We start from the raw sequence: 57,387 nt of genomic DNA, 5'->3' as shown, positions 1-57,387 counted from the left end.
GCTGCGGTGATCCCTCGGCGACGAGGATGACGCCGGGGCGTCCGATCACTCGGTGCACGGCATCGAGCTGAGTGGTACCTGCGACAGCGCTCGTCACTCGCCAGGCACCCTGCATGTTGTCGAGCGCCCACGCCGCGGCGCCCGCCTGCCCTTCGGCTTTTCCGTACACAGTCTTCTGCACACGCCGGCCGAAGATGATGAACGCTCCGAGGACGCCGAGCAGGAGACCGATGGGCAGCAGAAGCCACTGGATGCCCCAGATCAGACCGACGAGGAAGAACACCACCGCGAGTCCGACCAGGGTCCCGAGCATGAGCGGCAGCAGCAGCTTGTCGTCCTTGCGCTGCATCTGGAAGGCCTGCCAGAGCTGGGTTCTACGCTCCTTCGATGCCTGCCTGCGAGCTGCCTTGGCGGCTGCTTTCGCTTCCTTGCCGGGTTTGCCCGCTTTACCAGATTTACTGCCGTTCGCCATGCTGTTCAGGATACGTCCCCAACACTCGGGACCGATGACCCGTCCGGTGTTGGTCGACGTCGTCGCTTCGCGTTACCGTGCGAGCCTGGCCATGAGGGAGCTCGCCTCCTGTGACGCACTGCCGCCCTCCGCGAGATGTGCTTGCCCGGCGGGCAGTTCACGGCCGTGGTGGGCCATCGCCTGCGCGTACAGGCGGCCGGCCCGGTAGGAGGAGCGGACCAGTGGTCCGGCCATCACGCCGGCGAAGCCGATCTCTTCGGCGGTGGTGGAGTGCGCCACGAATTCCTCCGGCTTGACCCACCGCTCGACGGGGTGATGCCGCGGCGAGGGCCGCAGGTACTGGGTGATGGTGATGATGTCGCAGCCGGCGTCGTGCAGGTCGTGCAACGCCTGAGTGACCTCGTCGGGGGTTTCACCCATTCCCAGGATCAGGTTCGACTTGGTGACGAGTCCGTCTTCGCGGGCGGCGGTGATCACGTCGAGGCTGCGCTGGTAGCGGAACGCCGGGCGGATGCGCTTGAAGATGCGGGGCACGGTCTCGACGTTGTGGGCGAGGACCTCGGGGCGGGTGGCGAACACCTCGGCGAGTTGCTCGGGTTTGGCGTTGAAATCCGGGATCAGCAGTTCGACGCCGGTGCCGGGGTTGAGCTGGTGGATCAGCCGCACGGTTTCGGCGTAGAGCCAGGCGCCGCCGTCGGGGAGGTCGTCGCGGGCGACACCGGTGATGGTCGAGTAGCGCAGGCCCATGGCCTGGACGGACTCGGCGACGCGGCGGGGTTCGTCGCGGTCGAGGTCGTCGGGTTTGCCGGTGTCGATCTGGCAGAAGTCGCAGCGGCGGGTGCATTGCTGCCCGCCGATGAGGAAGGTGGCCTCGCGGTCTTCCCAGCATTCGTAGATGTTGGGGCAGCCGGCTTCTTCGCAGACGGTGTGCAGGCCCTCGCGTTTGACGAGGCTTTTGAGCTCGGAGTATTCCGGGCCCATCTTCGCTCTCGTCTTGATCCAGTTCGGCTTGCGTTCGATCGGGGTCTCCGCGTTTCGGATCTCGAGGCGGAGCAATTTGCGTCCTTCTGGGGCCACAGTCACGCAGACGATGGTACGCCCGGCCCGAGGTACCCGGCGGGCCGGGGACGCCCGTCAGCCGTACTGAACAGTAGTGAAGGTGGGGGTCGACGAAGAGCGCTGGGCGGCCGCGGCAGCGTCGAACTCGACCCGTTCGATGTCGTGATCGGTGATCGGCAGAGTGCCGTCGAGTGCGGCCAGGACCGCTTCGGTCACGGCGGGAGTGACCTCGTCGACCGTCACGTCGCGGCCGAGTTCGTGCGAAAGCGTGGTGACCCCGGCGTCGCGGAGGCCGCAGGGAATGATGTTGTCGAAACCCGTGAGGACCGAGTTGCAGTTCAGCGAGAAGCCGTGCAAAGCGACGCCCCGCTGCACTCGGACGCCGATGGCGGCGATCTTGCGCTCCGGTAGCCACTGCCCCTCGGTCAGGGAGGCAGCCAGCCACACACCGGAACGACCCTCGACCCGGCCGCAGTCCAGGCCGAGGTCGGTGCAGACGGTGATCAGTGCCTGCTCGAGGCGGCGCACATACTTCACGACGTCTACCGGTTCGGCGAGCTTCAGGATCGGGTAGCCGACGAGCTGGCCGGGGCCGTGCCAGGTGATTTTCCCGCCGCGGTCGACGTCGATCACGGGCGTGCCGTCACTCGGCAGGTCCTCGGGTTGCGTCCGACGCCCGGCGGTGTACACGGGCGGGTGCTCGAGGAGCAGCAGCGTATCGGCGCCGATGTCCTCCGCGCGTTGGGCAGCGAGCTCACGCTGACGATTCCATGCATCGACGTAATCGATCAGGCCGAGATTCTCGACGGTGATCGGGTCGCGGCTGAAACGGGCGGAAAGTGGCACGCTGCTCATGTGCTAGAGATTACGCCCGGCTCGAGTTGCCGCGGACGTGACCTCCTTCACCGCACGAGGCAGGCATCGAGTGCCTCACCGATCGTGTTGTGGCGAAAAGAGAAGCCGCACGCCTCCAGAACGGTGGGGATGGCGCGCTGGCCCGCCAGGATGCCTTCTCTCGCGAACTCGCCGAGCAGTGCGTTCAAGGCGAAACCCGGGACGATCCAGGGCGCCGGACGGTGCAGGGTCCGCGCCACCGCACTATTGAACTCGGCATTGGTCACGGGTGCGGGCCCGGTGAGATCGACCGGTCCGTCGACGTCGTCGCGGGCGAGGAGGAACTTGATGGCATCCACCTCGTCCTCCAGCGAAATCCATGACAGGTACTGGCGGCCGTCCCCGAGGCGTCCACCGAGGCCGATCGAATACAGCCGCCGCAGCTTGCCGAGCAGCCCACCCCGCGGTGAGAGGACGATCCCGCTGCGGATCAGAACCGTCCGGACGTTCGACGCGACCGCAGGAGCTGCGGCCGCCTCCCAGTCGCGACAGGTGTCGGCGAGGAACCCGGTACCCGATGGCGAGCTTTCGTCGACGACGGTATTGCCCGTGTCGCCGTAGTAGCCGACAGCGCTGGCGCTGACGAACGCGGGGACGCGAGCCTCCGCAACCGCCTCGGCCAGGACGTCGGTGGCTGCGATGCGGCTGTCCCGGATCAGTTGTTTGTACGCCCCGGTCCATCGTTTGTCACCGATGCCGACACCACACAGATTCACGACCGCGTCGGCGTCGGTGAGGATCGCCGTGTCGAGCCGGTCCTTCTGCGGATCCCACCGCGATTCGTCGGGTCCGGCCGTTGCCCGCCGCACCAGCCGGACGACGTCGTGGCCGTCGCCACGTAGAGACGAGACAAGTGCAGTTCCGATCAGCCCCGAGGAGCCGGCGATGACAACGCGCATGTGCAACAGCCTCCTTCACAAGGCAGGGGCACCATTCCGGAATGAATGGTGCCCCTGCGCGAATCCGAACCGAACCGACTCGGTGTGCTCCGCGAACTACAGGCCGAGATCAGCCTCGAACGAAGCCTCCTCCAGGCGATGCTTGACCGTGGTCAGGAAGCGTCCGGCATCGGCGCCGTCCACCAAGCGGTGGTCGTACGTCATCGGCAGGTAGCACATCGAGCGGACGCCGATGGATTCGCTGCCGGACTCGTCCGTCACGACGACCGGGCGCTTGACGATCGCGCCGGTACCGAGCATCGCCGCCTGCGGGGGCACGAGGATCGGGGTGTCGAACAGGGCGCCCTGGCTACCGATGTTCGTGATGGTGAACGTGCCACCCGACAGCTCGTCGGGCTTGAGGCCACCGGACCGGGCGCGCTTGGCGATGTCGGCGATGGCGCGGGCCAGCCCGGCGAGCGACAGATCACCGGCGTTGTGGATCACCGGGGAGAGCAGGCCCTGCTCGGTGTCGACCGCGATGCCCAGGTGCTCGGCGTCGTAGTAGGTGATCTGCTTGTTTGCCTCGTCGTAGCTGGCGTTGACGTTCGGGTGCGACTTCAACGCCTCGACGACAGCCTTCGCGAAGAACGGGAGGAACGTGAGCTTGACGCCCTCGCGCTCGAGGAAGGTGTTCTTGGCCCGCGCACGCAGTGCGGCGATCCTGGTGACATCCACCTCGAAGGTCTGGGTGAGCTGCGCCGTAGTCTGCAGCGACTCCCGCGTCTTCGTCGCCGTGATCTGGCGAATACGGTTGGCCTTCTGCGTCGTTCCGCGCAGGTGGGCCAGCTCCGGGCGGACTCCGGCTGAGGTGGGCGCCGGTGCCGAGGCGGCCGCCGCGGGGGCCGATGCCGGTGCTGCTGCGGGAGCCTTCTTGGCCTCCGCCGCCGCGAGGACGTCCTGCTTGCGGATGCGTCCACCGACGCCGGTGCCCGTGATCGAGGACAGGTCGACGCCGTTGTCCGCGGCGAGCTTGCGGACGAGGGGAGTGACGTACGGGGTGCTGTCGCCGGACGGTGCAGCGGGTGCCGACGTCGCGGCCGAGGGTGCCGGTGCGCTCTTGGCGGGCTCCGCCTTCGCGGGCTCAGGCTTGTGTTCGGGCTTCGGTTCCGGCTTCGGCTCTGCCTTCGCAGGTTCCGGCTTCGGCTCTGCCTTTGCGGGCTCCGGGGTCGGCTCGGGTGCCGCAGCAGGCTTCGCGGCGGGAGCGCCGGATCCGATGACGGCGAGCTGACCGCCGACCGAGACCGTGTCGTCTTCCTGCGCGCTGATCTCGAGGAGGGTTCCTGCCACGGGCGACGGGATTTCGGTATCGACCTTGTCGGTCGAGACCTCGACGAGCGGCTCGTCGACGGCAACCTCGTCACCGACGGCCTTGAGCCACCGGGTCACGGTGCCTTCGGTGACCGACTCGCCCAGTTCGGGCATCGTCACCGGGGTGCCGTCGGAGCTTCCGTTGCCGGACGAAGCCGGTGCGGATTCGGCGGCCGGTGCCTCCTGAGCGGGTTCCGCGGCCGGCTCTTCGGCCGGCTCTTCCGCGGCCGGCTCGGGTGCGGAGTCGGACGACGGCGCTTCACCGTCGTCACCGATCACGGCAAGCTCGCCACCGATTTCCACGGTGTCGTCTTCCTGAGCGACGATTTTGCTGAGCACGCCGGCCACGGGGGACGGGATCTCCGTGTCCACCTTGTCCGTGGAGACTTCGAGCAAGGGTTCGTCAACTTCGACCGTGTCTCCTTCCTGCTTGAGCCATCGCGTGACAGTTCCCTCGGTGACACTCTCACCAAGCGCTGGCATCTGGACGGAGAAGGCCATGTCTTTTGACTCCTCGACAGTTGTGTTCGGGTTGTTGAATTTTGTCGACTTGTGGTCGTGAACCATTGTGCTCGAGATGCACATATCTTGCGGCTACTCGCAGGTAATTCCGATTCGTCGTCACCCACTCGCTGTGTCGGCGCTCCACATCTTTCCATTGATCGGAGGCGCGCGTCCGTCGAGGGTTCCCCCACGTCGGCTCGGGTGTGTCGCGACGTTCGCCCTACTGGCGAGTAGTTTCCGATCGCGGCACCGAGCGGAAGTTGCCTGGCAAACTGGGGGAACCGTGCCGGCACCGACCGGCGCACGCTTCCGAGGAGGCCCGACGTGGGGTTGTTCGACCGTTTCTCGCGGCCACGACCGGGCCGCCGATCCCAGGCATCGCCCGAGGACGCTTCCTATCTGGCGAATTGGGCGCGAACTCACCTCGGCGTCGAGGCTTATGTGGAACCGCAGACCACGGTGACCGAGGTCACCGTGGTCTTGGTCGCCGCCGACGGGGAATGGACCCGGCGCCGCGTCGGCGGCGAGCGGGGCGCCCGCAAGCTCGGCGAAGATCTGCAGATCCCCGTCTACGACGTCCGCAAGACCGGTTACCCGCAGCGCATGCGCGACCACGACGCGCGGCGGCGCATCGAACGCCGACGCGAGCGGGAACGCGACCTCTAGGCGGCTTCGCCGCCCGTGCGCCTTTTTGGTAGCGGCGACAACCAGAAAGGCGCACGAGCGCGGAGCGCCTAGCCGTTGGCTGCGATGTCCTCGATCACCGAAATCATGGTGCGCACCGGGACTCCGGTGCCGCCACGCCCGGTGTACCCCCACGGGCCCGACGAGTTGTAGGCCGGTCCGGCGACGTCGATGTGTGCCCACTGGACGCCGTCGGCGACGAACTCTTTGAGGTACAGCCCCGCGGCCAGCATGCCGCCCCAGCGGTGGTTGGTGACGTTGGCGAGGTCGGCGACCTTCGAATCCAGGTCCGCACGCAGCTCCGTGGGGAGCGGCATCGCCCAGGCGTTCTCGCCGATCGCCTGCGAGATCGACGCGACCCGGTCCCGGAATTCGTCGGTGCCCATTACGCCGGGTGTACGAGTGCCGAGCGCGACCACCTGCGCGCCGGTGAGAGTGGCGGTGTCGATGAGGTAATCGGGGTCGTCCTCGCAGGCGCGGACGATGGCGTCGGCGAGAATCAGGCGCCCTTCGGCATCGGTGTTGATGACCTCCACCGTGGTCCCGCCGTACTGGGTCAGTACGTCACCGGGACGCTGGGCGGTGGACGAGGGCATGTTTTCAGCCATCGGCACGGTGGCGATGACGTCGACGGGCAGTCCGAGTTTCGCCGCGAGGACAACCGTGGCGACGACTGCTGCCGCGCCGCCCATGTCGGAGGTCATGTTCTCCATGCCCGCAGCAGGCTTGATCGAGATGCCGCCCGTGTCGAACGTGATGCCCTTGCCGACGAGCGCGACCTTGGGGGCGTTCCGCTTCTTCGCCGAGTAGCTCAGCCGGACCAGTCGAGGAAGGCGCGACGACCCCTTGCCCACGCCGAGGATCCCGCCGAACCCGTTCTTCTCCAAGGCCTTCTCGTCGAGGATCTCGACCTTCAGCCCGGACTCTGTGCCGAGAGTCTTTGCGCGCTCGGCGAATTCGGCCGGAAACAGGTGGCTCGGGGGAGTGTTGACGAATTCGCGTGCGGTGGCGACGGCCTCGGCGATCGCGGCCGACCTGGCCAGCGTCTCCTTGGCTTCCTTCGCGCGGGGGGACGACACGAGAAGCTCGACCCGCGAGACCGGCTGTGCCTCCGGTCCGGGCGCGGATTTCGCCGACTTGAACTCCGTGAATCGGTACGCGCCGAGCGCGAAACCCTCGGCCGCGGCGCCGAGATCCAACGACGACAGGGTGGTGGCGACGGTATCGACACCGCCGAGTGAGCGGGCCGCCGCCCCCGCGGACCGGCGGATCTGCTCCGCGTCGAGCTTGTCGGCGCCGCCGAGCCCGACCGCGAGGACGCTGTCGACCGGGAGCGTGTCGGGAGCGGGGATACGCGTGGTCTCCTCCGCCTTGCCCTTGGCTCCGACCGCGACGAAACGGTCGAGGAGTCCGGCGAGGACCGATTCGTCGACGATGCCGTCGCCCAGCGCGATCTCGGGGCCGTTCGACGTGGACGTCAGCCCGATCACCAGCACGTCCACCCGCTTGCCGACAGTGCCTGCAAGGGCGAGTTGTGGTCCGAGGGGTCGAGCTGTGCGAGTGCTCACGGTGTCTCCTGAAGCAGTTCGGGGTTCGGGTCGTGCCGGGCCGGTCCGGCGCTCGTCCCGATGGTAGTGCGCGTGTGCCGTCACCGACGCGGGGTGCTGCGGGGTCCGATAGGTTTGTGGCCATGACCGAGGAGCAACTCTCGCAAGGGCCGATTCACGCCGTTCACGTCGAACTCGGGGCCACGTTCGCGCCCTTCGGTGGATGGGAGATGCCCGTGTCGTATGCGGGGGTCGTCGCCGAGCACACTGCCGTGCGGGAATCGGTGGGCGTGTTCGACGTCAGTCATCTGGGCAAGGCTCTCGTGCGCGGCAAGGGAGCCGCAGCTTTCGTCAACTCCGCGTTCACCAACGATCTGGACAAGATCGGCCCCGGTAAGGCGCAGTACACGCTCTGCTGTACCCCCTCCGGCGGAGTGATCGACGACTTGATCGCCTACTACGTGAGCGCCGAAGAGGTGTTTCTCGTCCCCAACGCCGCCAACACCGCTGACGTGGTCGCGGCGCTGGCGGCCAAGGCGCCCGAAGGTGTCACCGTCGACAACTGCCACCGCGATTTCGGTGTCATCGCAGTTCAGGGGCCGAAGTCGCCGGAAGTGCTCGCCGCGCTGGGCCTGCCGACCGACATCGAGTACATGGGCTTCGCGGACGCCACGTGGGAAGGCGTGCCCGTGCGGGTGTGCCGTAGCGGGTACACCGGCGAAATCGGATTCGAAGTCCTGCCCCGCTGGGAGGACAGCGAGAAATTGTTCCGGGCCGCGGTCGAGCAGGTTCGGACCCGCGGTGGTCAGGTCGCGGGTCTCGGCGCCCGCGACACCTTGCGGACCGAAATGGGATATCCGCTGCACGGTCACGAGTTGTCCTTGGAAATTTCTCCGCTGGAGGCACGGTGCGGATGGGCGATCGGGTGGAACAAGCCGAAGTTCTGGGGCAAGGAAACCCTGGCCGACGAGAAGGCTGCCGGACCCGCCCGCAAGCTGTGGGGCATCAAGGCGCTCGACCGCGGGGTGCTGCGAGCAGGGCAGAACGTCCTCCGCGACGGTGAGCCGATCGGCGAGACCACGTCGGGCACCTTTTCGCCCACACTCAAGGTCGGTATCGCCCTCGCTCTGCTCGATTCGGATGCCGGTGTCGCGGCCGGTGACGCTGTCGACGTGGATGTGCGCGGACGCGCGTTGCGGGCGGAGGTCGTGTCTCCGCCCTTCGTGAAGACCAGCACCAAGTAGCCGCTGCGGGTCGACCCTCTCGGGCGCTGGGGAGCAGGAGGCGTTCGATAGGATCACCGGCATGACAGGTGTCACCGAGTTCATTCGCGTCCCGCATCCTTCCCCCGCCTCGGATGAGGCGCGGCGAGAGATATTGGCGGCGCCCGGATTCGGTCGGTACTTCACGGACCACATGGTGTCGATCACCTACTCCGCCGTCCACGGTTGGCACGACGCCCGGGTGGAACCCTACGGTCCGCTCCAACTCGATCCGGCGGCCATGGTGCTGCACTACGGGCAGGCCATCTTCGAGGGACTCAAGGCGTACCGGCAGCCGGACGGTGGCATCGCGACGTTCCGCATCGAGGCAAACGCCGAACGACTCGTCACCTCGGCTCGTCGGCTCGCGATGCCCGAACTTCCCGCCGAGTTGTTCGTCAAGTCGATCACCGAACTCCTCGACGTCGATCACGAGTGGGTGCCTGCCGCCGGCGGTGAGGATGCGCTGTATCTGCGTCCTTTCATGTTCTCCACCGAGGCCGGCCTGGGGGTCCGGCCGGCCGACGAGTACCGCTACCTCCTGATCGCCTCGCCTGCGGGGGCATACTTCCCGCGCGGGGTGAAACCGGTCAGCGTGTGGCTTTCGACGGAGTACGTGCGCGCGGCTCCCGGAGGAACCGGCGCGGCCAAGTTCGCCGGCAACTACGCGGCTTCGCTTCTCGCCCAGGCGCAGGCGGCCGACGAAGGCTGCGATCAGGTGGTGTGGCTCGACGCCCTCGAACGTGCATACGTCGAGGAAATGGGCGGAATGAATCTCTTCTTCGTCTACGGGTCCGGTTCCGATGCCCGCCTCGTCACACCCTCGCTGTCCGGCTCGCTGCTTCCGGGCATCACCCGGAATTCGCTGCTGACCCTGGCAACCGACGCCGGTTTCGCAGTCGAGGAACGTCGTATCAGCACCGAGGAATGGCGAACCAAGACCCTGTCGGGAGAGATCACCGAGGTATTCGCCTGCGGCACCGCGGCAGTCATCACCCCGGTGGGGCGGGTCAAGTCGGCAGAGGGCGAGTTCGTCGTCGCCGACGGGGAGCCGGGAGAGGTCACCATGGCCCTTCGGGACACCCTTACCGGGATTCAGCGTGGCACGTTCGCCGACACCCACGGCTGGATGCACAAGCTGCGCTGAATCGGGGCTTCTCGGCGGTCGCTCAGAGGAGGAAACCGACCGCTGAGGCCGCAACCGTGATCTCGATCGCGGCACCCAGCACGTCACCGTTCACGCCTGCGAACCGGCGGACACAGTGCGCCACCAACAGAGCCGACAGGGCGAGAGTCACCGCGACGACGATGATCCCGTGCCACCAGTCGGGGCCGCACCACGCCGCTGCTGCTAGCAGCGGGACCGTCCAGGCGAACGCCGTCCACCACGACTGCGTTTCGGCAACGAGTGCGCCGAAACCTTCGGTGGCGGAAGCCGGAACTCCACGGCGGCAAGCGAATACGACGGCGACCCGCCCGGTCGCCACGGCGACTGCTACGGCCCCGAACTGTCCTGCAACGGCGAGTGAACCGAAAGCAAGAGCCTGTGTCCCGAGGCAAATCAGCAGGGCACACACGCCGAACGGGCCTGCGCCGCCGCTGTGCATCACAGCCTTTGCGCGTTCCGGCGGCCCGTAACACCCGAGACCGTCGACCGTGTCGGACAACCCGTCGATGTGCATGCCACGAGTGGCGAGCGCGAGAGCCCCGACCGTCAACAGTCCTCCCAGGGCCGGGTTCAGTCCTGCCGACACCAGGAGCCACAGCAGGCCGGCAGCGAACACGCCCAGAGCCGCACCGGTCACGGGTGCATATCGGATCGCGCGCCCGCCTGCCGCACGGTCCACGCTGTCGGGGCCGCGGAGCGGGAGCACGGTCAACCAGGAAAACGCCAGCAACAAGCCAGACACGATCAGTCCACGTCGGCGACGTCGGCCTCGGTGACGTCGCCGGTGCTGACTCCCGCCTCGTCGAACGTCGCCATGAATGCGAGTGTGGCGACGGCGCCTTGCAGGATCGGTAGTGCGGCCACCGCGCCCGACCCCTCACCCAAGCGCATGTCGAGTTCGAGGAGAGGGTCCAGCTGCAGGTGTTTCAGGGCGATCGTGTGTGCCGGTTCGGTCGACCGGTGTCCCGCGAGCCACCACGCGCGGGCGCCATGGGCCAGTTCCTCGGCAACCATGGCAGCGGCCGTGACGACGACGCCGTCGAGGATCACCGGCGTCCGGCGCGCGGACGCCTGCGCGAGAAAACCTGCCATCGCTGCGATGTCCGCGCCCGACACGGTGCGTAACAAGGCCACCGTGTCACGGACGACGGGCCGAGCGCGGCGGAGGGTGTCGCGGATCACCGCCGTCTTTCGTATCCACCCGGCGTCGTCGATACCGGTTCCCCGGCCCACCGCTGCGACGGGCTCGGTGTCCGTCAGCGCCGCGATGAGCACCGTGGCAGGGGTGGTGTTGCCGATTCCCATGTCTCCGGCGATGAGAAGATCAGCGCCGGAGTCTATTTCGTAGTCCGCGATGGAGCGTCCGGCTTCGATCGCCCGTAGGGTCTCTTCGGTAGTGAGTGCGTCCTCGCGGTCGATCACCCCCGACGAGCGCCGCACCTTGTACGCCGACACCGTCGGATCGGTGTCGCCGTCGACCGACATGTCGACCACGCGCACACTGGCACCCGCTCGGTCGGCGAGAGTGTTGACCGCGGCCCCACCGCCGAGAAAATTGGCGACCATTTGCGCCGTCACTTCGGGGGGATACGCCGACACCCCGGTGCGCGCGACTCCGTGATCCCCGGCGAAGACCACGACGCGGGCCCGCTCGAAAGGTGCGGGCGGACATATTCCCTGGCATGCCGATGCCCAGCATGCGAGTACCTCGAGCCGTCCCAGTGAGCCGGCCGGTTTGGTGAGCTGCAGCTGACGGGCTTCGGCCGTGCGGCGGATCGTGTCGTCCGGCGGGGAAACTGGATCGAACCGACCGGGGTCGTTGCTCACGGACTCGCTCGTCACGCTTGGCCTCTCGTTCGACTGGGAACTGTTGTCCCGGATGCATTCGCGGCGGGTAGGTCTTTCAGGGTCATGGTCAGCCCGGCCACCACGAGGACTGCCCGATCGCAGACCTCGGCCAGCCGGGCGTTGAGGGCGCCGATTTCGTCGCGGAAGAGGCGTCCGGAGCGGGTCTCCGGGATGACCCCGAGGCCGACCTCCGGTGTCACGAGGACGAGGTCACCGGCGTAGTCCCGGACGCTCGCGACCAGTTCCTCCACCTCGCCTGCGAGGGTGCCTCGCGGCAGATCCCAGGCGCCGGCGGCGTCGAACTCCACGGTCAGCCAGGTGCCCAGATCGTCCACCAGGGTGACAGGGGCATCGGTGGACGACCGCAATTGTTCGGCGAGGTCGCGGCCCGGGGCAGTCTCGATCGTGGTCCAGGTGGCGGGACGGCGGACTCGGTGCTGCTCGACGCGGTCCTCCCAATCGACATCGCTGGGATCACGGCGACTGGTGGCGAGGTAGCGGACCGATTCGGTACCCGCGAGAGTGTGCGCCAGCCGTTCGGCGTATGCCGACTTCCCGGATCGTGCGCCGCCGAGAACTAGGGTTCGCGAGGACCTGTGGGGGAGATCCGGTCGGTTCGGGGGCTCGGCAGGGGGCACGGACCCCAACGCTACCAACCCGACAATTTGGCAGTATTCTGACGTACATCGTCATTTGCGCCACTGTTGGCCGGAAGTAGTCGAGCGGAGACTTTCAGCCATGACTGAGTTCCTCGCCCTCGTAGCGCTCTTGGTAGCGCTGAACGCGGCCGTGATGTTCGCCGGGAAACGCCTGGGCACGCCACGCCCGTGGCTTCGCCGCAGCTTCCGCGACAACTTTTTCCGGCCGGCAGCCCCGCCTGCGGATCAGTCGGATGGCCACGACGCCGAACTCGGCCGACTACTCGCCGAGTCGCACCGCGCGCCGCATCACTGACGCAAAGAGGGTGAGTCCTAGATCGCGTCGCCCGGACGAACCCGGGGCTTCGGAGCGCGAAGCTTACGAATCTGCGACGCCCGAACGAACGCATACCAGCCAAGTTTGAAGCCGCCGTCGATCGTATCCGGGAAGCGCTCGCGCACCCGGGAGTTGATCTTGCGACCCAGCCACACGCCTTCTGCGGCCATGAACAGCATCATCACGAGCATCGCCAGCGTCACGATCGCCTGCAGGGCGGGGCTGACGAACATCGCCATGATCAGTACCAGCGCCAGTGGCATGAAAAGTCCGACGAGGTTGCGCCGGGCGTCGACGATGTCGCGGACATACGCGCGGACCGGCCCCTTGTCGCGCGGCAGGAGGTACTTGTCCTCCCCGGCGAGCATGCGGGCGCGCCGCTCGGACGCCGTGGCCCGCCGTTCCGCGGCAGCGATCTTGCGTTCTTCCTTGCTGCCCCGCGTGGCTTTGCGGCGTGCCCGCGCCTCTTTCGCTGTCAGAGGTGCCGGTGCCACAGGTCCTCGCCGCCTCGCTTCCGCGTCGCGGCGTTTAGGAGTCGGACGGCCCTTGCCGACCTGTTCGGCAGACTCGGGTTCCGGTGCCGTGGACGGCGCGACCGTCTCGGCATCCCGCTTGTCTGAATTGTCCGAATCACCGCGGCGTAGCAATTTCACTCTTCCAGCCTATGGGAAGACGCGGCCACGAGGAAAACTGCCCTCGCACCGAAATGCGGGGTGGCCTCGGGCGGGCGAAGGCTTCGTGGGTGTGAGGACTTGCCCGGCTTTCGGTAGACGGGTGCGTTACTATCTGCGTATGAATGCAGATAAAGGTTCATGCCGTCGGCGCTTGCCGGACGATCAGGTTGATCTGGTGGTCGAGGTCTTCCGCATGCTGGCCGATTCCACCCGCGTCCAGGTGCTGTGGGCGTTGGTGGATCGAGAGTTGTCGGTGAATGACCTGGCCGAGCATGTGGGAAAGCCCGCCCCGTCGGTGTCGCAGCATCTGGCGAAGCTGCGGATGGCGCGTTTGGTGCGTACGCGGAAGGAAGGCACCCAGGTGATCTACCGGCTGGAGAATGATCACATCCGCCAGTTGGTGACCGACGCGGTGTTCAATGCGGAGCATGCCGGGCCGGGTGTTCCGGGGCATCACCGCACCGGTGACGAGTTGCGGATTCTGCATCCCGAGCGAAAGTCGGGTCGGGCTCCGTCTTCGGCAGGTGCCGATATTCCGGCTCCCGCACGTGCGGAAGGTGGCCAGGCATGAGTCACGCACCGAAACCACCGACTCACACCCACGGTCACGGCCACGGCCACGGTCACGGGCATGAGGGTGGGGGCCGGTTCCGGGCGGCGGTGCGGGAAGTGTTCGCCCCGCACAGTCACGACGCAGCGGACAGTGTCGACGACGCCCTCGAATCGAGCGAGATCGGCATTCGGGCGGTGAAGATCAGCCTGGTCGCGCTGGGTGTCACCGCGATCGCTCAGTTGGTGATCGTCGCCGTGTCGGGTTCGGTCGCATTGCTGGCGGACACGGTGCACAACTTCTCCGACGCACTGACCGCGATTCCGTTGTGGATTGCGTTCGCGCTCGGGCGTCGGGCGGCCACTCGCCGCTACACCTACGGGTTCGGGCGGGCCGAGGACTTGGCGGGGCTGTTCGTGGTCGCGATGATCACGCTGTCCGCGGTGATCGCCGGAGTCGAAGCTGTGCGGCGAGTGATCAACCCGGTTTCGATCGAGCACGTCGGGTGGGTTGCCGTGGCAGGCCTCGTCGGATTCGTCGGTAATGAACTCGTCGCCCTCTACCGCATTCGGGTGGGCAGCCAGATCGGCTCCGCCGCCCTGGTCGCCGACGGATTGCACGCACGCACCGACGGTTTCACCTCCCTGGCCGTGTTGTTCGGCGCGGGGGGTGTGGCCCTGGGCTTCCCATTGGCGGACCCGATCGTCGGACTGGTCATCACCGTGGCGATCCTCGCGGTCCTGCGCACCGCGGTGCGGGACGTGTTCCGCCGTTTGATGGACGGGGTCGATCCGGAACTCGTCGACGCCGCCGAGGGATCGTTGTCCGTAGAACCCGGGGTGCGTGAGGTGCGTAGCGTGCGGATGCGGTGGATCGGGCACCGTCTGCATGCCGACGTCGAGCTCGACATCGACCCCGAAATCAGCCTGGCCGAGGCGCACCGGTTAGCGCACGAGGCCGAGCACACCTTGACCCATGCGGTGCCGAAATTGTCCACCGCACTCGTCCATGCCTACCCCGCCCACCAACACGTTGTCGTCGGCGCGCCCTGATGCGCGTCGGCCGGGGTAGCTCACCGAAGGGAAAGTCGTCATGGGACTCGGTCAACGACTGCTCGGCGGATCTTACGGACACGCCGACCACTCGAGCGGAGGACTGATTCGGCGCGCCCGGTTATACGAGTGGTTCTCCGCAGCGGGGTTCGGTGGTTTCCGTCGCCGGGTCTTCGACGGCCTGGTCGCGCTGTCCGGTGCGAAGCCGGGGGATGAGGTGCTCGACATCGGTTGCGGAACCGGCATCTTCTCCCGCCGTGCAGCCCGGCGTGGTGCGTCCGGGTGGGCGAGTGGTGGGCATCGATCCGTCACCGCCGATGATCGAGTACGCGGCCCGGCGAGCCCTGGCGAACTGCACCTTCGTGATCGCCGGTGCCGAAGACCTTCCCCAGCCGGACGCGTCTTTCGACCTCGTGATCTCCAGCCTGGCCATTCATCACATTCCGACCGAACTGCGCGCGAAGGCGCTCGCAGAGGCGTTCCGGGTACTCAGGCCCGGCGGGAGGCTGTTGATCGCCGACTTCCGGCCACCGCGCAACCGCATCGCCAACCACTTCGTCGGAGCTGTGAGCGGGCATGCGATGCAGCACAATCCGATCCACGAATTGGCCGGTTCGGTTCGCGGCGCCGGGTTCGTGGTTACCGGGAGCGGTGACCGCTGGCCCCGCCTGCATTACATTCAGGCAACACGACCCTGATCCACGATTTTCAGGCGCTCCCGGCTCGAGACCTATCCCGGTCCGAAAGCTCGCTGCTCCCCTGGAAGACCTTCTTGCCAGCGCGCTGCCTTCGCCGATCGGTGACTGTGCTCGACACCAAAAGAAATGAAGAAACACATGACTTCCTGGTTCACCCGCGCCGTCCTCGTCGCGGCCGCGGTCTTCGCCTGCGCCGCTCTGACCGCCGGCCCGGGAATGGCTCATGCCGCGCTCGAAAGCAGTAACCCGGCCGACGGCGCCCAGATCGATGCCGCCCCGGACAACGTCACCCTGGTGTTCAACCAGGACATTCAACCGAATTTCGCCGCCCTGACCGTGGTGGGTTCCGACGGCGCCCGGTGGGGGCGCTCCGAGCCGGTCGTCGACGGTCGGCTCCTGAGCGTCGACCTCGACGGTCTCGGCGCTGCCGGGCAGTACACCGTCGCGTTCCGGGTCGTCTCCTCCGACGGTCATCCGATCGCCGGCACCTACACCTTCGACCTCACCCAGGCTTCGGCTACTCCTGCCGCCGGTACAGCGCTTTCGGCGACCACGGCTGCGAACACCTCCCAAGCACAGCGAGCGGTGGAGTCCGGTGGATTCCCCGTCTGGATCCTGCTGGTGATCGGTGTGGTGGTCCTCGGCGGCGCGGTCACGTTCATGCTCGCCAGAAAGCCGAACACCCGAAAATAACCTCACGGTTCGTACTCGGCCGTCCACCCCGTCGACATCCGGCGGGGTGGACGGCCGGTCGTGTTTTCGGCCTCCGCTGGACGGCCCGATCTCGGTAAACTTCGGGTACAAGCGAGGTGCTGACGATGTGGACGGTAGCGAAGCTCGAGGTCGAGGATCTGCGGTGGTCCTGGGTGGTGATCGCCGTTGCCGCCGGCCTCCTGGGCCTGCTGGTTCTGCCCCCGATTTACCTCTTCTTCCTCGCGGCCGTGATTGGCTTCGCCGGGATGAGCATGTTCAGCACCCGCACCCACCGCGCGAGCGCTACCACATTCGCATCAATCGGTCTCGGAATGCTGATTCCGGCCGCGGCAGCACTCGTCCTACAGGGGATCAATTCTCTCTGACGACGGCTGTGGGGGCACGGCGTCAGTTAATGGGAACCCCTTCGGTAGTAACCGGAAATCGCGACGTCGGATACCATGGACGGTGATTGCTGTGCGGTCGCGCCGCAGAGGCAATGAAACCCGGGAATAAGTCGGGCGCGGAGTACCGTTGAAGCGTTCACGGGTTTGTTACGAACTACAGGGAGAGCCCATGACTGTGCAGAACGAGACCGCCACCCACGGCGTCAAGATGACCGAGGCTGCGTCCGCCAAGGCAAAGGCGCTGCTCGATCAGGAGGGTCGTGACGACCTCGCACTGCGTATCGCCGTGCAACCCGGCGGCTGCGCAGGACTGCGTTACCAGCTTTTCTTCGACGATCGCAACCTCGACGGCGACCTCATCGTCGACTTCGGCGGCGTAGCCCTCGCCGTCGACCGGATGAGCGCGCCGTACGTCGAAGGTGCGTCGATCGATTTCGTCGACACCATCGAGAAGCAGGGGTTCACCATCGACAACCCCAACGCCACCGGGTCCTGCGCCTGCGGCGACTCCTTCAACTGAGTCCCGGGCCGGCCGACAACTGAATCGAAAAGTCTGATGCGGAGCTCAGGTTCCGTGTCAGACTTTTTGGTGTCCGGACACCACTGTCCACCTCGCCGTGCTCCCACCCGATCATGGGTGGTACTGCGGGTACGGTGAGAAATCCCGCCCGAACTCACCGAAAGGCATCCGCCCGTGACAATTGCGGTAACCGGTTCCATCGCCACCGACCACCTGATGCGGTTCCCTGGCCGGTTCGCCGAGCAACTGCTCGCCGATCAGCTCAGCCATATCTCGTTGAGTTTCCTGGTCGATGACCTCGTGGTCCGGCGTGGGGGAGTGGGCGGCAACATCGCGTACGCCATGGGTGTCCTGGGCGGCTCGCCGCTCCTCGTCGGCGCCGTGGGGGCCGATTTCGCCGATTACCGTGAGTGGCTCGAGAGCAACGGCGTCGACTGCACCGCCGTTCGGATCTCCACGACGGCGCACACCGCGCGGTTCGTCTGCACCACGGACGAGGACATGGCGCAGATCGCGTCGTTCTACCCCGGCGCAATGAGCGAGGCTCGCGAGATCGAGCTCGACGAGGTCACCGCAACCGGTGGAAGTGTCGACTTGGTGCTGATCGGCGCCAACGACCCCGCCGCGATGATCCGCCACACGGACGAGTGCCGGCAGAAGAACATTCCATTTGCGGCCGACCCCTCGCAGCAGCTGGCCCGGCTCAACGGTGACGAGGCAACGGCGCTGATCCGAGGCGCCAAGTACCTGTTCACCAACGAGTACGAATGGGGATTGCTCCAGCAGAAGACCGGGCTGTCCGAGGAGCAGATTCGTGCGCAGGTCGGCGTCCGGGTCACCACCCTGGGTTCGAAGGGCGTCGACATCGTCGAGTCGGACGGCACCCATACCCGGGTCACCGTCGTACCGGAGAAGGGCAAGGTCGACCCCACCGGTGTCGGCGACGGATTCCGGGCAGGATTCCTCCTCGCGCACAGCGCCGGCCTGAGTTTCGAGCGCTCCGCCCAGCTGGGATCGCTCGTCGCCGTGCTCGTCCTGGAGACAATGGGAACCCAGGAGTGGACCTTCGACCGGGACGAGGCAGTCAAACGACTGGCCGATGCGTACGGCTCCACCGCGGCCGACGAGATTGCGGCGTTTCTCCCGTAAGAGGCGGCTCCGCCGCTCGTGAGTGGTTGACGAGTCCCTGGACTCGTCAACCACTCACGAGCGCGGAGCGCCTAGAGGGACACCGGGTACGCAGGCTCCGCGATCTTCGGCGTGATCCGGTTCTCGACGAAGATGCCGTGCCAGACCATGAAGGTCAGGACGGTCCACAGGCGACGGCTGTGATCTGAGACGCCGTCCCGGTGATCGTTGAGCATCTTCGCGACAGCGGCCTTGTCGAGCAGCTGGTCGGTGCCGGACGCGGCGATCTGCTCGTGCGCCCAGTCGAAGAGTTCCGTGCCGCGTAACCAGTGCCGAAGCGGCACGGGAAACCCGAGCTTGGCCCGGTGCAGCACGTGGCCGGGCACGATGCCTTCGAGAGCCTGCCGTAGCGCGTACTTCGTGGTGTTCTTGGTGATTTTCTGGTCCAACGGCACCCGGGAGGCCACCTCGAACACCTCCGGATCGAGGAACGGCACCCGCAGTTCGAGGGAGTTGGCCATGGTCATCTTGTCTGCCTTGACCAGGATGTCACCGCGCAGCCAGGTGAACAGGTCGAGGTGCTGCATGCGGGCCACGGGGTCCCACCCCTGCGACTGGGCGTAGATCGGATCCGTGACGTCCCGATGCGTCCATTCGGGACGGAAATCGCGCAGCACCGTACGCAGTTGGGCGTCGTTGAAGCTGCGGGCGTTGCCGTAGTACCGCTCCTCGAGGGTGAGGGAACCGCGATTGAGCAGGCTCTTTCCGCGTGTCCCGTCGGGAATCCGTTCCGACAAGCGTCCGGCGGCCCGCCGCAGACCCTTCGGCAGATATTCGAACGGCTTCAGTGACAGCGGCTCGCGGTAGATGGTGTAGCCGCCGAACAACTCGTCGGCGCCTTCGCCCGACAGCACCACCTTGACGTGCTTGCGGGCTTCCTTCGCCACGAACCACAGCGGAACGAGGGCCGGATCGGCGACGGGGTCGTCGAGGTACCACACGATTTCCGGGATGGCCGCAGCGAATTCTGCGGGGCTGACCACCTTGACGACGTGCCGTGCCCCGATGGCCTCTGCCGACTCGGCCGCGACGTCGACCTCGGAATAGCCCTCCCGCTCGAAGCCGGTGGTGAAGGTGATCAGGTTGGGATTGTGGCGCATCGCGAGCGCCGCAATGGCCGTCGAATCGATGCCGCCCGACAGGAAGGACCCGACCGTGACATCGGCCCGCATGTGCTTGGCGACAGAATCCTCCAGAGCCGCCGCGATCTCCGCATACCGGGCCTTCTCCGTTCCCGCGGTGAAGGGCTGCACCGGGAAGGTAGGGGCGAAATACCGGGTGATGACCGGTGCCTCACCCGGACGCACCCGCGCGAAGCAGCCCGATTCGAGTCGGCGGATGTCCTTGTGCAACGTCTCCGGTTCCGGCACGTACTGCAACACCGTGTAGTGCTCCACGGCGCGCGGATCGAGGTCCGTACCGATACCGATGAGGTCGGCCAGCTCGAGCAGGCTCTTCTTCTCGCTGCCGAACGCGGTGCCGCCCGTCCCCGTCGCCAGAAACAGAGGCTTGATGCCGAACGGGTCGCGGGCAATGAACAGCTCCCGCGTCTCGGTGTCCCAGATCGCGAACGCGAACATGCCGCGCAGGCGGCGCACAGCATCCTCGCCCCAGTAATGGAACGCCGCGACGATGGCCTCACTGTCGCCCTCGGTCGCGAACCGCGCCCCGAACTGCTCGGCGAGTTCCGCGCGAACCTCGAGGTAGTTGTAGATCTCACCGTTGAAGGTGAGGGCGTACCGCTGCGGTTTCTCGGCAGGACCCCACCGCAACGGCTGGTGGGAGTGTTCGATGTCGATGATCGACAGCCGATTGAAGCCGAACACGAGGTGATCGTCGTGCCACGTCCCGTGCTCGTCCGGCCCGCGATGCCGCAGGCAGTGCATCGCCTCGTCGACCTGTGAGACGGCGTAGTCGCTGGTTTCTCCAGAGGTCAGTAGCCCGAGCAGTCCGCACACAGCGTCCGGTACCTCAATTCAGAATCTGGGATGCTCCACACGGGTGTGGAGAGGTCAGGGAACTCTGCCGGAAAGTATGCCGCAGATTCCCGCGGCGGCCGGTTCCGGCCGTCGAGGACACCGCCCCGGCAGCGGTGGCGACACGACCGCCCGACCCGAGGAGGGACGGCCATCCGCTTTGGTCTACGCTGCGTAGTAATTGGGCCTTCCCATCGGGTGTGCCCTAGTGGAATTTGCGGCGATCAGGAAGGCGTGAACGTGGCGCAAGGTCGGATCCTTCGGCGGGCAGGGTTGGCAGCATCTTTGGGCGTTGCTGCCTTGCTGCTGTCGGGTTGTTCAATCGACAACGAAGTGCTTCGTTTCGGGTGGCCTTCGGGCGTAACCCCGCAGGCAGAACGCATGCGTGAGCTCTGGACCTGGTCGGTCATCGCCGCCCTCGTCATGGGCATCCTGGTGTGGGGCCTCACCTTCTGGGCGGTGATCTTCCATCGTAAGAAGAAGGACTCTCCCGAGTTCCCTCGCCAGACTGCGTACAACGTGCCGCTCGAGTTGGCGTACACCGCCGTCCCGTTCGTCATCATCGCCGTTCTGTTCTACTTCACGGTGGTCGTGCAGAACCACGTCCTCGACAAGGAGGACAACCCCAACGTCGTGGTCGACGTCACTGCCTACCAGTGGAACTGGAAGTTCGGTTACCGCTCCATCGATCTCGGTGACGGCCAGGCCAAGTACGACGGCATCGACCAGGAGGCCCAGGCGGCCGTCGAGGCAGGCGCGGCGTCCGGAACCGAGCACGGGGGCGAGGGCGGTCACGCGCAGCCCGGTGCAATCCACGGCAAGTCCCCGCAGGACCTGTCCTACCTGCACTACGACAAGATCGAGACCATCGGCTCCAGCCAGGAGATCCCGATCCTCGTCTTGCCGACCGGTAAGCGGATCGAGTTCGAGCTCGCTTCCTCTGACGTCATCCACTCCTTCTGGGTGCCGGAGTTCCTCTTCAAGCGGGACGTGAACCCGAACCCCAAGGAGAACCAGTCCGACAACGTCTTCCAGATCAGTGAGATCGAGAAGGAAGGCGCCTTCGTGGGACGCTGCGCCGAGATGTGCGGAACGTTCCACGCGATGATGAACTTCGAGGTTCGCGCCGTGAGCCCGGACAAGTTCGCGCAGTACATCGATCTGCGCAAGCCTGCCGACGAGGGTGGCCGGGCGCTGACCACGGCGGAGGCTCTCGAGGCTATCGGCGAGTCGCCTGTGGCGACCTCCACCTCACCGTTCACCACCGATCGCGGCTACCAGCAGGCGAGCGGTGTCGAAGGTAACTGACCCCGCTGCTGATACCTCATTGACCAAGGACAAGTGCTGATATGAAGATCGAAGCCAAGCTCTTCGAGATCCTGACGGTATTCTTCATTCTCGTCGCGATCGTCTACGGCGTGTTCACCGCCGTCTCCCGGACCGGTATCGAGTGGGCGGGTCTGACCGGCATCTGCCTGTCGGCGGGCCTGACATTGATCATCGGTACCTACTTCCGGTTCGTCGCCCGCCGTCTCGACACCCGGCCCGAGGACTACGAGGATGCAGAAATCGCCGACGGCGCCGGCGACCTCGGGTTCTTCAGCCCCGGAAGCTACTGGCCCATTCTGCTGGCCGGTGCAGCGGCCCTCGCCGGCCTCGCGCTGGCGTTCTTCCAGCCCTGGATGATCGTTGTTGCAGTTGTTGCCGTGTTGGCGGCAGCGGCAGGCCTGGTCTTCGAGTACCACGTCGGACCCGAAAAGCACTGAGCATCAACACCGCATGGCGGGGCGTCGGAATCCTAAGGGATTTCGGCGCCCCGCCGTTGTTGTCGCATCACTAACGGGCGGCCGCGCGTAGCAGTGCCTGTGACCGAGCCGACGCGAGGATGAGTGCGTCCTCGAACACGTGAAGACCATGTGCCACCAGAGCCCCCTCGTGGAGCAGCATGAAGGTGCAGGCAAGTTCGTGTGCGTCTGCCACTCCCGCGTTGGCGCATACCTGCGTGAACAATGCGAGCATCCACCGCTTCTGCTCGATGATGACGCGGTACCCCGGATGGGCTGGGTCGCTGATCTCGGCGTGTGCGTTCACCATGCTGCAGCCCTTTGTGCTGTGCTGACCGGCCCAGTCGCGGGATGCGTCGAAGATAGCCTTCAGGCGTCCGTCCGGTGAGCTGCCCGCTGCGTCGAGATAGCCGGCAAGGAACAGTCGCCAGCGCTCGTCGCGGTCGGCGAGGTACTCGACCACGAGCTGTTCCTTGGACCCGAACCGGTCGTACAGCGTCTTCTTCGTGACGCCCGCCTCCGCGGCGATGAGATCGACCCCCACAGCGGAGATTCCGCGCTCGTAGAACAAGCGGTCGGCTGCGGCCAGGGCGCGTCGGGCCCCCGGGGTCAGCGTGACTCGTCTAAGTTCCGGCACTGTGCCCATGACAGAAGTATACAGATCGGTATATCGTTGGTTTTGCTACACAGATCTGTATACCCGGGAGGTTCTTCGTGAATGTACTTCTCGCTGCGGCCTTCGTCGTGTGCTGGAGTTCGGGCTTCATCGGAGCGAAACTCGGGGCCGGCACCGCCGATCCCATCACCCTGCTCATGTGGCGGTTCCTGCCCCTCGCGGTGGTGCTTGTCCTCTGCACAATGCTCTTCGGACTCCACCGCTGGAGAAGCCTCCGACTGCACACGGTGCGGCGCGAGATTGTCATCGGCGCGCTGTCGCAGACGGGCTACCTCCTCACCGTCTACCAGGCAATCGGCTTGGGGGTCTCCAGTGGGACCACGGCGCTGATCGACGGTACTCAGCCTCTCGTCGTCGCCGTACTTGCCGGACCGCTGCTGAGGGCGTATGTCGGGCCGCGGCAATGGTGGGGTCTGGCGCTCGGTGTGGCCGGAGTCGTGACGGTCACCGCCGGCGATGCCACCTCGTCCGGGGGAGTGGTGTGGTGGGCGTATCTGGTGCCGTTCGCGGGGATGCTCTCCCTGGTGGCCGCGACGTTCTTGGAGCGCCGCTCACCTCGGGACACCGACCCCACGGTGTCGCTGACGATCCACTGTGTCACCAGCGCGGTGTTGTTCACCGCGATGGCGGCAGCGGGCGGAGATGTGACTCCACCGGCTGACGCCACATTCTGGCTTGCCGTGACCTGGTTGGTGGTTCTGTCCACCTTCGGCGGCTACGGCCTGTACTGGCTGGTGCTGCGACGCAATGGTGTCACCCGGGTCAATACGCTGATGTTTCTGATGGCACCCGTGACCGCGGTGTGGGGGGCCGTGGCCTTCGGCGAGCCCTTCGGAGCCCTCACCGCGACAGGCCTGCTGTTGTGTCTCGGTGCAGTGACAGTGGTGTTCCATGCGCAGTCGCGAGAGAGGGAGGAGATGCAGCTCGTCCCATAGAGGCAGGGCCCCGAACCACAAGTGGTTCGGGGCCCTGATCAGCGCGGGGTCAGCCTCAGTGGGCCTCGCCGTTGCCGGAGCTGCCGTTGCCTGAGCTTCCGTTTCCGTGCACCCGATTCTGCAGCTCGGTCAGCATGGTGAGCTGTTCGCGCTCACCATGATGCAGAGCGGCCTCGAGAGCTTCGCTCTCTTCGATCGGGTCTGCGGTGACAAGGCTGCCGGAGCCGGGCTTGCCTGCGGAGCCGAGCTTGTTCATCTTCTTCGGGATGGCCGCACCCTGGTACTCGAGCGGAATCGGGTGGCCATGGCCGTCGACCGGGCCGAGCGGCTGATGGATCTCGATGTACTGACCATTGGGCATCCGCTTGATGATGCCGGTCTCGATGCCGTGCTCGAGAACCTCACGGTCGCTGCGCTGCAGACCCAGGCAGAACCGGTACGCCACGAAGAACGCGAGGGGCGGCAGCAACACCATGCCGATACGGCCGATCCAGGTCATCGCGTTCAACGAAATGCTCAGGTGGTACGCGATGATGTCGTTGATGCAGGAGATCGTCAGAACGGCATAGAACGTCAGTGCCATCGCGCCGATCGCCGTGCGGACCGGAACGTCCCGCGGACGCTGCAGCAGGTTGTGGTGAGCGTCGTCCTTGGTCAGACGCTTCTCGATCCACGGGTAGGCGATGAGGACGGTGAAGACGAGTCCCATGATCAGCGCCACCGCGAACACGGCCGGGATGGTGTACCGGTCGAACAGGTAGATCTCCCACGCGGGCCACAGACGGGCCAGGCCGTCCGTCCACATCATGTAGATGTCGGGCTGCGACCCGGCGGACACCTGTGCCGGGTTGTACGGGCCGATGGTCCACACCGGGTTGATCTGCAGCACGCCGCCCATGACGGCGAGAACACCGAAGGTGATGGCGAAGAACGCGCCCGACTTGACGGCGAAGACGGGGAGGATCCGGACGCCGACGACGTTCTGTTCCGTGCGGCCGGGGCCGGGGAACTGCGTGTGCTTCTGGTACCAGACGAGCGCGAGGTGACCGGCGATCAGCGCGAGGATGATGCCGGGGAACAGCAGGACGTGCGCCACGTAGAGCCGGGGGATGATCAGGTCGCCGGGGAAGTCGCCGCCGAAGATCAGCCAGTGCATCCAGGTGCCGGCGATCGGGATGCTCAAGGTGATACCGGAGAACGCGGCACGTAGGCCCGTACCCGACAGGAGGTCGTCGGGAATGGTGTAACCGAAGAAGCCCTCGAACATGGCCAGGATCAAGAGAAGGCAACCGATGACCCAGTTCGCTTCACGCGGACGCCGGAAGGCGCCGGTGAAGAAGATGCGCATCAGGTGCACCACGATGGACGCCGCGAACATCAATGCCGCCCAGTGGTGGATCTGCCGGACGAACAATCCGCCGCGCACCTCGAAGGAGATGTTCAGCGTGGTCTCGTATGCGCGCGACATGGTGACGCCGCGCAGAGGCTCGTACGCGCCGTTGTAGACCACGTGGGCCATCGACGGGTCGAAGAACAAGGTGAGGTAGACACCCGAGATCAGCAGAATGACGAAGCTGTACAGCGCGATCTCACCGAGCAGGAACGACCAGTGGGTGGGGAAGACCTTGTTGATCTGCCGCCGCATTCCTGCTGCGAGGTGGTAACGGGAGTCCATTGCCTCCGCCTGGCCGGCGGCCATGGCGTTCAGTCTGGACGGTTTGTTGTTGGTCACGGTCGACGCTCCCAAAATGCCGGGCCGAGAGCTTCGATGTAGTCACCGGTGGCGACCAGGAAACCCTCTTCGTTCACTGTAATAGGCAACTGCGGAAGTGCACGAGCAGCGGGACCGAAAATCGGCTTTCCGTAGGTCAGCGCGTCGAACTGCGACTGGTGGCACGGGCAGAGAATTCGGTTGGTCTGCTGTTCGTACAGCGACGTGGGGCAGCCGAGGTGGGTGCAGATCTTGGAGAAGGCGAAGTAGTCGCCGTAGTTGAAGCTCTCCTGGCCCTTGCGCTTGGTGACCCGTTCGGTGTCTTCCGTGCGCAGACGGATGAGCATCGTCGCGTTGCGGATACCGCGCAGGCCCTCGAGCAGGGCGTCGTGGTCGCCGCGGTCGGACTCGCGGAAAGGAAAAACGGTTTCCATGGCACCGGCGTCGAGGTCTTCCGGACGGACGAGGACGACGTCCTCGGGACGACCGGTGTCTCGGCGCAGGTAGATGGTCTCGCCGGCGTAGCGGGGCGTCCAGCCGGACACCCAGAGCGGCGAATCGTCACGCTGTGCCCACGGGTTCTTGACCAGTCCACCGAGCGGCATCAAGGACATGATTCCGAGTGCGCCACCACCGAAGAGGAGACTGCGCTTGATGAGCTTGCGGCGCCCGAGCGTCGAGGTGTCGAAGGAGTCTCCGAGTTCCGCGACGATGGTCCGGCGGTCCGTCTCGGACGATCCGCCGTCGTGGCGGTCCTGGACGGACAGCTCTTCCGGAATGAACTTCTTGGTGAACTGGACGGCGCCGACACCCAGACCGAGGATGGCCAGGCCCATGGTGAGACCGATCAGCGGGGTGTACAGGCTGTACGCGGAGTAGTTCTCTTCACCGGCGCCGGCGTACTCCCACGGCCAGAACAGGTAGATCGCGATGAACGCCACGGCCGAGACGCCGGCGAGGGCGAACCAGAACGCCACGGAGCGTTCGGCGCGCTTCTCGGCCTTGGTTCCTTCGACCGCCCAGCGGTTGCGGCGGAACGCGACATCGACCCCGTCGAGGTTGGTACCGAGTTCGACCAGCTCGTCGCGGCTCAGGTTCTCGAGTTCCGCGTCCGTGTACTTCTTTGGCGTAGCGCCGCCCGGTTGGCCAGCGTCGCTCATGACCTTGCTCCGATCCACAGTGCTGCACCGACGACAGCGATGATTCCGACGACCCACATGGCCAAGCCCTCGGATGCCGGACCGATGCCGCCGAGTCCGTATCCACCGGGCTGCTTCGTCTCGCCCGACGACTTGATGTAGGCGATGATGTCCTTCTTCTCCTCGAGGGTCAGCTGACGGTCCGAGAACTTGGGCATGTTCTGCGGTCCGGTGACCATCGCGGTGTAGATCTGCTGCTCGTTGGCCGGGTCCAGGACGGGCGCATACTTGCCGGAGGACAGTGCTCCGCCGCGACCGGTGAAGTTGTGGCAGGACGCGCAGTTGAGGCGGAAGAGTTCGCTGCCTCGTCCGATGTCGCCGCCGCGCAGCGAGGACTGGGCGATTTCGCCGTTCTCGTCGCGCACGACCGTGGGGCCGCCGCCGTTGGCCTGGATGTAGGCGCCGATGGCGTCCGTCTGCTCGGCGTCGAACTTGAGCGGCTTGCGCTCGACCTGCGCCTCGTTACGCGACGCGGGCATGCGTCCCGACGACACCTGGAAGTAGACGGCGGCCTCACCGACACCGATCAGGCTGGGCCCGCGGTCCTGCACACCCTGAAGGTTTGCACCGTGGCAGGTGATGCACGACGTGTCGTACAACTGCTTGCCTTCACGGATCAGTGCTGCCTGATCGTCGGTCGCGGTGGCCACCTGCGGGGTAGGCGTCAACGCGGACGCGAGGAAACCGGCGCTGACCAGTCCCATCATCAGGACCAGGGCGCCCGTGACGCGACGGCGTAGCTTGCGCTGGCGACGCGTCTTCGCGGCAGACGCCGTGGTATCGGATGCGGGCGGGGGGGATGAACTCATCTGTATCCCTTTGGTATGTCGGGACGGACTGGACGTCAGGGGGCTGCCTGGGCGTTCAGCTGATCAACGGATGAAATAGATCGTGGCAAACAGGGCGATCCACACGATGTCGACGAAGTGCCAGTAGTACGAGACGACGATCGCGGCGGTGGCCTGGGCGGGCGTGAACTTGCTGACCTTGGTGCGGGCGATCAGGAAGACGAACGCGATGAGACCGCCGATGACGTGGAGACCGTGGAATCCCGTGGTCATGTAGAACACCGAGCCGTACACGCTGCTCGAGATGGACGTGCCGTGCTCGACGAGGTGCACGTACTCGTATCCCTGGCCGAGCACGAAGAACGTGCCCATGGCGAGGGTGAGGAGGTACCAGCGGCGCAGACCGAAGACGTCACCGCGCTCGGCCGCGAACACGCCCATCTGGCACGTGAACGACGAGGCGATCAGCACGAGCGTCACCGGCACGGCGAGGAAGAGGTTCAGCTCGGTCGGCTCCGGCGGCCAGTTTCCATTCGCTTGTGCTCTGGCCACGAAGTACATGGCGAAGAGCCCTGCGAAGAACATGAGCTCACTTGACAACCACACGATGGTGCCAACGCTGACCATGTTTGGTCGGTTCAGCGAGTGCACGCGTTGGGTGATTGCTGATCCTGAAGTCCCTACTGCGCTCGTCACAGACAGAAGTATGACGCTTCGTCGTAAGAGACGACTACCCGGGTCCACCCTCGGCGCGCCGACGCGTCCCGCTTGTCCGATTCTGCCTGCTGACACGCTGGTGGCGGGGCATGAAAGGGTGGAGGAATGCGAACTCGTGACAACAGTACGCGGTGGTTGCGGAGACTGTTCGGCGGCGGCAGGTCGGCGCCTCCGCTGGACCCGGACCGGGAAGATCTCGTCGTGGTCGCCTCCTGCTTCGACGACGTGGAGGCGTGCTCGACCACGCTCGAACGCGCGGCCTCGGAGACCCCGGTGTGGCGGGCCGGCGAGGAGGCCGTGCTGCGTCACCATTTGCGGCTGCCGGCGACCACGGTCGGCGAGGCGGAGTCCATTGCCGCGCAGGACGGATACCGGCCACGGCGCACCGGCGTCGCGGTTGCCGACACCCCCGGCGCGGCCGAGGGGACCGTGGAGTTGGTGTTACAACGGGTCCAGGTGCTGGACGCGCTGCACTGTTCCCAGGAACGGTCGAGAATGGCCGGGCTGGCACAGCGTCTCGGTGGGGACGTCGCGGGGTGGGACGCAATGCAACCGGTGCGCGAGATGGATACGCAAGGCAACTAGGCTGCGGAGAGCGGATCACACGAGTACACATCGCTACGAGTTTCGAGGGGACACGACGATGCAGAGCCCGACCGTGCAGGGCCCGGACGCCCAGGGGACGAACGACACGACCCCGCCGGTCCGCACGTGGCCGTCGGTTCTCGGGGCGCTCACCGAAGGACGCGACCTGTCGGTGGAAGACGCGACGTGGGCAATGGACGAAATCATGTCCGACAATGCCACGTCCGCCCAGATCGCCGCGTTCGGTGTCGGCCTCAAGATGAAGGGTGTCGTTCCGGAAGAACTGCGCGGACTGGCCGACTCGATGCTGGGCCATGCGCGCAAGGTGCCGGTCGATGCCGATGTCGTGGACATCGTGGGTACCGGTGGCGACCGGTCCAACACCGTCAACATCTCCACGATGGCGTCGATCGTGGTGGCCGCCAGCGGCATTCGGGTGGTGAAGCATGGAAACCGGGCTGCCTCCTCGAAAAGTGGCGGCGCCGACGTACTCGAAGCACTCGGAGTCCGGATCAACTTGGGGCCCGACGAGGTGGCACGCTCCTTGCGCGAGGTCGGTATCGGTTTCTGCTTCGCGCCGGTCTTCCATCCCGCCCTCCGGTTCGCGGCGGCGCCGCGTAAGGAAATCGGCATTCCGACGGTGTTCAATGTGCTGGGGCCTCTCACCAATCCGGCGCGGCCGCGCGCGGGACTCATCGGCTGCGCGTTCCTCGATCTGATCCCGGTCGTCGCCGGGGTGCTGGCGCAGCGCGGTAACTCCGCACTCGTGGTGCGCGGGGATGACGGCCTCGACGAGCTGACCACATCGAGCACGTCGACCGTGCATCTCGTGTCCGAGGGATCGGTGACGGTGCGTCAGCTCGATCCTCGCGATCTCGGTATAGCCCGGGTGTCGCTGGACGAGCTGCGGGGTGGGGACGCCGAAGCGAACGCGCTGGTGGCACGGCGCCTCCTCGACGGCGAGGCCGGCCCGGTGCGTGACGCGGTGCTGCTCAACGCTGCCGGCGCCATCGCGGCCTTCCGTGGTCTCGGCGACCGCCCGCTCGAAGAAATCTTGGCCGAGGGTATTACGACTGCAGCTCAGGCAATCGACAGTGGGGCGGCGGCGGCACTTCTGGCGAAGTGGGCCGCAGTCACCTCGGCGATGACGGCGACCAAGTAGCGCGCCCGCCCGGCGCCGGTCATTCGCCGATGGAGAATCCGGCCTCGACATCGGCGCTCGAATAGGACTGGAACGCGATGTGCGTTGCCGTCCTGGACACTCCGTCGACCTTGTTGATCCCCTCGGTGACCACTTCGGCGATCTTCGCGTGGTCCCGGACCCGCACGATTGCGATCAAGTCGATGTCGCCGGCGCAGGAGTAGACCTTGTCGACGCCGTCGATATCGGCGACGGCTTGCGCTGTTTCCGGGATGCGGCGGGCTTCGGCGTGGATCAGGACGATGGCGTTGATCATGAGTGCCACCCTATGTGGTGGTGAACAGCGTCGGGCACAGGCGCTCGGGACTCCGGTTCGGGTGTCGGTTCACTGCCGGCGCGGGCCCGCTCGCACCACTCCGCCCACGATCCGGCCCCTCGCGCGGGTTCGCAGTATCCCGCGGAGGCACTGACTATGCGGGTGCCCTCGCTATCGAGCCAACGGGCCAGCAGGCCGGCTTCCTCGGGCGAGGCCCCGCGGAGCGGCGCATCATCCGGAACGACGGTCTCGGCAGCGAGCACCAGAGCCTCGACCACCGGCATCGGGTGTATTCCGCGCCGCGCACGCCCGGAGGATGCGAGCCGGCCGTGCCGGATCACCGCGAACTCCCAGCCTCCGGTGGCGGCCGGGCGGGCCGCCACGATCTCCTCGAGCGCGGTGAGGGCAGCCAGCCGTTGCATCCTGCGCAATGCGAGGGCCACGTCGGCAGTGCGGTCGCGCAGCCGGGCGGCGTTCTCGAACAACTCGCTCGCCGCGAGCCCGTCCAGCCGTGTGCGCATCCGCCGCAGTGGCGTGTCGTCGACGCCTCGCAGCAGGTGACGGAAGAGTCGGGGGCCGGGGCTGTAGTCGTCCTCGGTTTTCAGACCCTGCACGGCCGCCGGGCACCGGGCGAGTTCGCGCGGCGGACATTGCGGTCCATGCTCCCGTCCTTTCGGTATCCGGGTGGTACAGGTTCGCAAGACGCAGTACTCGGCGAGCGTATCCGCGACCTCGACCGCGGTGGAGCGGGACCGGAACGGGCCGAGTGAATCCGGAGTGGGAGTGCGTACGACGGACAGTCGGGGAAAGGCCTCGACTGTGAGTGTGATCCACCATCCGCGCTTCGGATACTTCGACCGCCGGTTGTACGGCGGCGTGTGTGCGGCGAGTAGGCGCAGTTCGCGGACACCGGCCTCGAGCGCGTGCGAGCACTCCACATGATCGATCCGGGTGGTGAGCGCCACCATCTCCTTCATCCGTCCGCGCGTCTCGGACCCGGTGAAGTAATTGCGTACCCGGCGCCGCAGGTCTGTCGCCGTTCCGACGTAGAGCACCTCGTCCGAGGGGCCACGGAACAGGTACACCCCCGGGGCATGCGGTAGGTGACTGGCGAGGGTGCGCTTGGCTCGCTGGTGGGAGGAGACGTCGGGAAGGTAATCGACGAGTTCGGTGAGGCTGTGCACTCCCTGGTTGCCGACCCGATCGATCAGAGCGTGCAGGACGTCGACGGTGGCGCGGGCGTCGTCGAGTGCGCGGTGAGTGGGCTGTGTGCTGACGTCGAAGAGCCGGGCAAGGGAGGACAGCTTCACCGACGGCGCTTCGTCGCGGGTGAGGACGCGGCGCGCCAGCTTGACCGTGCACAGCACCGTGAACTTGGGCCAGGGGGTGTCGGTGGCCGCCGCAGCGGCCTTGAGGAAACCGGTGTCGAAGGGAGCGTTGTGCGCAACCAGCACCGAGCCTCGTGCGAATTCCAGAAAGGCAGGCAGTACCCGCTCGATACGCGGGGCGTCCACGACCATCGCCGTGGTGATTCCGGTGATCTCCACGATGTGCGGCGGGATGGAGCGACCCGGATCCACGAGGGTGGCCATCTCGCCGAGTACTTCGCCCCCGCGCACCTTCACGGCGCCGATCTCGGTAATCGCGTCCTCCCCGGGCCGTCCACCGGTCGTTTCGAGATCGACGATCACGAAGGTGGTATCTCGCAGCGGGGTGTCGAGCTCGTCGAACCTCAGTTGCTCGAACTTCGGTTGCACGAATTTCGGTAACTCGGGTACGCCGGAAACTCTCACAGCCCGGAGCGTATGGGCGGGTACCGACAAGCCACTTCCGGCGAACACTTCGGGGGCGGGGAGACGAGGATCACACTGCCTTTTCCCGGCTCGTCCCAGAGTGCAGTAGCGGGCAGCGATTGTCGCGCAGTGGGTGTGCCTCGGGCGGACGACGACAGGTGTTCGGCCTCGGCGACGCGTCGCGGGTCTCGTATCGCGGAAGGGTATGTGAAGTGCAGGGATGCGGGGTCGGCGAAGGCTCGTCGCGAAAGGGTCGGGCGAAATCGCCACAGCCGCTATCGAAAAGAGATCGGAAACCAACCGGCTGTTATCTCGCTGTTATCGGAACCCGGTACAGGCGCCCGCGGCGGGTTTCCCTGCGTCCGATGGGCAATCTTCGCGTGTCCCGGTCGACATCCGGGTACTCCATTTCGTAACCTTCCTGAGACCTAGCGGAGTCTTGCCGCCCCACACCGGGACAGCATCGCTAGTCACCGCCTAATCGGCTTCTCGTGAGAGGGCCGTACCGGGAACCCAAGTTTCTACTGGGGTGAATCCTGCCGGGACGTTCGCCGGACCGGTGGGTAGGGCTGATCTTCCCAGCCCGAACCCGTCAGCTAACTCGGTCGGCGGACGAATGGAAGAAACGGAGTACCCCTTTCGTGGCGTCACAAGTTTCCAAGCGGAATGTGCGGCGGGCAATCGTCGCCAGCGCTCTTGCAGTAGGTGCGCTCACCGCTACCGCAGCCCCGGCCGCTGCGGACCCCATCACCATCCCCGGAATCGGAACCTTCGAGATCCCGGGCGTCGTCATCCCGCAGGTCCCCGGAGCGCCCGCGCTGCCCGCGCCGCCCGCGTCCTCCACCGGTGACAAAGCTGTTCAGGCAGCTCAGAGCAAAATCGGTGCCCCATACGTCTACGGCGCCGCCGGTCCCAATGCGTTCGACTGCTCCGGTCTCGTGCAGTGGGCGTTCAAGCAGGCCGGACTCAACCTGCCGCGCACCAGCTACGACCAGGCCGCGGCCGGGACTCCCGTCGCGCAGGCCGATCTTCGTCCCGGCGACGTCGTGTCGTTCTACGGTGGGTCGCACTCCGGTATCTACGCCGGCAACGGCAACGTGATCCACGCCTCGACCGAGAGCCAGCCGGTCAAGTTGGCGCCCATCGCGTCGATGCCTTTCGACGGCGCACGCCGCTACTGATCCAGCCGCGTGGCACACGCATCTCCGGGACTCGTCCGGGCATGTACGGGGTAGCTTCGCAGGATCGCGCACGACCACCGAGGGTGGGTTCGAATCGCCATTCGAACCCACCCTTTGTGACATCTCGGCGCCCTGTCACCGTCGGAAATGCGCCCCGATATCGACTGTGCCACGAGGCTGCGTCGGAGGTGGACACGAACGTATGCCATTCCGTAACCTATCCGAGACCTTGCGAACTCATGTCACCCGAACCGGACGACAACGCGGGTCGCCACCTCTTCAGCATTCCGTGGCCGTGCGCGACCGCGGACCCTCGTGTCGCGCATCGCATCGCGTCTCGGGTGGTGGAGATCGATGAACGGAGAACCGCATTCCGTGGGCTCGAACAAGATGAAGCGCTCGCTGCGCAGCATGCTGACCGTGGGCGTCCTGTCCTTGACACTCACCTCTCTGCCCACCGTGTCGGCGGGCGCGGACCCGGTGGTCACCAACCCAACGGAGGCACTGGCCAAACTCGGTGATCTCTCCCGGCAGTCCGAGCAGACGTCCGAGGCACTCCACAACGCGCAGATCGACCTCGACGCCAAGTTGGCGGCACAACGTGACGCCGAGGCGAAGCTCGCCGGTGATCAGGGGGCTCTCGACGCCGCCAAAGCGCGCATTGCGGTGTTCGAGCCGGTGGTGAACAAATTGGCGACAGCCAATTACCAGGGAGCCCGCACCAATCGGCTCTTCGCGGTGATGGTCAGTGATTCGCCGCAGCAACTTCTGGACCAGATGTCGGCTCTCGACGTCATCTCCAACGAGACCCGCAACCAGGTCGCGCAGTTCCAGGCAGCGACGTCGGATGCGGCGAAGGCCGCGGAAGCATCGAAGCAGTCCGCGGACACCGCCCGGTCCGCAACCGAAGAAGCCAAGGCGCTCAGCGACGATTTGCAGCGCAAGCAGAGTGACCTGCAGGCGCAGATCGGTGAGGTGATGAAGGCGTTCGGTGACCTCACGGGTGCCGAGCGCGACCAGTTGGCCGGTACCCCGTTCCCCCCGGGATTCGATCCGAACACGATCCTCGCCCACCTCACACCGGGCTCCGGGTCGAGCGCACTCCAGGCCGGGATGACCCGCATCGGCGACCCGTATGTCTGGGGCGCCACCGGTCCGAACGAGTTCGACTGTTCTGGTCTCGTGGTGTGGGCTTACAAGCAGGTCGGGAAGACGTTGCCGCGGTCGAGTCAGGCGCAGGCAGGCGGGGGCACCCCGGTGTCGCGCGATCAGCTCCAGCCCGGCGACGTGGTCCTCTTCTACGACGACGCCTCTCACGTCGGCCTGTATGCGGGCAACGGCAACATCCTGCACGCGTCCACATTCGGTGTCCCGGTAAAAATCGAGTCGATGGCCAGGTTCCCGTTCTACGGAGCACGCCGCTACTGACGGTGACCGTCCCGCAACCGTTCGAGGTCATGCTCATACACTCACCGGCGTGCCCGAATCAGAGCCGGCGACCGCCGGGGAGCCGACATCACGCCGCCGGACGCGTCCCTGGGAACTCGCCGCCCTGGTGGGACTCGTTCTCGCCGTCCTCGTCGTACTGGCTTTGACTGCATTCTCGCGAACCGGCGAACGCACGGACGGCGCCGTCGGCAACGCCGACACCGCGGAGCAGAGCCGTCGCATCGCGGTGCAGGCCCTCCTGGATCGATGGGCGGAGGCAGTTCGCTCGAACGATCCGGCAGCCTTGTCACAGCTGATGGATGCGTCGGCATCACCCGGATTTCTCGCTGCAGAGACGCGGCGAGCCGCGAATCTCGCGGCTGTCGAATTCTCGGACTGGGGATACGAGCTCGCCGACGGTACCGCGACCGAGGTGCCGGAGAGTCTGGTCGACGCGCTCGGCGCCGACGAAGTGTGGTCACCCGCGGTTCGACTCCGCTATGCGATCGCGGACGTCGACGTGCTTTCCACCCGTAAACCTGTGTCACTGGTCGTCGCCCGGCGCGGTGATCGTTGGACCCTGGTGAGCGACAACGCCACAGTGGACGGGGATCATCGGACTTGGCGTGGGCCGTGGGATTTCGGCCCCGTGGTGTCGCGCCGCGTGGATACAGGCGACGGACTGACGTCGGTGGTGCTGGGGCACCCCGACAACGCCGCAATGGTGGACCGGCTGGCCGAAGAACTCCCGTCTGCGGTGGTCAACGTCACGCAATTGTGGGGGCCGGACTGGGCGGGCAGGACGCTCGTGTGGGTGGCGGCGTCGCAAGACGAGTTCACGGCGCTGGTCGGCCCGGATCACGACGGACGTGACATTGCCGCCGTCGCGATCTCGGATGCCGTCGACCCGGAGGCAGCAGCGGTGAGCGGCCAGCGAATCGTGTTCAGCCCGGCGTCGGCGGAGCGCCTCACCGAGGTGACGCGCCGGGCGATCCTGCGGCACGAACTGACCCATGTGGCGGCGCGGGCCGACACGGTCGATCACTCGCCGATGTGGGTGCTCGAAGGGTACGCGGAGTACGCGGCATACCGCGGTTCCGACGAGGAGAAACGCCGGATCGCACCCGCGCTCACGGCGCTGGTGGACGAGGAAGGCGCACCGCAGAAGTTCCCCCGTGACGAGGACTTCTCTGCGGCAGGTGAGCGCGGGTCCATCGCCTACGAGACGGCGTGGTCCCTCAACGCGTTCGTGGCAGAGGAATTCGGTGAATCGAACGTGACGCAGCTGTATCGTGCGTTGGCTGTCGGGGAGAGTGACCCCGTGCAGGTCGACGACACACTGGCCGAGGTCCTCGACGTCGATGCCGATCAATTCCGGGACGAGTGGGCCGACTGGGTGGGCGCCCGACTGGGGTGACCCTGCGTCGCCCAGCGCCTGGTCAACCGCCTACGGTGGTCACATGCGTCGAACCCTGTTGGTGACGAACGATTTTCCGCCCCGCCCGGGTGGTATCCAGTCGTACCTGCACACCTTCGCCAAGCACTTTCCGGCGGACGACTTGGTGGTGTATGCCCCGCGGTGGCGGGGCGACTCGCATGTCACCTTCGATGCACGACAGCCCTTTCCGGTGGTACGCCATCCCACCACGCTGATGGTGCCGACACCGTTCGTGGCCCGGCGCGCCGCGCGGCTGATCGAGGAGTACGGGTGCGCGAATGTGTGGTTCGGGGCCGCCGCGCCACTCGCCTTGCTCGCTCCGACGCTTCGCCGTGCGGGCGCGCAGCGCGTCATCGCCAGCACGCACGGGCACGAAGTGGGCTGGTCGATGCTGCCCGCCGCGCGGCAGGCGTTGCGGCAGATCGGTGAGCAGACGGACGTCGTCACCTACGTGAGCCGCTACACCCGTGGCCGCTTCGCGTCCGCATTCGGTGCGGGCGCCGCGCTCGAGCACGTGCCGCCGGGGGTCGACACGGAGCGGTTTGCGCCCGACAGCGGCGCTCGCACGGAACTGCGGGCCCGGTACGGGCTGGGGGAGCGGCCGACTGTCCTGTGCCTGTCGCGTCTGGTGCCGCGCAAGGGGCAGGACGTTCTCATCCGGGCCCTTCCGGCCATCCGTGAGCACATCGACGGTGCGGTACTCGTGATCGTCGGTGGTGGGCCCTACGAGGACCGCCTCCGGTCCATTGCCCGGGCGGTGGGTATGGAGGACCACGTGGTGTTCACCGGAACGGTTCCGTCGGCCGAATTGGCGGCACACCATACGATCGCCGACGTGTTCGCCATGCCGTGCCGCACACGGGGCGCGGGACTGGACGTGGAAGGCCTGGGGATCGTGTTTCTCGAAGCATCCGCCAGTGGAGTCCCCGTGGTCGCGGGACAGTCGGGTGGTGCACCGGAAACGGTGCGCCAGAACGAGACCGGGCTCGTCGTCGACGGCACGTCGGTGAACGAGGTGGCCCGTTCGGTGATTGCGGTTCTCGCCGACCGCGATCGCGCGGCCGCCATGGGTGCGGCCGGACGCGAATGGGTCAAGGCGGAGTGGCGATGGGACGTACTCGCCGCCCAGCTGCGGGCACTGCTTGCGTGACCGCCCCGTGAGTACTTCTCAACCGCGGGCGGTTTGTTGAGTCTGGGGACATGTGAGACAGATGATGTCCACCCAGATGTGAGACACGCTGCTGTCGATTGAGGTATGAGGCACCTGACTGGTCGTGGACTTGGTTCATGACCGGAACGGAAGCCGTCATGGCACTGCTACACGCCCTGCTGGTGGTCTCGCAGACCACCGGCGCCGACATGTTCGACGGGAACTTCGCCCGCTGGTGCACAGACCACGGGATCTCCCGCGCCACCGCCTACCGGCACAAGAAACGGATCGAGGAGGACGGCCGGTGGAACGCCCGGTCCCGCCGGCCCACCTCCTGCCCACACGCCACCGCGTGGGAGGTGGAGGCCGAGATCGTGCGGCTTCGCCTCAACCTGCCCCATCACGAGCGCGGCGCCGACACCATCGCCTACCACCTGAACGCGGTCGCCGAGAAACAACACTGGTCCGAGCAGGGCTGGACCATCCCGTCCCGGGCCACGATCAACAAGATCCTCACCCGCTACCACCTGGTCGTCCCCGAGCCGAAGAAACGCCCGAAATCGTCCTACCGCCGGTTCTGCTACCGCAAACCCCGCGACTGCTATCAGATCGACGCCACCGAAGTTCGGTTGGCGACCGGAGCCAAGGCCACCGTCTTCGAGGTCCTCGACGACTGCACCCGCACCCTGGTCGCCACCCGGGTCGCGGACGCCGAGACCGCCGCCGGGGCGATCGCGGCGATCACCGCCGCGTTCACCGACTTCGGGGTTCCGGCACTGGTACTCGCCGACAACGGCAGCGCGTTCACCTCCCGCCGCACCAAGGGCGGCACCTCGGGCTTCACCCGAGTCGTGAAGCGGGCCGGGGCGCGGCTGATCCACTCCACCCCATACCACCCACAGACCTGCGGGAAGGTCGAACGCCACCACCGCACCTTCAAGCAATGGTTGGCCACTCACCCCACCCAACCGACCACTCTGATCGAACTGCAGCAGCTCTGCGACACCTACCAGCGGTTCTACAACACCGACCGCCCGCACAGTGCGGTCAAGATGCCGCCACTGCAGGCCTGGCAGAACGCGCCACTCCTCGGTGGGCCACAAGCACTTCCGATCCAACACGACGCCACCGTGCACGCCCTGATCGTCTCCTCCGCCGGCACCGTGTGCATCGACTCCCACACCCGACTGAGCGTCGGCCGGCGCAGAGCCGGGCATACCATCACCCTGCTCCACGACGACGACCACGTCACCGCCTACACCGCCGACGGCAACGTGATCGGACACCTACACCTCGACCACACCAAGCGCTACCAAGGACAACTCCAACCCGCCTAAAATCTGTCTCGCATCTACCTAGACACCCGTGTCTCATATCAACGTAGACAGCACAAACCGCGGGCGGTTGAGAAGTACTCACGAGCCGGAGGGGACTACTTGGCGTAAATGGCGGTGATCTCCTCGGAGAAGCTCTCGTGCACGACGTTCCGCTTGAGCTTCATCGTGGGCGTGAGTTCGCCTGTCTCCTCGGTGAAGTCGACGGGCAGGATACGGAACTTCTTGATCGCTTCCGCGTGCGAGACGAGTTTGTTGGCTTCGGCGACCGCCTCGTCGATCTCGGCCGTGAGATCGGCGTCGGCGAGCAGATCGCCGACCGTGGTCTCGGCGGGCTTGCCGTTGCGCTCGTTCCACGCGGGGAGGGCGTCGGCGTCGATCGTGATCAGAGCGCCGATGAACGGCTTCTGGTCGCCGACGACGATGGCCTGGCTGATGAGCGGGTGCGCGCGAAGGTGATCCTCGAGCTGCGCGGGGGACACGTTCTTTCCACCGGCCGTGACGATGATCTCTTTCTTGCGGCCGGTGATCGTGATGTAACCGTCCGAATCGACCGACCCGAGGTCGCCGGTGTGGAACCAGCCGTTGTCGAGTGCCTCGGACGTGGCGGCCTCGTTGCGCCAGTATCCGTGGAACACCACCGGTCCCGACAGCAGGATCTCGCCGTCGTCCGCGATGCGCACCGAGTTTCCTGCGAGGGGTTTGCCGACCGAACCGACCTTCTGTTCGCCGATCGTGTTGACTGCGAATGCCGCTGAGGTCTCGGTGAGGCCGTAGCCCTCGTAGATCGTGATGCCGATGCCGCGGAAGAAGTGACCGAGCCGGGCGCCGAGGGGTGCGCCGCCCGAGATCGCCAACTGGCACTTTCCGCCCAGCGCCGCGCGTAGTTTCGAGAACACCAGCTTGTCGAACAGTGCATGCTTGGCCTTGAGGACCAGTCCCGGCCCTCCCTTGTCCTGAGCTTCGCTCCAGGCGATGGCCGTCTCGGCGGCCGCGTCGAAAATCTTGCCCTTGCCCTCGCCGTGGGCCTTGGCGCGGGCACTGTTGTACACCTTCTCGAAGACACGGGGCACCGACAGGATGAAGTCGGGGCGGAACTCGCCGAAAGTGGGGACCAGGTTCGGGATGTCGCTCGTGTGTCCGAGCGCAGCACCGGCGTCGAACGATGCGATGCTCACGGCCCGCGCGAGTACGTGCGCCATCGGGAGGAACATCAGCGTGCTCACACCGGGGGACTTCAGCAGGGTGCCGAGGCTCGAGTTGAGGATGCCCTTCGACTCGGCGATCAGATTCGAGTGCGTCAGCTGGCAGCCTTTGGGGCGACCGGTGGTACCGGAGGTGTAGATGAGAGTCGCGGGGTCGCTCGACTTCAGAGCCGCGACCCGGGCCTCGATCTCCGCGTCCGGGACGTCGATGCCGAGCGTGGTCAGTTCGTCGACGACGCCGCGCTCACCGCCGGCCGCCTCGATCTGGTAGACCCCACGCAGCGCCGACGCCTCGGCGGCGACCTCCTTCACGGTTTCCGCATGCGTGGCGTTCTCGACAATCAACTGGGTGGCTTCGGAATCGCCGAGGATCCAGCGGACCTGCTCCGCCGAGGATGTTTCGTAGATCGGGACGGTAACGCCGCCGGCGGACCAGATGGCGAAGTCGAGGAGCGGCCACTCGTACCGGGTGGCGGACATCAACGCGACCCGATCACCCTGCTGGACGCCTAGGGCGACAAGGCCCTTCGCGACCGCGGTGACCTGTGCCGCGAAATCGGCGGCCGTGACATCGGTCCAGGTTCCCGCGACCTTCCGCTTGTACACGACCAGCGCCGGACGGGCCGCTGCGTGGGCGAACACCGAGTCGACCGCGGACGCGTCCTCCGCGATCGTGAACGACTGTGGCGCGCTGAACTCGGGCACGAAAAACCTCCGACGCTGAAAGATACTGACGAGTAGGATTGTCTGGCTCAACTTTAGACCTTCGCCTGCACCTCGCTGTCCCAGCCCGACGGACCCCTGCTCAGAGCCTGCTCTCGGCCACCGGAGCGACCACGCGGCGATCGTGGCGCGGCAGTGTGTGAAGCTAGTCGCTGTGAGCAGTATTCAGGTCGCAGACCAGACGTTCGTTGCGGCGCCACCCGCGCAGGTAGCGGCGGCGATTGCCCCGCCCACCCGCTGGCGACGGTGGTGGCCCGACCTCACTCTGTCCGTCCGCGAGGACCGTGCCGACAAGGGGATCCGGTGGGTCGTGGCCGGGTCCCTCACCGGAACGATGGAGGTGTGGCTCGAACCGGTGCTCGACGGGGTGATCGTCCACTACTTCCTGCATGCCGAACCGGCCCGGAGCGAGGGCGACGGTTCACCCGACCTGGCCGCACTGAACCGTCGCCGCCGTGTCGAGGGGAAAGTGATGTCCTTCGAGGTCAAGAAGGAACTGGAAGCGGGTCGCGCACCCGGGGAACCACCATCCTGACCTGGCGCCCTTTCCCGGGGCGCCGTCAGCATTGTGTCCGAGCACAGGAATCGTGTGTGATAGTCGGGCACGACACAGTCACGGAACCAGGTAACAGTGTGGCCCGGCCATCGGCGCGCGGGTTCGCACACGCGAAAGGAAGCGTTCAGTCCATGCCCGAGAGGACCAAGAGGTCGATCAGTATCGAGGCGCCGGCCGCCCGGGTGATGGATGTGATCGCCGACTTCGACGCGTATCCGGCGTGGGTGACGGCAGCGAAATCCGTGGAGGTACTGGACCCGGGGCCGAACGGCAGGGCCGATCGGGTGCGCTTCGTCCTCGATGCGGGAATGGTCAAGGACACCTATGTGCTCCGCTACCAATGGGCGCCGGACGGCAAGGCCGTGAGCTGGGAGCTCGAGTCGGGCGAGATACAGAAGGCGCAATTCGGTTCGTATGTGCTCGAGGAAGAATCGGGTGGCAGTACCACCGTCACCTACGAACTGACCGTGGACCTCACCATCCCGATGATCGGCCTGTTCAAGCGCAAGGCCGAAAAGGCCATCACCGATACAGCGCTCAAGGAACTGAAGAAGCGGGTGGAAGGCTGATCAGCGAGGGCGGTAGCGGTCCCGCACGGGTCCAGTTCTTCGTTGGCAAGGGCGGTGTGGGTAAGACCACACTCGCTGCCGCGACGGCGCGGGCGGCTGCGGACAGTGGTAGTCGGACACTTCTCGTTTCCCTCGATCAAGCGCATTCACTCGCCGACGTCCTCGGTGTCGGGTCGGCACGGGACCTCGTGTCGGTGGCCGAAAGTCTCGACGTGCTCGAACTGGACACTCTCTCCGTGCTGGAAAGGCGCTTCAGGAGCGTGTCGGCACTGATCGCCGCCGCAGGCAACCACGACCATGGCGCGCAACTGTCGGCACTGGAGCCCGAGGAGTTGACGGGGCTGCCGGGTGTGCAGGACGTGCTGGGTTTGCGGGAGGTCGTCGGCTTCGCCACCAGCGGGCGGTACGACACCGTCGTCGTGGACTGCCCACCCACCGCGGATGCCCTGCGGATGCTCGACGCTCCTGCGATGACCCTCGACTACATCGAGCGGGTGTGGCCGCAGCATCGGCGGATGATCGCCCTGGTGGGCACGGATCCGCGGCTGGTCATGCTGGTCTCGTTGCTCGAGCAGGTGGTCTCCGCCGTCGGCGAGGTCCGGGCGTTGCTGACGAACCGCTCGAAAACCACTGTGCGCCTGGTGACCGCGCCCGAGCGGGTGGTGCTCACAGAAACTCGCCGCACCTTGGCCGTGGCGGCGCTCTCGGACCTGCGGGTCGATGCCATCCTCGTGAACAACCTTCTGCCGCAGTTCGATTCGACTGATCAGGGAGATGGTCCCGGAGTCGCCTGGCTGACGCGGCGACGCGCGCTCCAGCAGAGGGTGCTCGCCGAGCTCACCGCGTCGGTCGGAGCGACCGTGATCCGCACGGTGACCCGTTCGGTGACGGAGCCGGTAGGGTTGGCCGATCTCGGCGATATCGCCAGGGAGTTGTATACCGACGGCGTGGACGCGGTTGCGGTGCTGGGGAAAAACCCCCCTGCAGTGCGGGTGGGGCTGGAATCGGGGGCCGGTGTGGATTCTGTGTACACGATGCGGATGTATCTGCCGCTCGTGAATCCGTCGACTCTCACCTTGGGTCGAGTGGAGGACGATTTGGTGGTGGGTGCCGAAGGGGTGCGCCGGCGAATACGCCTCGCCTCCGTCCTACGCCGATGCGTCGTTGCAGGCGCGGAACTGGACGGCACCGACCTCGTGGTGCGCTTCACCCCCGACCCTCAGGTGTGGCCGGTATGAACGACGATCACGCCCAACTCGTCGCGGAACTGCGGGCGCTGGCCGAAAATGCCCTGGAGCGACTCGAACCGATCCTGCAGCGCGCCGCGGCACCCCACGCGCAGGACGGGCCAGACGATCCGGCGGCGGGCACCGGCGAGTGGTCGGGGTGCACGTGGTGCCCGGTCTGTGCACTCGCGGCGTTGATTCGCGGAGAACAGCACGACCTCGTGACACTTCTGGCGAATCAGGGGACCGTGCTCATCGCGGTTCTCCGGCAGATACTCGACGAGCATCGTGTGCACGACACCCCGGACGGCCCGCAGGCCCCGGACCCCCCGCCGGGTGGCGCCGAGGACGCAGCACGCGATCCCGCCGGCTCGGCGTTCGTCCCCATTTCGGTCACCATCAAGCAGTGACCGCCGGCGCCCTGTCCGCAGATCTCGTGCGCGCGGGCGGCCCGGCGTGGGCACAATCATGTCCATGAACAACGGCGCGGGCAGCGACACGGGCGGCAGCTCGCCACTGACCATCGGCATCGACGTCGGCGGGACCAGCATCCGTGCCTCGGTGGTCGATGCGAGTGGCGAGGTTCTGGACTCGCTCCAGTCGCCGACACCGGCGTCCGCGAAGGCTCTCGAAAACGGCCTCGACCGGGCCGTACGGGAGCTGTCGGGGCGACACAGTATCGCCGCTGTCGGGCTGGCGGTCGCCGGATTCATCACCCCGGACCGCACCACGGTGCGGTTCGCGCCCCACCTGCCCTGGGTGGGTGCACCGGTAGGGCGGGACCTGGGCGAGCGGCTGGGCCTCCCGGTGATCCTCGAGCACGACGCCAATGCCGCCGCATGGGCCGAGCACCGTTTCGGCGCTGCGGCCGGAGGTCGGAACGTGGTGATGCTCGCCGTCGGGACCGGCATCGGGGCCGCGCTCCTCGCGGACGGGCAGCTCTACCGCGGCAGCCATGGTGTCGCACCGGAGCTCGGGCACATTCAGGTGGTTCCGGGCGGCCGTCCGTGCGCGTGTGGGAAGCGCGGGTGCTGGGAGCGGTACTGCAGCGGCACGGCCCTCGTCGACACGGCGATCGAGCTGCTGGCCGCCGACCCGACGACCTCGACCATCCTCGCCCGTGAAGTCGCCGTCGATCCGGGTGCGCTGACGGGACGGCGGATCGCAGGCGCCGCCCAGGACGGGGACCCCCTGGCCCAACAGACGATGCGGGAATTCGCGCGCTGGCTCGGGGTGGGGCTGGCACTGATCGGCGACGTGTACGACCCTGATCTCATCGTGATCGCAGGCGGCGTGGCAAGCTCGTCCCCGTTGTTTCTCGACGCGGCACGCGAGCACTACGCTGCATTGACCACCGGCGCGGGCCATCGGCCGTTGGCACGAATCCGGTCGACTCAACTGGGTGAGGCAGCGGGCATGATCGGTGCCGCGGAGCTCGCCCGGGCCGTCCTGCCCGACCGGGTAGGTTGACTCCTCTTCGACACCTGTAAACCTGCAGTGTGATGCTGTGCGGGGTACCAGGGCGTATGTAGCGGCCCTCACCTACCCGAAGTAGAGTCGACCCGAACGAAGCTTGGGTTGCAACGGGAGGGACGCCATGTGGTACTGGCTCTTCAAGTACGTGTTTTTGGGGCCGGTTCTCTGGGTGTTGGGTAGGCCCACGGTGGAGGGAACGGAGAACATTCCGGCCGAGGGTGGTGCCATCTTGGCGAGTAACCATCAGGCAGTGCTGGATTCGTTCTTCCTTCCGTTGCGTGTCTCTCGCAGGATCACCTTCCTCGCGAAGAGTGAGTACTTCACCGGGACGGGACTGAAGGGCGCCTTCCAGCGCTGGTTCTTCTCCGTCGCCGGGCAGGTGCCGATCGACCGCACCGGGGCCGACGCCGCGCAGGACGCACTGAATGCCGGTCTGCGGGTGTTGTCGCAGGGGAAGTTGCTGGGCATCTATCCGGAGGGCACCCGTTCTCCGGACGGCCGGCTCTACAAGGGGAAGACCGGACTGGCGCGGTTGGCGCTCGAGTCCGGTGTGAAGGTCATCCCGGTGGCCATGATCGGAACGGCGAAGGTCAACCCGATCGGTTCGCGGCTCTGGCGTCCCGCGAAGGTGACCGTCCGGATCGGGGAGCCGATCGACTTCTCCCGGTTCGAGGGAATGGGCGGCAATCGGTTCGTCGAGCGGGCCGTCACCGACGAGGTGATGTACAAGCTGATGAAGCTGTCCGGTCAGGAGTACGTCGACATCTACGCGGCGACCCTCAAGAAGTCGACGTCGACCGGCCCGACTGCGGTGCCGGAGGCAGGACTCGCCCCGGCCACCGATGTCACTCGGATGCCGGACACACGCGCGAGCTGACTTGCCACGGCCTCAGGCCACGGGGACGGACACGTCGCCTCAGGACACGGGGACGGACACGTCGCCTCAGGACACGGGGACGGACACGTCGCCTCAGGACACGGGGACGGACACGTCGCCTCAGGACACGGGGACGGACACGTCGCCTCAGGACACGGGGACGGACACGTCGCCTCAGGACACGGGGACGGACACGTCGCCTCAGGACACGGGGACGGACACGTCGCCTCAGGACACGGGGACGGACACGTCGCCTCAGGACACGGGGACGGACACGTCGCCGGACGGTGTCCGGCGTTCGTCCCCGTCCGGCCGGGATGCGGCCGTGCCGAAGGTGACGAACGCCACGGCTACCACAGCGAGGCCCCACCACACGTAGGACGACGCCAGGAACTGGTCCCACACACTCCAGTGGACGCCGCTCCAACGGCCGACTCCCAGCTTCCAATGGGCGGCCACCTTGATGACGGCCAGTCCCGCGACTGCGAGGAGCCCGAGCGCGATGCTGCGTCGCCGGTAGGCGAGGACCCCGAGCGTGAGGATGATCGGCACCGACCACACCCAGTGGTGTGACCAGGACACCGGGGACACCAGAAGTCCCAGCACCGCGTTCACCCCGAGCGCGAGCGCGGCCTCTCCGGCGCGGAGCGTTCGGAGCATCGCGACGATCACGACGGCGAGAACCCCGAGACTGAGCAGCAGCCAGATCGGGGTGCGCAACGACTCGCTCACGTCGAAACGTGCCAGCACCCCGGTGATGCTCTGATTTGCCGGATACGCGGGAGTGCCGATCCGGCCCGAGTCGAAGAGAGTCCGGGTCCAGTAGATGACCGAGTCGCTCCACGTTGCGATCGCGCCCACCGCGCTGAATGCAACGAAGGCGGCCGCCGTCGTCACTGCCGCGCGAAAGTCTCTGCGCAGCAGGAAGTACAGCACGAACACGGCGGGGGTCAGCTTCACGGCGGCGGCCAGTCCGATCAACACACCGCGGGGCAGGGGTGTGCGCTTCGCGAGGCAGTCGAACGCCACCAACGCCATCAGCAGGATGTTGATCTGCCCGTAGTCGAGAGTGGACGACACCGGTTCGAGTGTCATGGCCACGGCCAGCCCGCCGAGTGCCGTCCACACCAGGGTGGTCCGCGGGGCGATTCCGAGGGAGTCGAGAGTGACGAGGAGTGCGCCGAACAGGGCGACAAGGGACAGCACGGTCACCACCACTCCTGCGGCCTCCAGCGACACCAGCGACAGTGGACTGAAGACCACCGCCGCGAGCGGCGGATAGGTGAACGGAAGGAAGTTACCCATCTGCGTGGGTGGCATCGATCCGTAGAGAGTGGGCCCGTGGAGGAACACCGACCCGCCGAGACGGTAGACGTCCAGGTCGAGCCGGTAGTAGAAACCGAAGTCGCGCAGACCCGGCAGACCGACGAGGTTATACGCGAAGCCGGTGACGAGTCCGGTGACGATCAGGACCCGGATCAACACACCTGCCACGCGTTGTCCCGGCGGCGTCCGCGGCGCCTCCGAGCGGTCCGCGGCAGTGCCCGCGGACCGACGACCGTCGGGGGTAGCGCTCACCAAGGTCTCCTTCAGGAGTGAGGGGTGGATCCGGTCGACGCCGACGAATGAGGCATAGTCTGCGGGCGTGCGTTACTTCTACGACTGCGAGTTCATCGAGGATGGTCGCACGATCGACCTGGTGTCGATCGGGGTGGTCGCAGAGGACGGACGTGAATTCTACGCCGTGTCCACCGAGTTCGATCCCGCGCGCGCCGGAAAGTGGGTGCGGCGGAACGTTCTGCCGAAACTGCCTCAACCGTCGTCCCCCTTGTGGAAGAGCCGCGCGCGGATCCGCGACGACCTGTACACGTTCCTGATTCCCCGACCCGGCGTGGTGCCCGAACTGTGGGCGTGGGTGGCCGCCTACGACCACGTCGCCCTGTGTCAGCTGTGGGGAGACATGACGGCGTTGCCGCAGTCGCTGCCCCGCTACACCCGAGAGCTCCGTCAGTACTGGGAGGACAACGGCAGTCCAGCCCTTCCACCTGCACCGGGAGACGCACACGACGCACTGGCCGACGCCCGGCACAACATGGCAAAGTTCGAAGCCGTGCGGGTGGCGCGGTCGCTGCGGTGACCTGACTCGCCATCCGTCCTGCCGAGCGAATATCCTGTATGGGTGAACTGGACTGTCGACGTGCCGATCGACCGCTTGCCCGAACTTCCGCCGCTTCCTTCCGTGATGCGTGAGCAGCTCGACGCTGCCCTGGCCAAGCCGGCTGCCCAGCAGCCGCAGTGGCCGGAGGGGCAGGCCGCGGCGATGCGGACCGTCCTCGAGAGCGTTCCGCCGATCACGGTCGCCAGCGAGGTCGTCGCGCTGCAGGAGAAGCTGGCGCAGGTGGCCCGTGGGGAGGCATTCCTCCTCCAGGGCGGTGACTGCGCGGAGACCTTCGCCGACAACACCGAGCCGCACATCAAGGGCAACATTCGCACGCTGCTGCAGATGGCCGTCGTCCTCACCTACGGCGCGAGCCTGCCCGTGGTCAAGGTTGCGCGCATCGCCGGTCAGTACGCGAAGCCGAGGTCGTCGAACGTGGACGCACTGGGACTGCAGTCGTACCGCGGCGACATGATCAACTCCCTCGTCGCGGACGAGGCGGTGCGCGCCCACGACCCGTCGCGGCTGGTGCGCGCCTACGCGAACGCGAGTGCAGCGATGAACCTCGTCCGCGCGCTCACCGGCGCGGGCATGGCCGATCTGCACAAGGTCCACGACTGGAACCGTGAGTTCGTGGCGTCCTCACCCGCGGGTGCCCGCTACGAGGCACTTGCCGCGGAAATCGACCGTGGCCTGCAGTTTATGAACGCGTGCGGCGTCACCGATCCGAGCCTGCATCAGGCGCAGATCTTCGCCAGCCATGAGGCACTGGTCCTCGATTACGAGCGAGCGATGCTCCGTCTGGACAACGACGACGATCACCCCAAGCTGTACGACCTGTCGGCCCACTTCCTGTGGATCGGTGACCGCACCCGTCAGCTCGACGGAGCGCACATCGCGTTCGCGGAACTGGTGTCCAACCCGATCGGTCTGAAGATCGGTCCCAGCACCACCCCCGAGATGGCCGTCGAATACGTCGAGCGTCTCGACCCCACCAACAAACCGGGCCGGCTGACACTGATCTCCCGCATGGGCAACAACAAGGTGCGCGACCTGCTGCCGCCCATCATCGAAAAGGTGCAGGCCACCGGCCACCAGATCATCTGGCAGTGCGACCCGATGCACGGCAACACGCACGAGGCGTCCACCGGCTACAAGACCCGTCACTTCGACCGCATCGTCGACGAGGTTCAGGGTTTCTTCGAGGTCCACAACGGCCTCGGCACCTACCCGGGCGGCATCCATGTCGAGTTGACCGGCGAGAACGTCACCGAGTGCCTCGGCGGCGCCCAGGACATTTCCGACCTCGATCTCTCGGGCCGGTACGAGACTGCCTGCGACCCGAGGCTCAACACGCAGCAGTCACTCGAACTGGCGTTCCTCGTCGCGGAGATGCTGCGCGGCTGATCCGGACAGAGTCAGGGCAGCGACACCAGGGTGATTGTGCTCCCGGGTTTCACCAGGTCGCCGCTGCCCGGGTTCTGGCTGATCACCACCGACCGGTCGGTGTCGGTGACTTGACGCACCTTCACCTCGAGTCCCAGTCGCGTCAGTTCGTCGCGAGCGGATCCGACGGTGCGTCCGAGCATCGACGGCACCCGCACAGCGTTGGACACCGTCAAGGTGACACTGCTGCCTGCGCTGACCTGGGTACCGGCTTTCGGGTCGGTGGCGATGACATCGCCTTCCTCGACCTTCCGGTCGAAGTCGGTGGCAGTGTCCTGCACCACGATGCCGACCGCTTCGAGGGACGCGCGTGCCTCGGCCTCCGACATTCCCCGCACGTCGGGGATGTCGACGGGGGGAGCGCCCTTGCTGACGATGAGTTTTACCTGCGAGCCCGTGGGGAGTGAGGTGCCGGGCGCCGGATCGAGCGCGGCCACCGCACCGATCGGAACCTTCGCGCTGAATGCCTGACCCCCGTCGACGGGCATGAAGGTCCGGTGCCGAAGCTCCCGCTCGATCTCGGAACGATCGCCGCCGGCGGGCAGGGGAGGGACGGTCGGCTGTCCGAGTGACACGACGAGCGCGACCGTGCCGTCCCGGGAGATTCGCGAGCCGCCCGGGGGATCCGTCCCCAGCACGGTGTCGAGGGCGGCTGTATCCGAATACTCGCCGCGAATCTCCGAGGTGAGCCCTGCCGCCTCGATCGCCGACACCGCGGCACCTCGATCCAGCCCGTCGATGGCCGGGACCGCGGTGTACCGGCCGGAACCCATCCACCAGCCGCCGAACCCCACGGCGAGGGCGAGCATCAGTACCACCAGCAGCCACAGGATCGTCGTCCGCCGCGACCGCTGACGTTCGGCGGCGAAATCCGGATACCGGTACCCCTCGTCAGGTTCGTCGTCGCCGTCCGATCCGTGCCCGTCCATCGGGGGACGCGGGGTACCCGCCGTCACGATGCGGGTGTGCTGGATACCGGGCTGTCCGCTGTGTTGCGGGAGCGGTGCGTGGAGAGGAGCAGCGGGAAGGTGCGCGGTGGGTGGGGCGAGCGGGCTGGGCGGCGAGGTGAGCGGAGGTGCGCTCGCAGCGGCCGCAAGATGCTGGGCCGAGCGGCGGGGTGCGGGCACCCGGTAGGTGGGCAGCTCGAGCGCCGCCGCGATGCTACGGAGTGCCGTTCCCATCTGTTCGGCGTTGGCGAAACGGTGTGAGGGTTCCCGGTGGGTGGCCTCGGCGACGAGTTCGTCGAACTCGTGCGGAACCCCGGCGATGTACGACCCCGGTCGGGGAACGTCCTGGTTGATGCGCTGATACGCAACGGAAAGGGAGGTGTCCCCGGTAAACGGTGTGCGCCCGGTGAGAAGCTCGAACAGCAGGATCCCGGTGGAATAGACGTCGCTGCGGGTATCCGCGACCCCGGACGTGACCTGCTCGGGAGACAGGTATGCGGCGGTACCGAGAATGACGCTGTTGGACGTGGTGTTCGACGCTGCTGCGGCGCGCACCAGACCGAAGTCGGCGATCTTCACCTCGCCGCCGTCGGAAATCAGGATGTTCTCCGGTTTGACGTCCCTGTGCACGAGTCCGGCACGGTGAGCGACGGCCAGCGCATCGAGAACCGGTCCAGCCACCGCGGCCACGGCATGCGGAGGCATCGGCCCGCGCTCGCGCAACAGTTCCCGTAGCGTTCCCCCATCGACGAGTTCCATCACGAGAAAGGCGTGTTCGCGGTCGTGTCCCTGGTCGTAGACGGCGACGAGTGAGGGATGCCCCAGCCGGGCCACCGAACGGGCTTCGAACTCGAAGCGGGAGACGAAGGCAGGGTCGGCAGCGAACTGCGGGTCCATCACTTTGATGGCCACCGGACGGTCGAGGCGCATGTCGAGCCCCCGATACACGGTGGACATACCCCCACGCGCGATCAGGGCATCCACCCGATAGCGCCGGTCGAGCAGTTCGCCGATCAAACGTTGACCTCCATCGTGCACTGTGTCCGTCCCCCGTAATGTCCGCGCAGTCCGGCCACGCGCCCTCCAATCGTAGCCAGCCGGACCGACCGGTAGCGCCACGGCGGAACCGACCAGATAACGTTAGGGGAGTGAGTGCCATCCCTTACTGTGACGATGTCCTGGACCCTTCCGTCTCGCTACTACAGCTGGTGGACGTGGCGAAGTCGCTGGGTGTACCCGTCACACGTGTGCAGCAGCTTCTACGGGATGAGCAGCTGATCGCTGTTCGCCGCAACGGTGTGCTCGGCGTTCCGGAACTGTTCTTCGGTGAGGACGGGCAGACGCTGAAGTGGCTGCCCGGCCTCATCGCGGTACTACACGACGGCGGCTTCCGCGACGAGGAGATTCTGCTGTGGCTTTTCCGGAAGGACGACAGCCTTCCGGGGACGCCCGTGCAGGCGCTGCACGGGGATCTGGCTCGAGAGGTCGTTCGCCGGGCACAGGCGATGGGTTTCTGAGCGTCGTTTCACTGCGTGCCGCGTATGGGAACCGCGAGCCGGGCGAATTGGGGAATGGCGGTGGACCACCGGTTCCTGCGCGGCACCGTCGCGCGCTGGTGTAAGACGGCATAGCCGCTGCGCTCTATTTCGTCGAGAATCCTCGAGTACAGCACGAAGGCCGTTCTGATCCCGGGCTGTACCCGGCGGTCCAGCATGCCGATGCCCGGCTCCGCATCCCGGTACACCGCCCGGGTGACCGCGATGAGGTGGGCGAGCGCACGAACGATGCGCTGATCCGTTGTTCCGGTGCGTCGGCTGGACATCAGCAGGTCGGTGTCGACACCGAAAGCTGCCAGCTCGTCAGCGGGGAGGTATACGCGTCCCCGGTCGAGGTCTTCTCCGACGTCCCGGAGGAAGTTGGTCAGCTGGAACGCTTCGCCGAGCGCAGCGGCGTGGGGCTCCGCCTCGTTCGCGGGACAGATCGTGCCGAGCACGGGCAGCATCTGGAGCCCGATCACGGCGGCGGACCCGTACATGTACTCCCGCAGTGCCGGCATCGTGGTGTACCGGGCACGGTGCGACGGGGTATCCGGAATATCCATCCGCATCGACTCGAGGAACGCAAAGAAGTATTCGGGCGAGATGTGGAAGGTCGCGACCGAGTCCAGGAAAGCGGGAAGGACGGGCGCCAGCTCGGGAACCGCTCGCGGGTCGATTGCAGTCGGGTCGTCGAATCCCCGTCGAAGCATCGATTCGATTCGATCGAGTTCTGCTGCACAGTCTTCGGTCGACCGCACGCCGCCCATCTCGACATCGACGATGTCGTCGACGGTGCGGGCGAACGCGTAGAGCGCGTGAACCGCGTTGCGGCGGTGCCTGGGAAGTAACCGGGTGGCGAGGTGGTACGTGCGTCCATGCTCCGCTGTCAGAGCACCGCAGTAGCGATAGCTCTCCACCAGCTCCGTCATGGCCCGGCTATTCCACGCCGGGTGACGCGGCTACGCGTCGGAGTCCGGAGGAGGGGACCTCCGGGGACGGCCGGGATGCGCGCAAGCGCAGAGGGTCGACCGTGCGCAGCGACACCGCCGCGACCACAGCCGCGAACGTGGCGAGAGCAACGTGGGGGAAGGTGTAGAGGCCGATCGAGCCGTCGGGCTGGAATACCAGCATCAACCAAGTGGACAGCCCGACGAGCACCATCAGCGTGCGTGTGGACAGGGCGAAGCCCGCTGCGATGGCGACGGGCCAGGAGTAGTACCAGGGCAGCGCGGCCGGCGAGAGAATGACGATGGCGACCAGGACGATCAGGATTCCGAGTATTGCGTCCCGTTCGGTGTTCTTGAATTTCCACCAGACGGTCAGGACGATCGCGACGAGTGCGGCTGCGCAGATCGGCCGGGTGATCGCGAGGATTTCGCCGAGCCGCAGATCCGCGAACCAAGACGTTCCGACGGTCACGACATGGGCAAGGATCGTCGGCAACGACAACCAGTTGATGATCTTGTTCGAACCCGACAGGGCCGTCATCCAGCCCAGTCCGACCCCGGCCACCGCCGACGCTGCGGCGAAGATGACGACGAACACGGCGACCCCCGCGCCGGCAGTTTTCGCGAACAGTGCCAGCGGCGATGCCGGAGTACGCCCTTCGGCCTCCGCTCTCTCCTTCTCGTGCAGCATCCAGATCCACACCATGAAGGGGAGTGCGGCACCGGCGGTCGCCTTGATCGCCACCGCAATCGCGACGAGCCCGATGCCCGCGAGATGGCGTCGCTCGAGGACGAGCGCAATGCCCGCCGTCATCAGGCCGACCATCAGCATCTCGTTGTGGACTCCACCGATGAGATGGACCAGAACGAGGGGGTTGAGCACTGCCAGCCACAGGGCGATGGCCGGGTTTCCGCCGAGGTGACGTGCGAGGTGGGGGACCGCCCACATCATGAGAGCGAGCCCCGGCAGCATCGTCAGACGCAGCAGCATGGTGCCGGCGATGACGTTGTCACCGGTCAGGGCGGTGATTCCCTGACCGAGAAGCAGGAAGACCGGACCGTAGGGCGCCGTCGTCGTGGTCCACACGTTGCTGACGTTGTCGAGCAGAATCCCAGGATTGACCACCGGGCCCACGGCATAGGGATCGAAGCCGTCGCGCAGGAGGGCGCCCTGGGCGAGATACGAGTAGGCATCGCGGCTGAACATCGGCACCGCCAGCAGCAGGGGCGCCGTCCAGATCGGAACGATCAGGCGCAACTGCCGCAGAGCCACATCCCCGGCCAGCGTGCCGCGCCCCAACCGGACCCAGGCGGCGATCATCGAGATGACGCCGATCCAGACGATGGCGGTGGACAGTATCTGGCCGTGCCCGAACCGCAGCCACGACAGATGCATCGCCTCGAGCAGGGGATCCTCGCGGCGGACGCTACCCGCACCGAAACCACCGAACGTGATCATGATCGCGCCGGCGAAACCCAGGATCGCCGCATGTCCCGCCTGGCTGCGGAGGAAGTCGGCCGTGGTCTGAGGCCACGAACGGTGCGGCGGTGTCGTCGCAGGGGCGACGGTCGCCTGCGGGGCAGAGGACGTCATGGGTGCAGATTCCTCCCCCGAGGTGAGTTCGGTTGCGATCGGTGCACCGATCATCGCGCGCACCACATGGTCGCGCCTAGTTTAATTGCTCCCGACACCACTTATTGCCACGCCTCGCTCATATATCTGCCTTTCGGGCTCCTGCGCACCGGTGATGCGGCGCGCGGCGAGCTTCCCCGACAGCAGGACGGTCGGTACACCGACACCGGGGACCGTGCCGGAACCGGCGAGGACGGCGTTGTCGACGCCCGGCACCAGATTCGGGCGCCGGAAGGGGCCTGTCTGGCGGAAGACGTGTGCTGCCGCGAACGGGCTGCCCGCGCTCATGCCCTTGTTCAGCCAGGTCAGCGGCGTATCGACGTGGTCGATCTCGAACTGCGCGGCGATGCCCGTGTATCCGCGGTCCTCGAGCACCCGCAGAAGTTCGCGCGTGTAGGGGCCGGTCAGCGACGACCACTCGAGCGGGGCACTGCGCAGATTGGGGCAGGGCGCCAGGACCGACAGCGGCTCGGACGGAACACCCGAGCGGTCCACGAGGAGGCTCGGGTCGGACAGCGCGGGCCGGGTGATCAGCAGGGAGGGGTCCGTCATGAGGCGACCGCGGCCGGCTCGTGCGGTGATCTCCGCGAAGGTTCGCTCCCACGCGGCGCCGAAGTCGATGGTGTGGTGACGCTGCGCCGCCCACCGGGAGGTCACCGCGGTGGGGATCGTGCCGTGGAGGACCACCGCGGACGGTGACACCCTTACGCGGCGGGGGATCCTCCGGGCGACCGGCCGGAGCAGTTCGTCGACAACCGCGGTGTCCGGGGTGAGGACCACGGCGTCGCATCCGACGCGTTCACCGGACGCGGTGTGGAGGGCGCGCACACGGCCATCGGACGTTTCGACCCGCGTGACCGTTGTGTCGAGCCGGAGGTCGCCGCCCGCCGTGGTGAATGCGTCGGCGAGTGCGCGAGCAATGGAGCGCATGCCGCCCTGCGGGAAGTAGACGCCCAATGAGGTGTCCATGTGGGCGATGGCGCCGTACACCGCGAGCGCATCGGCGGGCGCAACCCCGGCGTACAGGGCCTGGAAGGTGAAGATCCGGCGTAGCCGCGGATCGGTGATCGTGCGATCGACCCGGGAACCGAGCCGGCCGAACCCGCCCAGGGCAGTGAGCCGGACGAGATCCGCCGCGGCCGCCCTGCTCGACACGAGGTCGAGTGGCGAGTCGAAGTTCGCGTCCATGAAACGGGAGTACTCGGCGTCGAAGATGCGACCAAGCCAGCGTCGTAGCTTCAGGTAGCGATCGGATTCCGCGGGTCCGCACACCCGGGTGATCTCGGCGACCATCGCCGCCGGGTCCGAGTGGACGTCGAGCGAGGAACCGTCGGTGAAGCGCGCGTGATAGGCCGGGGACAGTTTCTCGAGAATCAGGGCGGGCCGGGTCGAGGTGAAATCCGCTCCGACCGCAGCGAGGGCTTCACGGACCAGTTCGGGCATGGTGAGCACGGTTGCGCCGTTGTCGATGTCGTAGCCGGGACCGCGGTAGGTGCCCACCCGGCCGCCCGGCAGTGGATCCCGTTCGAGGACGGTGACCCGCCGGCCCGACCCCCTGAGGTGAAGAGCCGCCGACAGGCCCGCGAGACCGGCGCCGACGACGACGACGTGATCGGTGGGGCCCGGAACGGTGCGGAGCGTGCGTGCCATCGGGGTGCCGTCAGGAGTTGCGCCGCGTCGCCGCGACCGCCATGTCGGTGAGGTGTTGTTTCGCCTCCGGCGTCGCGGTGCTTGCCGTCAGGGTCGTCAGCGCGGAGTCGACGAGTTCCTCGATTCGTTTCTCGACGTCGTCGACCGCGCCGAGCGAGGTGATCGTCTCGCGGAGCGTATCCACGTCCGCGTCGGACAGGTCGGTGCCGATGCTCCCGCGTAGCGCTGCGGCCGCCCCGGGATCATCGCGGTCGGCGCGCTGAAGGGCCAGCGCGAACAGCACGGTGCGTTTCCCCGCCCGCAGATCGTCACCCGACGGCTTTCCGGTCACGGCCGGGTCACCGAACACGCCGAGGAGATCGTCCCGCAGCTGGAATGCGATCCCGATGTCCGTACCGAATCTTCGGTAGGCCGACACGAGGTTCTCGCCGGCACCGGCGAGTGCGGCACCGAGATGCAGTGGCCGCTCGATGGTGTACGCCGCGGTCTTGTACCGGTTGACCCGCATCGCCGCGTCGATCGACTCGTCGGCCCGGGCCTCGTTGCTGATGTCCAGAAACTGGCCACCGAGAACCTCGGTGCGCATCGCGGACCAGACGGGGGAGATGCGCGCGGCGGCGTCCGGGCCGATACCGGATTCGCGGATCATGTCGTCCGCCCAGGCCAATGCGAGGTCGCCGAGCAGGATGGCGACAGCCTCCCCGAAGTGCGGAGACTCGCCGCTCCAGGAACCGGCGCGGTGGCGTTCCTCGAACTGGACGTGGACGGTGGGGAACCCGCGTCGCGTGGTGGAGGCATCGATGATGTCGTCATGAACCAGGGCGCAGGCTTGGACCAGCTCGAGGGCTGAGCAGGCGCGCAGCACCGGCCCGGCGTCGGGACCCTGCGGGTCACCGCCCGCGCCGATCCACCCGGTCCACGCAAAGGCCGGGCGTACTCGCTTCCCGCCGCGGAGGACGAAGTTCTCCAGCGTGGTCACGGCGTCGCGGTAGCCGCCGCCCACGGCGTCGACCAACTCCGTCCGGCCGGCGAAGAACTCTCGAAGCGCATTCTCGACCTCGGCCGCCAGAGCGGAGGGGCGCGTTTCGACGGACAGTGTTGCCTCCCAGATCGACGTTCCGCGTGCGCACCGGTGACGGCAGCAGGCCTCGTCACCACCATAGTGGGCGTCGCCCGGTAGGACCCGATGCCCTGTTTCCCACGAATGCCTCGCTCCCGCGATCGAAGAGGATCGGCGACGCGGTGGGCACACCCGGCGCGGCTGTACCTATGCTTGTCGGGTGACATTCGATTCCGTCAGGGGGCGGGCCAGCGAAGGCTGGGTGACCCGCACTCCCTCCATCGTCGACCGCATCCGGTCGTGCCGTGACGGTCGGGTGCCCTTCTCCGTCGAATTCTCGCCCCCGCGGGACGAGGCCGCCGAGGCCCGCCTGTGGCGCGCGGTCCGGGAGTTCGAACGTCTGGGACCGGCCTTCGTGTCCATGACCTACGGCGCCGGTGGCTCCACCCGTGACCGCACCGTACGCGTCACCGGTCAGCTCGCCGAGGAGACGACGCTCCTGCCCGTGGCGCATCTCACCGCGGTGTCGCACAGCGTCGACGAACTCCGGTCGATGGTCGGCGCCTACGCAGACCGCGGAATCAGCAACATTCTCGTCCTTCGTGGTGACCCACCGGGCGATCCGCTGGGCGAGTGGAAGAAGCATCCGGAGGGTGTCGAGTACGCCGAGGAACTGGTCCGGCTCGTGCGTGAGCTCGGTGACTTCCATGTCGGCGTCGCGTCGTTCCCGGAAGGTCACTACCGGGCGCCGGACCTCGACCACGACACCCGGTACCTGGT

56 protein-coding genes and 1 riboswitch (2 of these 57 cut by a window edge) are annotated in these 57,387 nt (G+C 66.7%); of the genes, 31 read left to right on the top strand and 25 right to left on the bottom strand.

Going from position 1 to position 57,387, the window contains the following annotated elements; all coding sequences use genetic code 11:
• From L1080_RS13260 to sucB, 5 genes are all read right to left on the bottom strand, one after another.
• On the bottom strand, positions 1-472 hold the 5' portion of the coding sequence (locus L1080_RS13260; RefSeq protein ID WP_109329163.1) for a DUF4191 domain-containing protein. 287 nt of this gene lie to the left of the window's left edge; 472 of the gene's 759 nt are visible here — the first part of the coding sequence; it begins with the start codon at positions 470-472; the stop codon falls past the left edge of the window.
• A 72-nt stretch (positions 473-544) separates the two neighbouring features.
• Positions 545-1,555, bottom strand: coding sequence for a lipoyl synthase (lipA, locus tag L1080_RS13255; RefSeq protein WP_250777122.1), 1,011 nt, complete (start codon positions 1,553-1,555; stop codon positions 545-547).
• A gap of 51 nt (positions 1,556-1,606) precedes the next feature.
• Entirely contained in the window at positions 1,607-2,386 is a 780-nt protein-coding gene (gene lipB / locus L1080_RS13250) for a lipoyl(octanoyl) transferase LipB (protein WP_159921627.1), read from the bottom strand.
• Between the two features lie 47 nt (positions 2,387-2,433).
• Positions 2,434-3,324 (bottom strand): TIGR01777 family oxidoreductase, encoded by an 891-nt coding sequence (locus L1080_RS13245; protein ID WP_159921629.1) that lies wholly within the window; start codon positions 3,322-3,324, stop codon positions 2,434-2,436.
• A 96-nt stretch (positions 3,325-3,420) separates the two neighbouring features.
• Positions 3,421-5,175 carry a 2-oxoglutarate dehydrogenase, E2 component, dihydrolipoamide succinyltransferase gene (sucB, locus tag L1080_RS13240; RefSeq protein WP_159921631.1) on the bottom strand — a complete coding sequence of 585 codons (1,755 nt, stop codon included), beginning with the start codon at positions 5,173-5,175 and terminating at the stop codon, positions 3,421-3,423.
• A gap of 327 nt (positions 5,176-5,502) precedes the next feature.
• Between sucB and L1080_RS13235 the strand changes: the two genes are divergently transcribed.
• Positions 5,503-5,844, top strand: a complete 342-nt coding sequence (locus tag L1080_RS13235; RefSeq protein ID WP_109329171.1) for an oxidoreductase — start codon at positions 5,503-5,505, stop codon at positions 5,842-5,844.
• Positions 5,845-5,912: 68 nt separating this feature from the next.
• On the opposite strand, the gene L1080_RS13230 is transcribed toward L1080_RS13235, so the two are convergent.
• A complete protein-coding gene (locus L1080_RS13230) occupies positions 5,913-7,430 on the bottom strand; it encodes a leucyl aminopeptidase (protein WP_250777121.1) in 1,518 nt (505 codons plus the stop codon).
• A 122-nt stretch (positions 7,431-7,552) separates the two neighbouring features.
• Between L1080_RS13230 and gcvT the strand changes: the two genes are divergently transcribed.
• Positions 7,553-8,653 carry a glycine cleavage system aminomethyltransferase GcvT gene (gene gcvT, locus L1080_RS13225; RefSeq protein ID WP_159921635.1) on the top strand — a complete coding sequence of 367 codons (1,101 nt, stop codon included), beginning with the start codon at positions 7,553-7,555 and terminating at the stop codon, positions 8,651-8,653.
• Between the two features lie 61 nt (positions 8,654-8,714).
• The gene (locus L1080_RS13220) at positions 8,715-9,818 is read left to right on the top strand and encodes a branched-chain amino acid aminotransferase (RefSeq protein WP_250777120.1); all 1,104 of its coding nucleotides are present in this window, start codon (positions 8,715-8,717) and stop codon (positions 9,816-9,818) included.
• 22 nt (positions 9,819-9,840) lie between these two features.
• On the opposite strand, the gene L1080_RS13215 is transcribed toward L1080_RS13220, so the two are convergent.
• From L1080_RS13215 to cobU, 3 genes are read right to left on the bottom strand one after another with little or no spacing between them, the layout of a single operon-like run.
• Complete coding sequence (locus L1080_RS13215) at positions 9,841-10,581, bottom strand: adenosylcobinamide-GDP ribazoletransferase (RefSeq protein WP_159921639.1); 741 nt, start codon at positions 10,579-10,581, stop codon at positions 9,841-9,843.
• A gap of 2 nt (positions 10,582-10,583) precedes the next feature.
• Positions 10,584-11,681, bottom strand: coding sequence for a nicotinate-nucleotide--dimethylbenzimidazole phosphoribosyltransferase (gene cobT / locus L1080_RS13210; protein ID WP_250777119.1), 1,098 nt, complete (start codon positions 11,679-11,681; stop codon positions 10,584-10,586).
• Complete coding sequence (gene cobU / locus L1080_RS13205; RefSeq protein WP_250777118.1) at positions 11,678-12,325, bottom strand: bifunctional adenosylcobinamide kinase/adenosylcobinamide-phosphate guanylyltransferase; 648 nt, start codon at positions 12,323-12,325, stop codon at positions 11,678-11,680. The genes cobT and cobU overlap by 4 nt, the downstream gene beginning before the upstream one ends.
• Positions 12,326-12,425: 100 nt before the next feature.
• Between cobU and L1080_RS13200 the strand changes: the two genes are divergently transcribed.
• On the top strand, positions 12,426-12,641 hold the full coding sequence (locus L1080_RS13200; RefSeq protein ID WP_250777117.1) for a hypothetical protein: 216 nt from the start codon (positions 12,426-12,428) through the stop codon (positions 12,639-12,641).
• Between the two features lie 17 nt (positions 12,642-12,658).
• Here the strand turns inward: L1080_RS13200 and L1080_RS13195 are convergent, their stop codons facing one another.
• Positions 12,659-13,315, bottom strand: coding sequence for a DUF3043 domain-containing protein (locus L1080_RS13195; protein WP_250777116.1), 657 nt, complete (start codon positions 13,313-13,315; stop codon positions 12,659-12,661).
• A 139-nt stretch (positions 13,316-13,454) separates the two neighbouring features.
• On the opposite strand from L1080_RS13195, the gene L1080_RS13190 reads away from it, so the two are divergent.
• The 7 genes from L1080_RS13190 to L1080_RS13160 all read left to right on the top strand — a co-directional run bounded on the left by L1080_RS13190 (position 13,455) and on the right by L1080_RS13160 (position 18,405).
• Complete coding sequence (locus tag L1080_RS13190) at positions 13,455-13,907, top strand: ArsR/SmtB family transcription factor (protein ID WP_250777115.1); 453 nt, start codon at positions 13,455-13,457, stop codon at positions 13,905-13,907.
• Positions 13,904-14,938 (top strand): cation diffusion facilitator family transporter, encoded by a 1,035-nt coding sequence (locus L1080_RS13185; protein WP_250777114.1) that lies wholly within the window; start codon positions 13,904-13,906, stop codon positions 14,936-14,938. Before L1080_RS13190 ends, L1080_RS13185 begins: the two co-directional genes overlap by 4 nt.
• A gap of 257 nt (positions 14,939-15,195) precedes the next feature.
• Positions 15,196-15,636 carry a class I SAM-dependent methyltransferase gene (locus L1080_RS13180; RefSeq protein WP_250777113.1) on the top strand — a complete coding sequence of 147 codons (441 nt, stop codon included), beginning with the start codon at positions 15,196-15,198 and terminating at the stop codon, positions 15,634-15,636.
• Between the two features lie 138 nt (positions 15,637-15,774).
• Positions 15,775-16,329, top strand: a complete 555-nt coding sequence (locus L1080_RS13175) for a copper resistance CopC family protein (RefSeq protein ID WP_250777112.1) — start codon at positions 15,775-15,777, stop codon at positions 16,327-16,329.
• A 125-nt stretch (positions 16,330-16,454) separates the two neighbouring features.
• Entirely contained in the window at positions 16,455-16,715 is a 261-nt protein-coding gene (locus L1080_RS13170; RefSeq protein WP_250777111.1) for a hypothetical protein, read from the top strand.
• 190 nt (positions 16,716-16,905) lie between these two features.
• Complete coding sequence (locus tag L1080_RS13165; protein WP_109329195.1) at positions 16,906-17,256, top strand: HesB/IscA family protein; 351 nt, start codon at positions 16,906-16,908, stop codon at positions 17,254-17,256.
• A 174-nt stretch (positions 17,257-17,430) separates the two neighbouring features.
• Positions 17,431-18,405, top strand: a complete 975-nt coding sequence (locus L1080_RS13160) for a carbohydrate kinase family protein (protein WP_250777110.1) — start codon at positions 17,431-17,433, stop codon at positions 18,403-18,405.
• Between the two features lie 71 nt (positions 18,406-18,476).
• On the opposite strand, the gene asnB is transcribed toward L1080_RS13160, so the two are convergent.
• Positions 18,477-20,402: an asparagine synthase (glutamine-hydrolyzing) gene (gene asnB / locus L1080_RS13155; protein ID WP_250777109.1), complete on the bottom strand. Its 1,926-nt coding sequence runs from the start codon at positions 20,400-20,402 to the stop codon at positions 18,477-18,479.
• A gap of 252 nt (positions 20,403-20,654) precedes the next feature.
• On the opposite strand from asnB, the gene ctaC reads away from it, so the two are divergent.
• Together ctaC and L1080_RS13145 are read left to right on the top strand one after the other, a co-directional pair.
• On the top strand, positions 20,655-21,728 hold the full coding sequence (gene ctaC, locus L1080_RS13150) for an aa3-type cytochrome oxidase subunit II (RefSeq protein WP_250777108.1): 1,074 nt from the start codon (positions 20,655-20,657) through the stop codon (positions 21,726-21,728).
• Positions 21,729-21,769: 41 nt separating this feature from the next.
• Complete coding sequence (locus L1080_RS13145) at positions 21,770-22,186, top strand: cytochrome c oxidase subunit 4 (RefSeq protein WP_109329202.1); 417 nt, start codon at positions 21,770-21,772, stop codon at positions 22,184-22,186.
• A 70-nt stretch (positions 22,187-22,256) separates the two neighbouring features.
• Here the strand turns inward: L1080_RS13145 and L1080_RS13140 are convergent, their stop codons facing one another.
• Positions 22,257-22,850 carry a TetR/AcrR family transcriptional regulator gene (locus L1080_RS13140; RefSeq protein WP_250777107.1) on the bottom strand — a complete coding sequence of 198 codons (594 nt, stop codon included), beginning with the start codon at positions 22,848-22,850 and terminating at the stop codon, positions 22,257-22,259.
• A 68-nt stretch (positions 22,851-22,918) separates the two neighbouring features.
• Between L1080_RS13140 and L1080_RS13135 the strand changes: the two genes are divergently transcribed.
• Entirely contained in the window at positions 22,919-23,815 is an 897-nt protein-coding gene (locus L1080_RS13135; RefSeq protein WP_250777106.1) for a DMT family transporter, read from the top strand.
• Between the two features lie 55 nt (positions 23,816-23,870).
• On the opposite strand, the gene qcrB is transcribed toward L1080_RS13135, so the two are convergent.
• The 4 genes from qcrB to ctaE all read right to left on the bottom strand — a co-directional run bounded on the left by qcrB (position 23,871) and on the right by ctaE (position 28,209).
• Positions 23,871-25,514, bottom strand: coding sequence for a cytochrome bc1 complex cytochrome b subunit (gene qcrB, locus L1080_RS13130; protein ID WP_159927118.1), 1,644 nt, complete (start codon positions 25,512-25,514; stop codon positions 23,871-23,873).
• A 29-nt stretch (positions 25,515-25,543) separates the two neighbouring features.
• A complete protein-coding gene (qcrA, locus tag L1080_RS13125; RefSeq protein WP_159921667.1) occupies positions 25,544-26,686 on the bottom strand; it encodes a cytochrome bc1 complex Rieske iron-sulfur subunit in 1,143 nt (380 codons plus the stop codon).
• Complete coding sequence (qcrC, locus tag L1080_RS13120) at positions 26,683-27,534, bottom strand: cytochrome bc1 complex diheme cytochrome c subunit (protein WP_201453561.1); 852 nt, start codon at positions 27,532-27,534, stop codon at positions 26,683-26,685. The genes qcrA and qcrC overlap by 4 nt, the downstream gene beginning before the upstream one ends.
• A 63-nt stretch (positions 27,535-27,597) precedes the next feature.
• On the bottom strand, positions 27,598-28,209 hold the full coding sequence (gene ctaE, locus L1080_RS13115; RefSeq protein ID WP_159921669.1) for an aa3-type cytochrome oxidase subunit III: 612 nt from the start codon (positions 28,207-28,209) through the stop codon (positions 27,598-27,600).
• 126 nt (positions 28,210-28,335) lie between these two features.
• On the opposite strand from ctaE, the gene L1080_RS13110 reads away from it, so the two are divergent.
• The gene (locus L1080_RS13110) at positions 28,336-28,815 is read left to right on the top strand and encodes a hypothetical protein (protein WP_250777105.1); all 480 of its coding nucleotides are present in this window, start codon (positions 28,336-28,338) and stop codon (positions 28,813-28,815) included.
• A 58-nt stretch (positions 28,816-28,873) separates the two neighbouring features.
• Positions 28,874-29,977: an anthranilate phosphoribosyltransferase gene (gene trpD / locus L1080_RS13105; RefSeq protein ID WP_284708929.1), complete on the top strand. Its 1,104-nt coding sequence runs from the start codon at positions 28,874-28,876 to the stop codon at positions 29,975-29,977.
• Positions 29,978-29,996: 19 nt separating this feature from the next.
• Here the strand turns inward: trpD and L1080_RS13100 are convergent, their stop codons facing one another.
• Both L1080_RS13100 and L1080_RS13095 read right to left on the bottom strand, forming a co-directional pair.
• Positions 29,997-30,272 carry an Lrp/AsnC family transcriptional regulator gene (locus tag L1080_RS13100; RefSeq protein WP_109335029.1) on the bottom strand — a complete coding sequence of 92 codons (276 nt, stop codon included), beginning with the start codon at positions 30,270-30,272 and terminating at the stop codon, positions 29,997-29,999.
• On the bottom strand, positions 30,269-32,065 hold the full coding sequence (locus L1080_RS13095; RefSeq protein ID WP_374435943.1) for a DEDD exonuclease domain-containing protein: 1,797 nt from the start codon (positions 32,063-32,065) through the stop codon (positions 30,269-30,271). The genes L1080_RS13100 and L1080_RS13095 overlap by 4 nt, the downstream gene beginning before the upstream one ends.
• A 464-nt stretch (positions 32,066-32,529) precedes the next feature.
• Positions 32,530-32,692, top strand: a riboswitch (cyclic di-AMP (ydaO/yuaA leader).
• Between the two features lie 14 nt (positions 32,693-32,706).
• Between L1080_RS13095 and L1080_RS13090 the strand changes: the two genes are divergently transcribed.
• The 5 genes from L1080_RS13090 (at position 32,707) to L1080_RS13070 (ending at position 38,599) form a co-directional block, all read left to right on the top strand.
• On the top strand, positions 32,707-33,246 hold the full coding sequence (locus tag L1080_RS13090) for an NlpC/P60 family protein (RefSeq protein WP_250777104.1): 540 nt from the start codon (positions 32,707-32,709) through the stop codon (positions 33,244-33,246).
• A 375-nt stretch (positions 33,247-33,621) separates the two neighbouring features.
• A complete protein-coding gene (locus L1080_RS13085) occupies positions 33,622-34,674 on the top strand; it encodes a C40 family peptidase (RefSeq protein ID WP_159927122.1) in 1,053 nt (350 codons plus the stop codon).
• Between the two features lie 49 nt (positions 34,675-34,723).
• The gene (locus L1080_RS13080) at positions 34,724-36,091 is read left to right on the top strand and encodes a hypothetical protein (RefSeq protein WP_250777103.1); all 1,368 of its coding nucleotides are present in this window, start codon (positions 34,724-34,726) and stop codon (positions 36,089-36,091) included.
• A 43-nt stretch (positions 36,092-36,134) separates the two neighbouring features.
• Complete coding sequence (locus L1080_RS13075; protein WP_159921677.1) at positions 36,135-37,262, top strand: glycosyltransferase family 4 protein; 1,128 nt, start codon at positions 36,135-36,137, stop codon at positions 37,260-37,262.
• 137 nt (positions 37,263-37,399) lie between these two features.
• Positions 37,400-38,599, top strand: coding sequence for a DDE-type integrase/transposase/recombinase (locus L1080_RS13070; protein WP_459030939.1), 1,200 nt, complete (start codon positions 37,400-37,402; stop codon positions 38,597-38,599).
• Positions 38,600-38,694: 95 nt separating this feature from the next.
• Here L1080_RS13070 and L1080_RS13065 read toward each other — a convergent pair whose 3' ends face one another.
• On the bottom strand, positions 38,695-40,506 hold the full coding sequence (locus L1080_RS13065) for an AMP-dependent synthetase/ligase (protein WP_250774177.1): 1,812 nt from the start codon (positions 40,504-40,506) through the stop codon (positions 38,695-38,697).
• Between the two features lie 172 nt (positions 40,507-40,678).
• Between L1080_RS13065 and L1080_RS13060 the strand changes: the two genes are divergently transcribed.
• The 6 genes from L1080_RS13060 (at position 40,679) to L1080_RS13035 (ending at position 45,228) form a co-directional block, all read left to right on the top strand.
• Entirely contained in the window at positions 40,679-41,059 is a 381-nt protein-coding gene (locus L1080_RS13060; protein ID WP_159921681.1) for a polyketide cyclase / dehydrase and lipid transport, read from the top strand.
• Between the two features lie 152 nt (positions 41,060-41,211).
• Entirely contained in the window at positions 41,212-41,649 is a 438-nt protein-coding gene (locus tag L1080_RS13055) for an SRPBCC family protein (protein WP_159921683.1), read from the top strand.
• Positions 41,646-42,887, top strand: coding sequence for an ArsA family ATPase (locus L1080_RS13050; protein WP_284708483.1), 1,242 nt, complete (start codon positions 41,646-41,648; stop codon positions 42,885-42,887). Before L1080_RS13055 ends, L1080_RS13050 begins: the two co-directional genes overlap by 4 nt.
• Entirely contained in the window at positions 42,884-43,285 is a 402-nt protein-coding gene (locus L1080_RS13045; protein ID WP_250774181.1) for a hypothetical protein, read from the top strand. The genes L1080_RS13050 and L1080_RS13045 overlap by 4 nt, the downstream gene beginning before the upstream one ends.
• 64 nt (positions 43,286-43,349) lie before the next feature.
• Positions 43,350-44,345 (top strand): ROK family protein, encoded by a 996-nt coding sequence (locus tag L1080_RS13040; RefSeq protein WP_109335033.1) that lies wholly within the window; start codon positions 43,350-43,352, stop codon positions 44,343-44,345.
• A gap of 127 nt (positions 44,346-44,472) precedes the next feature.
• Positions 44,473-45,228, top strand: coding sequence for a lysophospholipid acyltransferase family protein (locus L1080_RS13035; RefSeq protein WP_159921687.1), 756 nt, complete (start codon positions 44,473-44,475; stop codon positions 45,226-45,228).
• Positions 45,229-45,483: 255 nt separating this feature from the next.
• Here the strand turns inward: L1080_RS13035 and L1080_RS13030 are convergent, their stop codons facing one another.
• A complete protein-coding gene (locus L1080_RS13030; RefSeq protein ID WP_250774183.1) occupies positions 45,484-46,806 on the bottom strand; it encodes a glycosyltransferase 87 family protein in 1,323 nt (440 codons plus the stop codon).
• Positions 46,807-46,873: 67 nt separating this feature from the next.
• Here L1080_RS13030 and L1080_RS13025 point away from each other — a divergent pair, with 67 nt between their 5' ends.
• A complete protein-coding gene (locus tag L1080_RS13025) occupies positions 46,874-47,365 on the top strand; it encodes a polyadenylate-specific 3'-exoribonuclease AS (RefSeq protein ID WP_159921691.1) in 492 nt (163 codons plus the stop codon).
• A 42-nt stretch (positions 47,366-47,407) separates the two neighbouring features.
• The gene (locus L1080_RS13020) at positions 47,408-48,793 is read left to right on the top strand and encodes a class II 3-deoxy-7-phosphoheptulonate synthase (RefSeq protein ID WP_109329236.1); all 1,386 of its coding nucleotides are present in this window, start codon (positions 47,408-47,410) and stop codon (positions 48,791-48,793) included.
• Positions 48,794-48,804: 11 nt separating this feature from the next.
• Here the strand turns inward: L1080_RS13020 and pknB are convergent, their stop codons facing one another.
• Positions 48,805-50,817: a Stk1 family PASTA domain-containing Ser/Thr kinase gene (gene pknB, locus L1080_RS13015; RefSeq protein WP_250774185.1), complete on the bottom strand. Its 2,013-nt coding sequence runs from the start codon at positions 50,815-50,817 to the stop codon at positions 48,805-48,807.
• Positions 50,818-50,927: 110 nt separating this feature from the next.
• Here pknB and L1080_RS13010 point away from each other — a divergent pair, with 110 nt between their 5' ends.
• Complete coding sequence (locus L1080_RS13010; protein WP_250774187.1) at positions 50,928-51,296, top strand: Rv2175c family DNA-binding protein; 369 nt, start codon at positions 50,928-50,930, stop codon at positions 51,294-51,296.
• An 8-nt stretch (positions 51,297-51,304) separates the two neighbouring features.
• Here the strand turns inward: L1080_RS13010 and L1080_RS13005 are convergent, their stop codons facing one another.
• The 4 genes from L1080_RS13005 to L1080_RS12990 form a co-directional block, all read right to left on the bottom strand.
• Complete coding sequence (locus L1080_RS13005) at positions 51,305-52,246, bottom strand: phytoene/squalene synthase family protein (protein WP_250774195.1); 942 nt, start codon at positions 52,244-52,246, stop codon at positions 51,305-51,307.
• Positions 52,247-52,253: 7 nt separating this feature from the next.
• Positions 52,254-53,858: an alpha-(1->6)-mannopyranosyltransferase A gene (locus L1080_RS13000; protein WP_159927128.1), complete on the bottom strand. Its 1,605-nt coding sequence runs from the start codon at positions 53,856-53,858 to the stop codon at positions 52,254-52,256.
• 81 nt (positions 53,859-53,939) lie between these two features.
• Positions 53,940-55,547 carry a phytoene desaturase family protein gene (gene crtI, locus L1080_RS12995; protein WP_250774197.1) on the bottom strand — a complete coding sequence of 536 codons (1,608 nt, stop codon included), beginning with the start codon at positions 55,545-55,547 and terminating at the stop codon, positions 53,940-53,942.
• 10 nt (positions 55,548-55,557) lie between these two features.
• Entirely contained in the window at positions 55,558-56,658 is a 1,101-nt protein-coding gene (locus tag L1080_RS12990; RefSeq protein ID WP_250774380.1) for a polyprenyl synthetase family protein, read from the bottom strand.
• A gap of 169 nt (positions 56,659-56,827) precedes the next feature.
• Between L1080_RS12990 and metF the strand changes: the two genes are divergently transcribed.
• Positions 56,828-57,387, top strand: partial view of a methylenetetrahydrofolate reductase [NAD(P)H] gene (gene metF / locus L1080_RS12985; RefSeq protein ID WP_159921699.1) — the 5' portion only. The gene runs 445 nt beyond the window's last position; only the first 560 of its 1,005 coding nucleotides appear in the window; it begins with the start codon at positions 56,828-56,830; its stop codon lies off the right edge, out of view.

Source organism: Rhodococcus sp. MSC1_016 (assembly GCF_023667485.2).
Lineage (GTDB): Bacteria > Actinomycetota > Actinomycetes > Mycobacteriales > Mycobacteriaceae > Rhodococcus_F > Rhodococcus_F oxybenzonivorans.
Note: the sequence above shows the minus strand (reverse complement) of the source record. Positions and strands in the feature narration are given on the sequence as shown.

What these genes read in the sequence shown, in the direction of transcription:
- lipB (WP_159921627.1), bottom strand. Translation starts at nt 2,386, where the DNA reads ATGAGCAGCGTGCCACTTTCCGCCCGTTTCAGCCGCGACCCGATCACC.
- L1080_RS13245 (WP_159921629.1), bottom strand. Translation starts at nt 3,324, where the DNA reads ATGCGCGTTGTCATCGCCGGCTCCTCGGGGCTGATCGGAACTGCACTT.
- sucB (WP_159921631.1), bottom strand. Translation starts at nt 5,175, where the DNA reads ATGGCCTTCTCCGTCCAGATGCCAGCGCTTGGTGAGAGTGTCACCGAG.
- gcvT (WP_159921635.1), top strand. Translation starts at nt 7,553, where the DNA reads ATGACCGAGGAGCAACTCTCGCAAGGGCCGATTCACGCCGTTCACGTC.
- L1080_RS13220 (WP_250777120.1), top strand. Translation starts at nt 8,715, where the DNA reads ATGACAGGTGTCACCGAGTTCATTCGCGTCCCGCATCCTTCCCCCGCC.
- L1080_RS13200 (WP_250777117.1), top strand. Translation starts at nt 12,426, where the DNA reads ATGACTGAGTTCCTCGCCCTCGTAGCGCTCTTGGTAGCGCTGAACGCG.
- L1080_RS13190 (WP_250777115.1), top strand. Translation starts at nt 13,455, where the DNA reads ATGAATGCAGATAAAGGTTCATGCCGTCGGCGCTTGCCGGACGATCAG.
- L1080_RS13185 (WP_250777114.1), top strand. Translation starts at nt 13,904, where the DNA reads ATGAGTCACGCACCGAAACCACCGACTCACACCCACGGTCACGGCCAC.
- L1080_RS13175 (WP_250777112.1), top strand. Translation starts at nt 15,775, where the DNA reads ATGACTTCCTGGTTCACCCGCGCCGTCCTCGTCGCGGCCGCGGTCTTC.
- L1080_RS13170 (WP_250777111.1), top strand. Translation starts at nt 16,455, where the DNA reads ATGTGGACGGTAGCGAAGCTCGAGGTCGAGGATCTGCGGTGGTCCTGG.
- L1080_RS13165 (WP_109329195.1), top strand. Translation starts at nt 16,906, where the DNA reads ATGACTGTGCAGAACGAGACCGCCACCCACGGCGTCAAGATGACCGAG.
- L1080_RS13145 (WP_109329202.1), top strand. Translation starts at nt 21,770, where the DNA reads ATGAAGATCGAAGCCAAGCTCTTCGAGATCCTGACGGTATTCTTCATT.
- L1080_RS13140 (WP_250777107.1), bottom strand. Translation starts at nt 22,850, where the DNA reads ATGGGCACAGTGCCGGAACTTAGACGAGTCACGCTGACCCCGGGGGCC.
- qcrB (WP_159927118.1), bottom strand. Translation starts at nt 25,514, where the DNA reads ATGGCCGCCGGCCAGGCGGAGGCAATGGACTCCCGTTACCACCTCGCA.
- qcrA (WP_159921667.1), bottom strand. Translation starts at nt 26,686, where the DNA reads ATGAGCGACGCTGGCCAACCGGGCGGCGCTACGCCAAAGAAGTACACG.
- qcrC (WP_201453561.1), bottom strand. Translation starts at nt 27,534, where the DNA reads ATGAGTTCATCCCCCCCGCCCGCATCCGATACCACGGCGTCTGCCGCG.
- L1080_RS13110 (WP_250777105.1), top strand. Translation starts at nt 28,336, where the DNA reads ATGCGAACTCGTGACAACAGTACGCGGTGGTTGCGGAGACTGTTCGGC.
- trpD (WP_284708929.1), top strand. Translation starts at nt 28,874, where the DNA reads ATGCAGAGCCCGACCGTGCAGGGCCCGGACGCCCAGGGGACGAACGAC.
- L1080_RS13100 (WP_109335029.1), bottom strand. Translation starts at nt 30,272, where the DNA reads ATGATCAACGCCATCGTCCTGATCCACGCCGAAGCCCGCCGCATCCCG.
- L1080_RS13075 (WP_159921677.1), top strand. Translation starts at nt 36,135, where the DNA reads ATGCGTCGAACCCTGTTGGTGACGAACGATTTTCCGCCCCGCCCGGGT.
- L1080_RS13070 (WP_459030939.1), top strand. Translation starts at nt 37,400, where the DNA reads ATGACCGGAACGGAAGCCGTCATGGCACTGCTACACGCCCTGCTGGTG.
- L1080_RS13055 (WP_159921683.1), top strand. Translation starts at nt 41,212, where the DNA reads ATGCCCGAGAGGACCAAGAGGTCGATCAGTATCGAGGCGCCGGCCGCC.
- L1080_RS13045 (WP_250774181.1), top strand. Translation starts at nt 42,884, where the DNA reads ATGAACGACGATCACGCCCAACTCGTCGCGGAACTGCGGGCGCTGGCC.
- L1080_RS13040 (WP_109335033.1), top strand. Translation starts at nt 43,350, where the DNA reads ATGAACAACGGCGCGGGCAGCGACACGGGCGGCAGCTCGCCACTGACC.
- L1080_RS13035 (WP_159921687.1), top strand. Translation starts at nt 44,473, where the DNA reads ATGTGGTACTGGCTCTTCAAGTACGTGTTTTTGGGGCCGGTTCTCTGG.
- L1080_RS13005 (WP_250774195.1), bottom strand. Translation starts at nt 52,246, where the DNA reads ATGACGGAGCTGGTGGAGAGCTATCGCTACTGCGGTGCTCTGACAGCG.
- L1080_RS13000 (WP_159927128.1), bottom strand. Translation starts at nt 53,858, where the DNA reads ATGACGTCCTCTGCCCCGCAGGCGACCGTCGCCCCTGCGACGACACCG.
- crtI (WP_250774197.1), bottom strand. Translation starts at nt 55,547, where the DNA reads ATGGCACGCACGCTCCGCACCGTTCCGGGCCCCACCGATCACGTCGTC.